Raw genomic sequence first — 57,671 nt, forward strand, 5'->3', positions numbered from 1 at the left:
GCCCGGTCCCATTCCGAACCCGGAAGCTAAGACCCACAGCGCCGATGGTACTGCACCCGGGAGGGTGTGGGAGAGTAGGTCACCGCCGGAACATCATTACACGGTCGAGAGCCCCAACCACCAGGTTGGGGCTCTCCCGCATTTAACCCACTTTTCGTGGCCGGTGCACGGGCCCCATCACGGGCCAGCCACAGGATCCTTTGCCGCGGCACGGGAAGTGCCCTTCAACAGTTCAACAAACGAAGTCATCACCCGATCCAACGAGAATTCGGGTGAGTCTGCGTTAGCCAAGGCGCGTTCTACCCAAACCTTCTGGTCCGAGAAGATGGTCCCGATGGCGCTGACCCAGCTTTCGGGCGACGCATCGCGGTCGACCAGGAGACCCCCCGACCCCACAGCTTCGGGGATGCCGCCGGCTCTGCTTGCGACGACCGGAATCCCGAACCGGTGGGCCTCGACAATCACCCGCCCGAACGCTTCGTCCCAACGCGAGGGAACCAGCAAAAGGCGCGTTTCCAAAAAGACCGCATCCAGATTGGGAGCGCTTGCTCGAAACTCCACGTTCGGCAGCTGAGCCAGTTGATCGAGCAGGGCCACGCGTTCCGGTTGGGGGAGAGGCCAAGATTCCTGGAAGATGAATTTCGTGCCGGGCATGAGTTGCGCAATCTTCAGGGCCTTGTCCAGGCCCTTCACTCCGACGGGATTGACGAACAGGATCGAGCCGCCACGCGAGATCGTCTCGAGGGAGCGCCTGCTGGTTGCGATCGGCGGATAGGTCCAGGTCACATCCACGCCGAGCTTGTCCTCTGCCCGGGCCGCGACAAACCGTGAGTTTGCCATAATGCTCACGGCCCCGGATTGAAGGTGGGACTGAAGTTCGCTGTGCTCCCGCATATAGCCAGCGATCTCGTCCACGGATTCTGTTGTGACCACCCGCAGCACCACCCGGCGCCCCAGCCGCGCATACCGGATGGCAAGCTGGGGAATCCGAGCGCCCTGCAGGACAACAACGTCAGCGTCGCGCCCGGGCAGGCTCACATGCCGAAGCACGGTCAATGCAGACCTGCGGTGTACCGGGTATCCGAGATCGGTGTCATGTTTCGTGGGTGCATACGGGAAGGGCAGCCTGCGCATGATGCGGGAAGGCAGCCGCGGTTCACTGGGTCGCAGGCAGTGCACATCGGCGTCCCATCCGTACTCCGGCAAGGCTCGGGCCAGTTCATGGATATCGGCCACACCTCCTCCGTAGACATCGGGGATATATGGTTCATCGATGACGAAGGCAAGCCGGTCAGCGCTCATGCGAAGGTCCCATCACTAGGGGTTGGCTGGTGCTGTTGCCACCGGTACACCCACGTCCACAAAAGCGAATTCGCGGAAATGGATTCCCGACATATCGGCAGACGCATCAACCGGCCATGGTCGGGCTTCATCTCGCCTCCGATACGGTGCCAACAATGCACTCACAATGCAGAAAATGCGAACAGCAGTCAAGGAAATCGCGGGAATGCGGGATACGGGAGCAGCTTCTCGCCCCCCCGTGGGTGGGGTTCGGTAGGCTCGGTTCTGAATGCCCAATTCTTGTTTCCGCTCAAAGGACTTCTTCATGACTGCACGGACCATCGTCATCACCGGCGCCAGCGACGGCATCGGCGCGTCCGCCGCGCGGACCCTGAGCAGCCAGGGGGAGCGGGTGGTCGTCGTCGGACGTTCCAGGGAGAAGACCGAGCGGATCGCCAGGGAGATCGGCGCGGACTTTTTCGTCAGCGACTTCGCGGAACTGGCGCAGGTGCGCCAACTCGCCGCGCAGCTGAAGGAGAAGTACCCGCGGATCGACGTCCTCGCCAACAACGCCGGCGGCATCATGGGCCAGCGGGAGCTCACCGTGGACGGCCACGAGAAGACCTTCCAGATCAACCACCTGGCCCCGTTCCTGCTCACCACCGAGCTGATGGACGTCCTCACAGCCAGCAACGCCACCGTCATCAACACCTCCAGCGCCGCGAACTCGCTCTACGGCAAGCTGGACCTTAGCGACCTCGAAACCGCCGCCAAGTACTCCGCCAACCTCGCCTACGGCAACGCCAAACTGGAGAACATCCTCTTCACCGCCGAGCTGAACAACCGGTACCAGGCGGCCGGCATCTCGACGGCGGCCTTCCACCCCGGCGTCGTGGCCACCAACTTCGCCGCGGACACCACCAGCCCGTTCCGGTTCCTGTACCGGAGTTTCCTCAGCCGGTTCATGCTGAGCCCCGAACAGGGCGCGGACACGCTTGTGTGGCTCGCCACGGCCACGCCAGGGCAGGACTGGATCTCCGGCGCCTACTACGCCAAGCGGGCGCTGGCGAAGGCCAACAAGCAGGCCTACGACTCCGGCCTGGCGCGGGAGCTGTGGGAGCGCAGTGCGGCCATGGTTGCAAAGGACGTCGACAAGCTCGACTTCCCGACGTAAGGGCGTCCGGCCCGTACGGTGGAGCGTCACGCCCCGTCCCGCCGGACGTGAGTGAACGTCGCGCCCAAACCCACCGGACGTGAGGGAACGTCGCGGCCAAACCCACCAGAGCTGGGGGAGCGTCGCCTGGGCTACCGCCCGGCGTCGACCTTGTCGATGGCTGTCAGAGCGCTCTCCATCGTCCCGGCCAGATCGCTGGCCGGGGCCGGCTTGGCGAACAGGTAGCCCTGCAGGGAGTCGCAGCCGCGGTCCATCAGGTACCGGGCCTGGGCGGGCGTCTCGATGCCTTCGGCCGTGACCTTCAGGCCCAGGGCGTGCGCGGCGTTGATCATGGTGCCGAAGAACGGCAGCTGTTCCTGGCCGGTCTTGATCATCGCCACAAAGGAGCGGTCGATCTTGACCTTGTCCAGCGGCAGCTCCTTGAGCCGGCCCAGCGACGCGTACCCAGTGCCGAAGTCGTCCATCGCGATCCGCACGCCGGCCTCCCGCAGCTGGCGCAGCTGGCGCAGCACGTCCGAGTCCGACTCGAAGAACACACTCTCGGTCAGTTCGAGCATGAGCTGGCGCGGATCGACCCCGGTGGAGCCGACAATCGCCAGCACATCGGTGGCGAAGTCGCGGTTCTGGAACTGCAGGCCGGAGACATTCACCGCGACGCTGTACGCGGCGTCGCCGGCCAGCCAGGGCCGGATTTCCGCGCAGGCGCGGCGCATGACCTCGTCGCCGATCTCGCGGATCAGGCCGCTTTGTTCGGCCACGGGCAGGAACTGGTTGGGCGGGACCAGCCGGCCGTGCCGTTCCCAGCGCGCAAATGCCTCGAACTGCACCACCGCGCCGAGCCCGGGGGACACCACCGGCTGGTAGTGCACCGAGATCTGGCCCAGTTCCACGGCCTGCCGCAGCCCGGCCTGGCCGTCCGCCTTGGCGGCCACGGTGTTCAGCATCTCCGGCCGGAACCGCAGCCACGCGTTCTTGCCACCGGTCTTCGCGGCCGTCATGGCCGCGTCCGCCTGCCGCAGCAGCTCCGCGCCGTCGAGCGTCCGGGAGGTCCTGGAGGCCAGGCCCATGCTCACGCCCGGCCGGACCAGGGAGCCGCCGACCCGCAGCGGCTCATACAGCGACTCGGCGATCCGCTTGGCCACCGCATCGGCGTTGAGGCACTCGGTCAGGAGCACCACGAATTCGTCGCCGCCGAGCCGTGCCACGGTGTCGTGCGGCCGCACGCAGTTGCGGAGCCGGCTTGCGACCTCCATCAGCAGCTCGTCCGCGGAGGAGCGGCCCAGCATGTCGTTGAGGTTCTTGAAGTCATCCACGTTCAGCAGCAGCACATCCACCGGGTCCGGGCGGCGCAGCGCCGCGGCGAGCCGCTCGTTGAACAGCGTGCCGTTGGGCAGCGAGGTCAGAGGGTCCCGCAACACGCCGGCCCGCACCTGGTCGTCGTGCCCGGTGAAGGCGGCGGGAACGGCCGCGGACGCAGCAGCAGCAGTACGACGGCGGTGCGCCGCGGCGTCCGCCGCTGTGCCGGCATCCGCGGCAGCCCCGGCGTCCGTATAAGTGGCGGCAAAAGTCAGCGCGGCTGCGGCAGTTCCGGCGTGGCGCGTCCCGGACTGCGCAGCCGGACGGTGCACGGCCCCGCGGACCGACAGCGCGACGGACCGCGCGGCCGGGCCCGCACCGGCGTCGGACGGCAGCAGCGAACAGGTAATCTCGACGGGAAGTTCTGTGCCGTCGGCGCGGCGGCCGGAGCCGGCGAACGGCTGGCCGGAGCGCGGCGCGGAGGCGCCCAGGCCGGCGAGGACGCCATGGAAGGGTTCGCGGGAGTCCTCGGCCAGGAGCAGGGACGAATCGGCGCCCAGCAGCTGGGCCCGGGAGTAGCCGAAGAGCTCCTCAGCGGCCGCGTTCAGGAACGAGATGGACCCGTCCGGATCCAGCAGCAGCAGCGGGTCCGGGCTGTGTTCCAGCAGTAGGTGTGCGAGTCCAGATTCCATGTGTTTTGCCTGCCCCCCAAGCGACGGATGCGAAGTGGCAGCCGTCCTTGCGGAGAACAAGGCGGGCTGCGCTCACTGAATCATATGTGGTGCGGACGCCGCGCGTGATACGCGTCATGCCGCAGCCAGAATTGTGTCGTTAGTAACGGCTCCAGTGGCGGTCCGGCGGCCACCCGCAGGTCCACACCCGGCAACCCCGCCCCCGGCCCACGGGCCGGCTCCGCCGGGCAACCCCGGGCCCCTACAGGGGCAACTAGGCCGGCAGCGGAACACCCTCCAGCGCCGCAATGGCAGCAAGGGAGTTGCGGATGCCGAGCTCGCGCCGGGCCTCGGGCTCGGGCCGGGAGAAGAGGAAGCCCTGCAGGGCGTCGCAGCCGTGATCCATCAGGTAGCGGGCCTGTTCCGGGGTTTCGATGCCCTCGGCGGTGACCTTCAGCCCGAGGCTGAGCGCCATGTGGATCATGGACGTCAGGATGGGCAGCTTCTCCGTCCCGGAGCGCAGCATGGAGACAAAGGACTTGTCGATCTTCACGATGTCCACGGGGAGCTCCTGCAGCCGGCCCAGCGAGGAGTAGCCGGTGCCGAAGTCGTCCAGGGCCACCCGGATTCCGGCCCCGCGCAGGGTCACGAGCTGGGTGATGACGTGGCACTGGGCATCGAAGAAGACGCTCTCCGTCACCTCCAGGACCAGCTGGTGCGGGTCCACGCCGCTCCACGCAGCGATGTCCAGGACGCGTTCGGCGAAGTCCGGGTGCTGCAGCTGCACGCCGGAGACGTTCACGGCCAGGGTCCGGCGCGGGTCCTCGGCGAGCCAGGGCTGCAGCTCGGTGCAGCTGCGCCGCAGCACTTCCGCCCCGATGTCCCGGATCAGCCCGCTGCGTTCCGCGGTCTGGATGAACTGGTCCGGGGGCATCAGCTTCCCCTCCCACTGCCAGCGGGCCAGGGCCTCGAACTGCACCACCTCCAGCTGCTCGGTGGAGACCACCGGCTGGTAGTGCACGTTGATCTGCCCCAGTTCCACCGCCCGCCGCAGCCCGGCGGTCAGCTGGGTGCGCTCCAGCAGCGCCGCGAGCATCTCCGGCCGGAAGTGCACGTAACAGTTCTTGCCGGCTTCCTTGGCCGCGTACATGGCCAGGTCCGCCTGCCGCAGCAGCTCGGAGGATGTCATGGTCCCGGGGCCGCGCGAGGCTACGCCCAGGCTCAGGCCCGGCCGCATGAGGGTTCCCTCGATGGACACCGGCGCGTTCAGGGCGGCCACGATCCGCTGGGCCACGGCGTCCGAATCGTTGCAGTCCACCAGCAGCACCACGAATTCGTCCCCGCCGAGCCGCGCCACGGTGCCGTGCGGACCCACGCACTTCTGCAGCCGCCGCGAGACCTCCACCAGCATCTCGTCCCCGGCATGGTGGCCCAGGACGTCGTTGACTTCCTTGAAGTCATCCAGGTCCAGCAGCAGCACGTGCACGGGTCCGGGGGTCATCAGCGCGGCGGCGGCGCGTTCGTTGAAGAGCATCCGGTTGGCCAGCCCCGTCAGCGGGTCCTGGAAGGCCAGTTCCTTGAGCTTGTCCGTCTGTTCGGCGAGTTCTTCCATGGCGCGGCGGGCCTGGTCCTGCGCGCGCTGCCGGGTGGTGATGTCGCGGAAGTTCCAGATCCGGCCCACGATCTGGTCGGCGACCGACTGCGGCCGGGAGTACAGCTCCACTGTGCGGCCGTCCTTGAACTCCAGCACGTCGTGGCTCTTCTTCGCCCTGTCGGCGTACAGGTCCGTGACCTTCTGAAGGAAATCGTCCGGGTCGACCAGCTGCTGGGCGATGAAGGTGACCAGCGCCGCCGGGTCATCCGCCGTGATCATCTCCGGCGGCATGCCCCACAACTTGAGGTACTGGTCATTGATCCCGGTGATCAGCCCTTCGTTGGAGACGACCACAATCCCGTCGGCGGTGGTTTCCAGCGTGGCATCGAGCAGCGAGACGGCCAGGCGGCGGCCCGAGTCGGTGTCCTCCCGGTGGCTGCCGTCCCGCACGGCAACCGCCATGGCCGTGCCGCCGTCGACCGTTACCAGCGAGCAGGTGATCTCCAGCGACAGTTCGCTGCCATCCCGACGCCGGCCTGCCGCCGCGAACGGGCGCCGGCCCGCGCCGCTGCCGCGGCCCAGCCGGCCGAAGACCCGCAGGAACCCGCCGCGCTCGTCCTCGGAGAGCAGGATGTTGTGCCCGACGCCGAGCAGCTGTTCGCGCGGATAGCCGAAGAGGCGCTCCGCGGCGGAGTTCACGAACGCGATGGTTCCGTCCGAGGTCAGCAGCAGATACGCGTCGGGGCCCTGCTCGAGCAGGGTCTCTTCAATCCCAGTTTCCACGGCGATACCGGCCCCCAAAGCGACGGATGTTGACGGACGTGACTTAAAGTCCGACGGCGGCGCCGCGGACAAGCGTTTCCTGAATCATAGGGTCCGTTGCGCGCTTGTCCAGCACCTCGGCACCGGACTTTTGCGGGTCACCTTTTGCAGGTCACCGCAGCCCGGCGACCCGATCTCCGCTGAGGGCGGCGAATGCCCCGGCGGACCGGGCGATCGCGGCCGCCAGGGCGGGCTCGGCTTCGGGGCCCGAAAACAAAAAGCCCTGCAGCGAATCGCAGTCCAGGTTCATCAGGTACTCGGCCTGCGCCGCCGTCTCCACACCCTCTGCGGTGACGGTCAGTCCCAGGCCGTGAGCCATGCTGATCATGCAGCTGAGGATCGGCAGGTTCTCCTCGCCGGTGTGGATCATGGAGATGAAGGACTGGTCGATTTTCAAGGTGTCCACGGGCAGGTCCTGGAGCCGGCCCAGGGAGGAGTAGCCGGTGCCGAAGTCGTCCAGGGCCACCCGCACCCCGGCCTTGCGGAGCGCGATGAGCTGCTGGATGACGTGGCAGTCGTCGTCGAAGAACACGCTCTCGGTGACTTCCAGGACCAGCTGCCGCGGATCCACGCCGCAGGATTCGGTGACCGCCAGCACCAGGTCGGCGAAGTCGCCGTGCTGCAGCTGGACCCCGGAGACGTTGACGGCGAGGGACCGGGAGGGGTCTTCCGCGAGCCAGGGCTTCAGCTCGGTGCAGCCCTTGAGCAGGACCTCGGTGCCGATCTCGACGATCAGGCCGCTGCTCTCCGCTGCCGGGATGAACTGCTGGGGCGGGACCGTTTCGCCGTCGCGTTCCCAGCGGGCCAGCGCCTCGACCTTGACCACGACGCCGAGCCGGGACGAGACGATTGGCTGGTAATGCACGGCGATCTGGCCCGCGTCCACGGCCACCCTCAGCCCCGCCTCCAGCTCGGTGCGCTCCACGAGCGACTTCATCATTTCCGGCCGGAACCGCAGGTACCGGTTCTTGCCGGCAGTTTTGGCCGCGTACATGGCGACGTCGGCGCGGCGCAGCAGTTCGGAGGCGTCCACGGCGTCCTCGTGGAGGGACGCCAGCCCCAGGCTCAGGCTGGGGCGGAGCATGGTCCCGTCGATCCAGAGCGGCACGCGGAGCGAATCGACGATCTTGCCGGCCACCGCCTCGGCGTCCAGCGAGCCAACCAGCAGCACTACGAATTCGTCACCGCCCAGGCGTGCTACAACGTCGTTGGAGCGGACACATTCGCGCAGCCGACGGCCCACCTCGATCAGCATCTGGTCGCCGGCGTGGTGGCCAAGGATGTCGTTGACTTCCTTAAAGTCGTCAAGGTCCAGGAGCAGGACGTCGACGGCGGTGCCGCGCGGGCCGAGCAGTGCGGAAGCGAGCCGGTCGGTGAAGAGCTGGCGGTTGGCCAGGCCGGTCAGCGGATCCTGGAACGCGAGGGCCTTGAGCTGGGCGGCCTGCTCGGCGAGGTCGGCCATGGCCTTGGCGATCCGATCCTGCGCGATACGGGCCGGGGTCACGTCCCGGAAACTCCACACGCGGCCCACTACCTTGTCCGCGACCTTCTGTGGGCGGGAGTAGCGTTCGAAGGTCCTGCCGTCGCGGAAGTCCAGGATGTCGTTGCTTTCCGCGGAGGGAGCGGCGTAGAGCGCGGTGACCTTCTCGACGAATTGCGCCGGATCCACCAGTTGGTCCAGGACGAAGCCCATCACGGCCTCGTCGTCCTGGGTGGCCAGGAGCTCCCTTGGGATGCCCCACATGGAGATGAACTGGTTGTTGACGCCGGCGATCCGGCCGTCGCCGTCGACAACGAGGATGCCGTCGGCGGTGGATTCCAGCGTGGCGCTGAGCAGGGACATGGCTTCGCGGAGTCCGGCGTCCGCGGCCAGCCGGTGGGAGGTGTCGCGGACGGCGACGGCCATGGTGGCGGGGGCGTCGTCGCTGTCCTGTGCCAGCAGCGAGCACGCCACTTCGCCCTGGAACTCGGTGCCGTCGCGGCGCAGGCCGTAGGCCTCGATCGGAGCGAAGCCGGGGGACATGGGGGACGTGGGGGCGGAACCGGCCGGACCAGCGTCGGTGGTGACGGGGCCGCCGTCGGCGTCCTTACGGAGGGCGAAGAAGATCCGCTGGAGGCCGCTGCGGAAGCCTTCGGCGAGAAGCATCCGGTGGTCCTGGCCCAGGAGTTCGTCCCGGGTGTAGCCGAACATGCGTTCCGTGGCGGCGTTTACCCGGAGGATGGTGCCGTCCTCGGTGACCACCAGGAGGGCGTCCGGGCTGGACTCCAGCACCGACTCGACGCCGGGTGCCGGGTACGAGGAAGCCGTCACGCGGCCACCGCCGTGAGAATTTGAGACCACCGGTAATTCATTGAAAAGCCCTCCCCTCAGGAAATCATAGGGGTCACTGGTTCGGGAGGCGTCCAAGCGGGGGTGGCGCGGCGGCGTTTTTGGCGGACGGGGTGACGCGGGCGGGGAACAGCCGTGTGCGGGCAGATCACCCGGGCCGGTGTCCGGCGGTGCTCAGCCGGGTGGGGCTGGGGGCGGTGGGCCTGGGTGGGCCGGGTGTGGCTGCCGTGGTGCCGGCTGCGTTGATGCCGGCTGTAGAGCCCCGGCCCAGACCGCGGACCGTCCAGCCCTCCGTCTCCCAGACGGAGGCGTCGAGGACGTTCCGAGCGTCCAGGAGGGTCCGGCGTCGTACGAGCGCCCCGGCGTCGGCGGGTGAGAGCGCTGCGTACTCGTCCCACTCGGTCAGCAGCAGCACCAGTTCCGCCCCTTCCATCGCCTGGGACGTGGACGGCTCGAAGCGGAGCTGCGGGTAGCGCAGCCATGCGTTGTTGATCGCGGCGGGGTCCGTCACCGTGACATGGGCGCCGGCCGACGCCAGCTGGAGGGCGACGTCCAGGGCAGGGGAGTCGCGGATGTCGTCCGTGTCCGGTTTAAAGGCCGCGCCGAGCACCGTGACGCGGCGGCCGCCAAGCTGGCCGCCGCACAGTTCCGCGGCCAGGCCGACGGTGCGGGACCGCTGGTCCCGGTTGATGGAATCCACCACGTCCATCCACCGGTCCACCGACTCCACGCCCAGGCCCGCCGCCTGGACCCGGAGCGAGCGGATGTCCTTGGGCAGGCAGCCGCCGCCGAACCCCAGGCCGGCGTGGAGGTACCGGCCGCCGATGCGCGGATCCATGCCCATGGCCGCGCCCAGCTGCTTCACGTCGGCGCCCGTGGCGTCGCAAAGTTCGGCCATGGCGTTGATGAAACTGAGTTTCGTGGCGAGGTACGCGTTCGACGCCGACTTGATCAGTTCCGCCGTGGCGAAGTTGCAGACCAGCCGCGGAATCCCGGCGGCCAGCAGGGGCGCGTAGACGGAGTCGAGGGCTGCGGTGATCGCTGCGCCGGGGTTGCCGTTGCAGAAGGGGCCGCCGTCCTCCGGGACGCCATAGACCAGGCGGTCCGGGACCAGCGAGTCCTTGACCGCGGTGCCCTGGCGCAGGAACTCGGGGTTCCAGCCCAGGAGCACGTCCGGCCTCGGGGACAACACGCCGCCGAGCATGTCCACCGTTCCGACCGGTACCGTGGACTTGCCCACCACCGCGGACCCCGCGGTCAGGTGGGGGAGCAGCGCCTGCGTGGCGGCGACGAGGTAGCTGAGGTCGGCGCCGTCGGAGGTTTTGGACTGCGGTGTGCCCACGCAGAGGAAGTGCAGCCGGGCATCGGCGGCGTCGGCGAATTCCGTGGAGAAGCTGAGCCGGCCCGTGGCGATGCCGTCGCGCAGGAGTTCGTCCAGCCCCGGCTCAAAGAACGGTGCCGCGCCCCGGCCCAGCTGCCCCACCTTGGCGGCGTCGACGTCGATCCCCACCACGGTGTGGCCCATCGACGCGAGGGTGGCCGCGTGCACGGCCCCGAGGTAACCGCAGCCGATCACAGAAATTTTCACAGGGTGACTCCTTGAGAGGTTGTGCTGGTTGTTCGGCTTGCGTGGGGGACGTGGGCGGCGATGACCGCGTTGTAGTGCTGGACCAGCTCGGCGCCGAGCGCGGACCACGTCCGGCCCTGGACCGAAGCGTGGGCCGCCGCGGCGAACGCGCGGCGCTTGGCGTCGTCGCCTATCAGGTCCGCCACCCGGGACCGCAGCGCGGCGAGGTCGCCGGGCTCATACAGCCAGCCGGTGCGGGAGTTTTCGACGAGGTCCAGCGGGCCGCCGCGGCCCGTCGCGACGACGGGCACGCCCGAGGCCATGGCCTCCTGGATGGTCTGGCAGAAGGTCTCGAACTCGCCGGGATGCACGAAGAGGTCGAAGGACGCCACCGCTCGGGCCAGCTCTTCGCCGCCGAGGAACCCGGTGAAGACCGCGTCCGGCAAGGCAGCCTCGAGGGCTTGCCGCTGGGGTCCGTCGCCCACAATCACCAGCCGGGTGCCGGGGACATCGGTCAGCACGGCGAGGTCCTGCACCTGCTTTTCGACGGCGAGGCGGCCCACGTAGCCGATGATGCGCTCGCCGGCCGGGGCGACGGTGCCCCGCCATCCGGCGTCGCGCTTGTCCGGGGAGAACCGTTGCGTGTCCACGCCGCGCCGCCACATCTGGACCCGCGGAATGCCGCGGCCGCGGAGCTGGTTGAGCGCGAAGCTGGAGGGGGCAAGTGTCCGGGAGGCCAGCAGGTGGATGTTCTCCACCCGGTTCCACGCCCAGTTCTCCAGGAAGGGGACACCATACCGCCCGGCGTAGCCCGGGACCTCGGTCTGGTAGATGGCGATGGTGGGGATCCCCAGCTGGTGTGCGGCCTGCGCCGCGCGCCAGCCGAGCACGAACGGGGATGCCAGGTGGACCACGTCCGGTGCATAGTCGGCAAGGATTCGCTTGACCCGATAGACACCGCCCATTGCCACCCGCACGTTTGCGTAGCCGGCCAGCGGGACCGAGGGCAGCCGGTGGACATGCGCCCCGTAGACCTCGCCGGGCGCTCCCGCGTCCTGCGTGGACGGAGCGATCACCAGCACCTCGTCTCCGCGCTCCTGCAAATGCTCCAGGACCCGCAGGATTGAATGCGTTACCCCGTTCATCAGCGGCAGGAATGACTCAGCGACAATTGCGATCCTCACCCCTCCACCCTGCGTGGGCCGGCTTTCGGCGCGGGGTGGGGCGGATGGCGGGCGGGGGAAGAGTGGGTTAACGGGGTGTGGTTCGTGCGCTGGCGTTCGCGCCACCCCACCCACTGGGCACGCGGGTCCGGCGCCACTGGGCATGCCCTCCGGCCGCGCCGAGGACTGGACATAGTGCCTTATGCCCTCTCATGGCCGCGAGGAATGGGCATGTCCACCGGGTTCGCGGTCCGTTGACTGCTGCTTGGCTGCCCGGGCCACTGGGCATGCCCTTCGGCCGCGCCGAGGACTGGACATAGTGCCCCATGCCCTCTCGTGGCCGCGAGAAATGGGCATGTTCACTGGACGGCACGCCCCGATACCGGAGTTGCCGGCAGCTTCGCGGGATGGGTTGACCGCGTGATGGCATGCGCGGATACTCCCCGATATGACGGAAGCGGCGAAGTCAGAGACGAGCGAAGCACCGCACCGCGACCGAGGTCAGATGACCTGGGGCAACTTCTGGAGGCGCCCGGAAATCGTCATTCCTGCCCTTATTGCCCTATTGACGGCCTTGCTGGGAACCTACTTGGCGCAGCCCCAACCTGACGTCGTCGCTGAATGCAGGGCACGCAACTCAAGCGCAACGGGGAAACTGGTTCCCTCAGGCGAGCAGCAGTACGTCATTGAAGGCTGCAGACAGCCCGGAATCTCCGGGGTCAATGAGAACGGCCTGTGGCGCGTGCAACTCGACAGCTTCAAGATCCCCGACACGTCAATGTCCAGCGAATTTACAGACGCAGAAGTCTTCATCACCGACTGTCCGGCCCTCGGCTTCGACTACCTCTACTCGAACCAAGGGCTAGCCGTGCACACACGGTTCACCGTCCAAAACACGCAAACAGTCTCCGGATACGACGGGCGTCCCATGAACATTTACGAGGCCCCCGGAATCCCGGACGCAGTGGCTGCGTTCTCAGGGAAACGTCTCATTGTCGTTATCAACGCGCGGAACGAGCTTCAAAGCGTGACGTGCGAGCCGCTTTCGGCTGTGACTACTTTCTCGCCGGAGACAGGACCCTAGCCCTCCTCCTGATCCCCGTGGCCCCCGTCGCACTGGTGAGGGCGATCGGCACCTTGGCGGTTGTCCTGTGCGCCAGTCGCGGACGGAACCCGAGGGAGCCCCCGGAACGTCCCTGGAAAGGCGGGCAACCAACCTGCCGGGCGTGCCGTGCCCCGGGGCGGCACTTTAGGCCGGGAAGTCCTTCCGCAGGACGTCCGGTAGCTCATCGACGTAGACAGTTTGCGGGGGCTCGTAGTAGATCACCAGGACCTCCTCGCCGACGGCGAAGACGCTGGTCTTGTCGAACGGGTGGGCGTGGAAGGCGCTGGTTCCGCCACGGAACGGCAGCATTACTTCGCCGATCGTGCCCGGCGCGATGCGTCCGGTAACCCGCCCGATCCGGCCGGTGAGGCTCCGGTCAACGTCCCTATGCATTACGCATCCGGAGTTTTCGGGGGCCGCTTTGCATCCTCCCGACCATTCCTCAGCGAGGACCTGAGGGCGGGAAGGTAGTCGCCCACCTGGGACAGGATTCCGCCGATCATGCGGTTGATGCCGTCGCCGCCGTTGAGGACGGTGAACTGGCCAACGTGGGCGAAGGGCTCCGCTGCAGCCGCGATGATGGCCGGCATGTTTTCCGCCAACTGCTGAGAAATAACGGCATCCTGGTTCGTGCCCAAGGCCTCGGCGCGGGCCTTGATGCCGTCCGCTTCAGCCAACGCCTTGGCCTTGATCGCCGAGGCGGCAGCATCGCCGCGGGCCTTTGTGGCTGCGGCCTCCGCCTCGCCGGTAACCCGGGTGGCTCCGGCAGCGGCGGCCGCCGCCGCGGCATTGGCGTTGGCCTGAAGTTCCGTGCGCCGGGCGTTGACCTCCGCTTCGAGTTCCGTGCGGCGGGCCAGCGCCTCGGCGGCGCTGATATCGGCCGACTTCTGGCCCTCGGCATCGGTACGTTTCGCATAGGCCTTGGCATCGGCGGGCTTGCGGACGGAGGTCTGCAGTTTCTGTTCCTCCCGGTCGGCCTCGAGCTTGGCCACCTCGGTCTCCTGGACCACCACCTGCTGGCGGGCCGTCGCATCGGCGAGTGGGCCCGCCTGGGCAGCACGGGCCTTGGCCCGTTCGGCGTTGGCCTGTGCCTCGGACTGCCGGATGGCCGAGATGCTTCGTGCGTCCGCGATCAGCGCCTCCGCTTCGGCTTCCTTTTCCGCGGCCTCACGGTTCCTGGTGGCCTCGGCGATCCGCGCCTCCATCTTGACCTGGGCGATATGCGGTTTGGCGATGTTTTCGATGTAGCTTGTGGGATCCTGCAGGTCCTTGATCTGGAGCGAATCGACCACCAGCCCGAGCTTTTCCATTTCAACGCCGCTGGCGCTGCGGACCTGTGAACCGAGCTTGTCGCGCTCGCGGATGATTTCCTCCATGGTCATGCTGCCGATGATCGAGCGCAGATGCCCCTCGAAAACGTTGTAGACCTGGCTTTCCATTTTCGCCTGCTGGCCGAGGAAGCGACGCGCGGCGTTGGCGATGAACGGCGGGGCATCCCCGATCTTGTAGATGACAACACCTTCGACGATGACCTGGATGCCCTGCGACGTCACGCAGGAGACTTTGAGCTCGGTTTCATTGAGGGTCAGGGACAGTGTTCTGACGGTCTGCAGCCCGGGAAACACGAGCGCGCCCTTGCCGGTGACGATCTTGAAGTCCATTCCTTCCCTGGTCTCCAGTGTTCCCCGCGTCAGCCCCGAGATGATGAGGGCTTCATTGGGTTCGGCCACTTTCCACATCAGTTTTGTGGTCAGCCAAATGACAGCGATGACAACAGCCGCCCCGATGAGCGTGGCAAACAGCGGTAAGAAAACAGAAAAATCCGGCATAACCAGGTCCTTTCACGATGCTGGAAAAGGTGGTGCGGCACGGCCCCCAACCGTGCCGATGATAGAACCCGGCCGGACGCGAAAACGGAGGTGAAGGGCCGCCAATCCAGCTGTTGTAGACAGTGTGATGCGCTCCCCGCCGCAAAGTCCAGCGATTGGATGATGCGGGGACGAAAGCCCCTGTCACGGCGTCGGCTCAGGTGGAAGGGTGGATGTGGGGCCACCCGGGCCGGCCCGGGAAGGTAATTCGCGATGCGTGGTGTCTCCGGAACGATGGTCGGGATCGCCTGGGACATCTGGCGCGCCGAGCGGGAAGGCCCGGAAGGGATCGCCCGCCGGCAGCGGGCCCGGCTCGCGGAAGTCGTGGGCCTTGCCCGGTCCGCTTCGCCCTATTACCGCCACTTGTATCGGGACGTGCCGGACGACGTCGCGGATGTGCGGCAGCTACCGCGCGTAGGCAAGCGGGAGCTGATGGAGAACTTCGACGACTGGGTGACGGACCCGCACATCACCCTGGCGAGGCTGAAGTCAGAGCTGCTCTCCGACCTCTCCCAGCTCGGGAGGTCCTACCGCGGGAAGTATCTGGTCGTGACCACGTCCGGCACATCGGGGGAGCCAGCCGTCCTGGTGCACGACCGGATCTCGTGGGTAGTGGTGAACCTGGTAGTCCGGATTCGCGAGCGACGGACGCTGGTCAGGCCGGTGGAAGTGCGAAGGCTTCTGCGCCGCGGGCTGCGGGCCGCTGCCCTCGTCGCGGGAGGCGGACACTTCGCGGGCGTGGTCCTGACGGAAGCCGCCCGACGTCGAGCCCCCGCCATTGCCCGGCGGGTCAGGGTCTTCTCAGTCCTGAGGCCGCTTCCGGACCTGGTGGCCGAACTCAACGCCTTCGATCCCACCATGCTCTACGGGTATCCGAGCGCCATGACCCAGCTGGCCTCGGAGCAGCAGGCCGGGCGGCTAAGGATCCATCCCGTCCTGGCCATCAGTTCCGGCGAGAACCTGTCCGCCACTGGACGTGCGGCCATCGAAGCGTCGCTCGGCTGCCGGGTGACGGACCGCTATCTTTCGTCGGAAGTCCCAGCCCTGACCAGCCGGTGCCGGAACGGCGCGTTCCACGTCAACACTGACTGGTACATCCTGGAACCGGTCGACGCGGACTACCAGCCCGTCCCCGCCGGCGTCACCTCCCACACCGTGCTGGTCACGAACCTGGTCAACCGGGTGCAGCCCATCATCCGCTACGACCTCGGAGACCGGGTCACGTTCGCAGCATCTCCGTGCCCGTGCGGCAGTCCCTTCCCTGCTGTGAAAATCGAAGGCCGTGCCGGGGACCTGGTGTCCTTTGAGGCGCCGGACGGACACGCGGCCACAGTCCTCCCGCTGGCACTGGGCACCGTGATCGAGGAGACCGCCGGAGTACGCCGCTTCCAGGCGATCCGCACCGGTCCGCGGACTCTCCGCCTGCGGCTGGAGGCCGGTCCGGGCGCCGAAAGGGCGCAGGTGCAGGCCGCCGTCGAGGACCGGTTGGCAAGCTTCTTCGCGGCCCACGGGATTGGAACCGTTGCCATCGAACATGCGGAAGAGCCGCCCCGGGCCGACCGCAGTGGCAAGTTCCGGCAGGTCTGGTCCGCGTGAGGCGAGCTGAACCGAACGGCTAAGGCTACTGCGGGCCCAGGAGCTCCCGGGCCGCACGCTGTGCCTCCAGCTCCTCGGGGCTGACGGTTGATCCGCGGAGGAATCCGGCGTCGCCGATGACCCGCCGGAGCTCGGCAACGGTCCGCGGGGTGACGACGCCCTGGTGCGCCATGGCGTGGCAGTTGCCGCAGAGCGGGACGAGATCGGAAATGGGGTCCAGCTCATAGCCGCTGCCGAGCTGGGACACGGGGACGAGGTGGTGCACCGGGATGAAGTCCCTGCCGATCTCGCCGTACTTCTGCTCGAAGGAGAATCCGCAGGCCGCGCAGCTGGTGCCGTGGTGCGCGATGCAGGCCCGCCGGGCGTCGGGGTCCTGCTCGTAGCGGTTGACCTCGACTCTGGTGACCGCGTGCTGCGGGTAGGTGCCGGGGGCTGGGCGGGTGGGATCGGTGCCGGGCGGGGGTCCGACGTCGCGCCACAGGGCCCTGATCGCTGCTTCATCGGCCGGGTCGTCGATCAGCACCTCGGCATGATCGCCGGCCCACGGGATGCCGGGTGCGGCGTCCGTGAGAACGTCGACGGCGATCTGCTCGCCGGGCGGGCGGAGGGAATCGAAGGCCACGTGCACGTAGAACGTGGCCTGGTCCGTCGGGGCCTCGCGTGGATCGTGGGAGTGTCGCTCGGGTTCGGGTTGCACCGAAAGCACGACGCCGTGGCCGATCAATCCCCGGCCGCGGCCTCCCTGCAGGAGCAGCCAGGCGTCCGTGCCCGCGGCGACCTGGTGACCGCCCACGCCCCACCGCTCAAGGTACAGTCCCGTCGCGGCGACGCGTTCGACGGCGGCCGGGTAGTTCCAGCGGTTCCAGCGGTCCGGGTTCCAGCCCAGGATGATGGCGGTCATCTGGCCATTCTCGCAGGAGCGGACCGCAGTAAAATTGATAGCAGAGGTGTTGGACATGACCGGTTCCTTTGTGGTTCTGCTGATCATCCTGGCGGCGGTTTCCCTGTTCGCCATCGTTGGCACGGTGGTGCTGGTGATCCGCGACGGCCGAGGCAAGGTTCCGATCGAAAAATCGGACCGCCCCTGGACCGCGGGGAACCTGCCGAGCGTCCCGTACTCCTTGGTCCGCTTCTAGGTTGCGCCCCTGCGTGTGTGGGCGATTGGACGCCAACGGCCGCTAAGCGAGGAGGCTTAGCGGCCGTTGGTGGCGAATGGATGATGCGTGGCAGCGCGTGGTCAGCGGGCAGCCACGGGCTCGGCCGCCACCACGGAATGGTCGCGGCCCAGGTTCCCGAGCGCCGAGGCTCCCTGCGGGGACCCCAACTCCTCGAAGAACTCCACGTTGGCGCGGACGTAGTCGGCCCACTCGTCCGGGACGTCGTCCGAGTAGTAGATCGCCTCGACCGGGCAGACGGGATCGCAGGCGCCGCAGTCCACACACTCGGACGGGTGGATGTAGAGCGCGCGTTCGCCCTCGTAAATGCAGTCCACCGGACACTCGTCGATGCAGGCCTTGTCCTTCACATCCACGCAGGGCTGCGCGATCACATACGTCACGGCGCGCTACACACCCGTGTAGACGGTCTTGCCCCAGGTGAAGAAGTCCAGCGCCGACTTCCCCTGCTCGCGGAACGTGTTCGTCGAGGAGTCCTTGACGCCGCCGAACGGCACGTTCAGGTCCAGGCCCGCCGTCGGACGGTTCACCTTGATGACCCCTGCCTGCGCCCGGGCGGCGAAGTCCGTGGACCGCGCCAGGGAGTCGGTGCAGATGCCGGCGGTGAGGCCGTACCGGGAATCGTTGATGGCGGCCAGACCGGCCTCGTAGTCGGCGACCTCCAGCACGGTGACCACCGGGCCGAAGATCTCCTCGGTCACGGCGGCGTCGTCGAACGGCAGTTCGGTGAGTACCGCGGCGGGGAAGAACAGCGGCCCGGCGGGGTCGCCGTCGTACTCGCCGCACAGCATTGTGGCGCCGCGTTCGACGGCGGAGCGCACCGCTGCCTGGTTCTGCTCGAACTGCTGCGGGCTGACCACGGCCCCCATGGACGCGTCCATGCCGTCGCCGGGGGTGTAGGCGGCGGCTTCCTCGGTGAGGGCCTCGAGGAACGCGGACCGGATGCCGGGGGTGACGTAGACCCGGGAGGTCGCGGTGCAGGCCTGGCCGGTGAGTCCGAACGCGCCGGCGGCGACCACCTTGGCGGCCTTGCGGGGATCGGCGTCGTCCAGGACCAGGACGCCGTTCTTGCCGCCCATTTCCAGCTGCACCCGGGCGCGGCGGGCGTTCAGGATCTCCTGCAGGCCCAGGCCCACCTTGGTGGAACCGGTGAAGGACAGCCCGGCGATGCGCGGGTCGCGGGCCAGGGCGTCGCCCACCACGCGGCCCCTGCCGTGCACCACGTTGAACACGCCGGCGGGCATTCCGGCGTCCTGCAGGGCGCGGGCGAGATGGGTGGCGGAGAGCGGGGTGAGCTCGGCCGGCTTGATGACGACGGCGTTGCCGCTGATCAGCGCAGGGGCGGACTTCCACGCCGGGATGGCGATGGGGAAGTTCCACGGCGTGATGAGCCCGACGACGCCGAGGGCCTCGCGGCGGGTGGTGATGGTGGTGTCCGGCAGGCCGCTGGGCAGCACTTCGCCGGTGGCGGCCCAGCCGAGGGAGCCGAAGAAGCGCAGCACGTCGGAGGCGCGCTTGACCTCGCCCTTGGCCTCGGCGAGGGTCTTGCCCTCCTCGCGGACCAGGTCCTCGGCGATCGCGGCCTGGCGGTCCAGGAGCAGGTTGCCGGCGGCCATCAGGATGGCGCCGCGGGACGGGGCGGGCAGGGCGGCCCAGCCCGGCTGCGCGGCGGCAGCCGCTGTGATGGCGGCGTCGACATCGTCGGTGGTGCCGCTGGGGGAGACGGCTGCGAGCTCGTCGGGGCGGGCCGGGTTCATCCGTTCGGTGTCCGCCTCGCCCAGCCATTCGCCGTTGATCAGGTGCCGGGCGGTGATGAGAGCGAGGTCGGTTGGGGTCTCGGTCGCGGTGGAAACGTCTGTTGCTGTGGAAGTCATGGTGTTCCTTCGGGTCGTCGGGAAGAAAAGCGAGGAAGGTCTAGAGGCTGCGGATCAGGCCGCCGTCGCACCTGAGCGCGACGCCGGTGATGTACGACGCCGGGGCGCTGCAGAGGAACGCGGCGGCGGCGCCGAACTCCTCGGGATCGCCGTAGCGGCGGGCGGGGATGGTCTTGCGGGACTCGAGCTGGATCTCCTCGACCGTGGTGCCGCGCCGTTTGGCGGCGGCCTGATCGAGTTCGGCCACCCGGTCGGTGGCGATCCGGCCGGGCAGGAGCATGTTCACCGTGACGGCGTCCAGCGCCACCTCGGCGGCGAGGGTCTTGAGGTAGCCGGCCAGGGCGGCGCGCCCGGTGTTGGACACGGCCAGGTTGGGCAGGGGCGCCACCACGCCGCTGGAGCCGACGGCGAGGATCCGTCCCCAGCGCCGTTCCCGCATGCCGGGCAGCACCTCGGAAAGGAGGGCGTGGTGCGGCTTGACCAGCAGCTCGAACGCCGCGGCGATGTCGTCGGCGCTGAGGGTGGCGGCGGCTCCGGGCTTGGGACCCGGGCCGTTGAGCACCAGGATATCGATGGGCCCGAGTTCCGCCACGGCCTGTTCGACGGCGGTTGCCACGCCGTCCGGGGTGCTGAGGTCCGCCTCGATGGCGACGGCACCCGGCCCGTACGCGTCGGTCAGTTCACTAACGATCTCCTTGGCGCGGACCTGGCGCCGTCCGGTGATGGCGACGCGAACGCCTTCCGCTGCGAGGGCACGGGCGATGGCGAGCCCCAGACCGCCGGTGGACGCGGCCACAAGGGCGGTCTTGCCGCTGATTCCGAGATCCATCAGAGAACTCCTGCCATGGTGGGGGCCGCCGGTGTGGTTAGGGAAGAGCGCGCTGCCAAAGCCGCGGCCGCCTCGGCCAGATGATTGAGCATGCCCGGCCGGAGGGCCTCAGGGAACGGAGCTCCCGGGGCGCGGACTCCGGCGTCGGCGATGAGCCCGCGCTGGCGCAGGCATTCCTTGCGGACGGGCAGCGCGATCCGGGCCTGCTGCTCGAAGTTAATTAGCGGCAGGTAGGGCAGCAGCGCGTCCCGGGCAGCCTCGTACCCGTCCGTATGCCAGGCGCGGACGCAGGCGATGAGCGCTTCGGGGTAGGAGAACCCGGTCATGGCCCCGGCCGCCCCGGACAGGAGCTCGTCCAGCAGCCCCTGGCCGCCGAGGCCGCCGAAGACGGACACGTCCAGCGCCGCGGTGAGCCGGGCGATGGCCACGGATGTGGGCGGTGCCTCTGCCTTTACCGCGATGACGAAGCGGCAGGCCTGCACCACAGTGATGAGGGACTCGGTGCTTATGCTGACGCCGCTGGCCAGCGGATAGTCCTGCAGCACCACCTTCGCGCCGGTGGCCTGGTGGATGGCGTTCAGGTGGGAGATCACCACGGCGGGGTTGGCGGAGTTGGCCTGCACCATTACGGCGGCCAGGCGCTCGCCGGCGGTGGCTTGCGCCGCCCGGATTTCTTCGACGGCGGTGCCGGTGTACAGCGAGGTCACGCCCACCACGAGGGGAAGACCCGTTTCCTCGACGGCGACCTCCAGGACCAGGCTGCGTTCGGCCGCCGTCAGCGCCGCGGCCTCGCCGAACACGCCGAGGATCGTGAGGCCGGTGGCGCCGATGGATTCGTAGTACTCCACGAGCCCGGCCAGGCTGTCGGTGTCCACGTCCAGGGTGCTGCCCTGGAACGGCGTGGCGACTACGCCCCACACTCCTGGTGCCAGTGACTCCCACATTGGATTCTCCTTAGCTTGTTTTTCCTGCATCGTTAGCGTCCCGGCCACACGGGCTGGCGTTTTTCCTGGAAGGCGCGGACGCCTTCGGCGGAGTCCTCGCTGTCCAGCGCCGCCATGAGGGCCGGGAGCCGGAGGCCGCGGGCCTCGGTGGCGGTCAGGTGCCCGGTCTGGGTGACCATCTGCTTGACGGCCCGGACGGAGGTGGGGGCGCAGGCGAGGATCTGGTCCGCCCAGCGCTGCACCGCGGCGTCGAGCTCCTCCGCGGGGACCACCTCGTTGACCAGACCGATGGACTGCATCTCTGCGGCGTCGGCCTTCCGCCCGGTGAGGAGCATGCCCATCGCCTGGGTGTAGGGGATGCGCCGCACCAGCTGGTGGATGCCGCCGTCGAGCGCCAGGCGACCGACGCGCGGTTCCGTCAGCCCGAAGCGGGCGGTGTCGGCGGCGACCACGATGTCAGCGCCGAGCACGATCTCCATGCCGCCGCCCAGGGCGTAGCCGTTGACCCGGGCGATGACTGGGATGTCCAGCGAGGTGCGCAGGCTCAGCCCGCCGAAGCCGTTCGGGTCCAGGCCGGCCCAGTACTCCAGGCCGGTCTTGTCCACGGCGGAGGAGGACATGTCCGCCCCGACGCAGAACGCCCGGGTGCCGGCGCCGGTGATGACGACGGCGCGGACGTCCGGATCCACTTCGAGCTGGTCCCAGATCTCGTTGAGCCGGGCCTGCGCAGAGCCGTCGACGGCGTTGAGCACGTGCTGGCGGTCGATGATGACGGTGGCGACGTGGTTCTCGATAGTCAGGGTGACCTGGTCCACTGTCTGTTCTACTACGGCGGTCACCGGAGCACCCCCAGCTGCTGCAGGCGCTCGATCGCCTCGGCATCGAAGCCGTTCTCCAGCAGCACCTCCACGTTGTGCTCGCCGAGCCGCGGGGCCACCCGCCGGATGGTGGGCGGGGTGGCGGAGAGCCGGATGGGGGCGTTGAGCATGCGCACCGTGCCGACGCCGGGGTGTTCTGCCTCGACGATCATGCCGTTGGCGTGGGTCTGTGCATCGGCCAGAGTCTGCTCCAGGGTGTGCACGGGGGCGTTGAGCAGTCCCTTGTCCTCCAGCTGGCCGGTCCAGTACTCGGTGGTGTTGGTGGCGATGCGCTCGCGGAAGATCGCCTGCAGGGCCGGCTTGTTCTCGAACTGCTGTTCCAGGTTGGCGAACTCGGGCCGCTGCGTGAGGTCCTCGTTCAGGCCCAGGGCCTCGGAGATCCGGGCCAGCGGGTCCGGGGTGAAGCCGCCCACCATGCAGACGGCGCCGTCGGTGGTTTCAAAGACGCCGCTGAGCGGCATGGCGCCCCAGTTGACCTCGTAGCCGCGGTTGAGCTGCATGCAGGCCTCCTGCATCTGCAGGTGCAGCATGGAGTCGTACATGGTCACCTCCACCTTCTGCCCGACGCCGGAGCCCTCCCGGGTGCGCAGCGCCAGCAGGATGCCCTGCATGAGGTGCATGCCCGTGATGTAGTCGCACAGCGTGGTGGGGTAGATGGACGGCTTCACGTCGTCCGACTCGCGCCGCCACATGACACCGGAGTAGGCCTGGGCGATCGCGTCCTGGCCGCCCTTGTGCGAGTAGGGACCCTCCGGGCCGAAGCCCGTGCCGGAAGCCCAGATGATCCCCGGGTTCTGCTCCTTGAGGTCCTCGTAGCCGAAGCCCATCCGTTCCATCACGCCGGAGCGGAAGTTGCTGACCACGACGTCGGCGTCGGCCAGCAGGCGGCGGAGCACGTCCTTGCCCTCGTCGGTGCGGGTGTCCACGGAGATGCTGCGCTTGTTCCGGTTGATGGACAGGAAGATCGGGTTGTCCTGGCCGTCCTTGTCCGGGAACGAGTTGCGGGAGATGTCACCGGCGCCCGGGCGTTCCACCTTGATGATGTCCGCGCCGTAGTCGCCCAGCAGCTGGGTGCAGGACGGGCCCATGAACACCTGGGTGAAGTCCACGATCTTGATTCCGTCCAGCGGCAGAGGGGTGCCGGCGCGTTCGGCGGCGACGGCCGCCGTCGTGCTGTCTGCTGAGCTTGCTGCGAACAATTCGTCGATGACGGTGCTCATGCCCCCACCACTGCTTCCAGGTCGAGGGTGGCGTTCGACGACGGGACGTCGCCCGGGTCCGCGCCGTGCCGGCGCATGCCCTGCTGGATGTCGAGGGCGGAGACGTCGCGGACGAGAGTGCCGTTTTCGATGGCGAGGGCGGCGGCGACGCCGACGGCCTGGCCCATGGCCATGCAGGGCGGGATTTCGCGGGACATCTTCTGCGCCTCGGGGGTGGCGGAGTAGTGCCGGCCGGCGACCAGCAGCTGGTCCACTTCCTTCGGCAGCAGCGAGCGGTACGGGTAGTAGTAGTCGCGGCCGCGGGCAACGGTGTCCGCGAAGTGGCGGCGGGAGGTGACGTCGTCCTTGGTCATGACGTACTCGCCCTCGAGCAGGCGGGTCTGCCGGACGCCCATCTGGGACGCGACGTCGAGCATGTAGCAGTTCTCGAAGCCGGGCAGGTTGGCGCGGACGTAGTCCACGGCCTCGGAGATGCGGTCGCGGGCGGCGAACTCGGCGGCGGTCATGTCCGCCGGGTCGACGCCGTCGAAGCCGGTCATGTGGGGTGCGTTGCACCAGACAACGCCGTCGATGGGGGTCTTGAGCCACCACAGTTCCCAGGCGCCGCCGAGCAGGCGCTTGATCTTGCGGTTGATGGCGCGGGCTTCCTTCGGGTTGGCCTGTTCGAAGGCTTCCGCGGCGTCGGTGTCGACGTTGCCGAGGCGGAACACGAGAGTGGTGAGGTAGCTGTCCTTGACGTAGCTGGCGCCGGCCCGGGAGGCGACGTCGATGTCGCCGGTGGTGTCGATGACGATGTCGGCCATAAAGGCCTGCGGGCCGGACTTGGTCTCGCAGACGACGCCCTTCATGACGCCGTTGTCCACGATGGGGCGGGAGAACCAGGAGTGCAGGCGGAGGTTGACGCCGGCTTCCCGGACGAGGTCGTTGGAGACGCGCTTCCAGCCGTCCGGGTCGAAGGCGGCGGCGTAGCAGACCGGCTTCGGGGTGGTGTGGGAGTGGAAGTCGAAGGTGCCGTAGCGGCCCCACTTGTTCCAGAGTTCCTCGGAGGTCTTGCGGTCGTCGGCCGGCGGGACGATCGCCAGGCCGAGCTTCTGCAGGCGTTCGACGTACTCGGAGACGATGCCGGTGACGGTGATTTCCTGGCCGTTGATCATGTCGTCGAGCACCAGGACCATGCCGCCGGAGGCGAGGCCGCCGAGCGAGGAGTAGCGTTCCAGCAGCGTGACGGAGGCGCCGGAGCGGGCTGCCGTGACGGCGGCGGCGACACCTGCGGGGCCACCGCCGACCACGAGGACGTCGGAGCGGGAGATGACGGGGGCGGTGAGGTCCGCCGTCGTGGTGCGGAGGTCCAGGGAGATTTGGGAGTCAAGCGAGTTCATGGGAGGGATCCTTAGTTTCCGACGAAGATGCCGTTGGCGCGGCGGGCGGCGAGGTAGAAGACGATGCTGAGGATGGACAGGACGGCGACGTAGACCGGGAAGACCCAGGTGAGGCCCAGGGATTGGAGCCAGACCAGCAGGTAGGAGGCGGTGCCGCCGAACAGGGCGACGCCGATCCCGTAGCCGAGGGCCACACCGGTGCCGCGGCAGTTCTTCGGCATCAGGGACGTGCTGACCACGTTGTAGAGGGTCATGTTCAGGACCAGGACCAGCGACCCGCCGAGCAGGACCGCCGCGAAGCCGCCGATGCCGGGCTGGACATACATGAGCATGAGGAACACGGAGGGGATGGCCAGGATGCGGGTGATCAGGAACCAGCGGGACATCGACTTGCCGTCGGCCAGCTTGCCGATGATCCAGCTGCCGGCCACGAGGACAACGCCCAGGGCGGTAGTGAGGGCGAAGACCGCCGTCGGGTCTTCCTTGAAGCCGCTGCGTGCGGCGCTGGGGAGGCCGACGTTCCAGGCGTAGTTGTAGGCCTGGGCCGCGCCGACGACGAAGATGATGGCCAGGACGGAAAGCCAGTGCTTGCGGACCCCGGTCCAGACGGCGCCGGAGGAGTTGTTGGCCATTTCTTCCGGCTTGAGGGTTTCCGGGAGGGCACGGCGGAGGTAGACGACGACGAAGCCGAAGACCGCGCCGATGATGAACGGCACACGCCAGCCCCATTCGGCCATGACAGCGCCGCCAAGGGTGAGGCTGCAGAGGAAGCTGACCAATGAGGCGAGCAGGATGCCGATGTTGACGTAGAAGGACATGATGCCGGCGACGTAGCCTTCGCGGCCCTCCGGCACCAGTTCCACCGCGTGGGAGGTGGAGAGCGGGGCTTCGATGCCGGTGGAGATGCCCTGCAGGATCCGGCACGCCACGAGGATGATGCCGGCCCAGACGCCGATCTGTTCGTAGCTGGGGCAGACGGCGATGACCAGGGTGGTGCCGGCCATCAGCGTGATCGAGAGCAGCATGACCCGCCGTCGTCCGATCCGGTCCGCGAGGGTGCCGAGCATGATGCCGCCCAGCGGCCGGAACGCGAATCCGACGGCGAACACGGCGAGGGCGTTCAGCGTGGCGGAGAGGGGATCGGTGTTGGGGAAGAAGTTGGGGCCGATGAAGGCGGAGAGGAGGCCGAAGACCATCCAGTCGTACCATTCGAGGGCGTTGCCGAGGCCGAGGCCCAGGAGGCCTTTGCGGACTTCGGGGGTGAATTTCTTGGTGTCTTTGCGGGTGCCTTTGGTGGTGTCCGGGGCCGTGACTGCGCTGTCAGGCCTGGTGTCGTCAAGCATGGGTGTGTCGAGCATGGAAGTGTCCTTACGCTTACGCCATAGGGAGGCGAGGGAGGGTATGACGCATCGCCGTCCGGGATTAAGGGGCGGTAGCTGCGAATCTGGCAAGGAGTGTCAGCGGGCAGGTTCAGGCCGCGACAATGGGAATCGATAGGGGCCGTTTGGGGTCGGCGCCGCTACCACGCGTGAGGTGCGTTGACCCAGATCGCTACGCATACCTCTTCGTAGCTGTTCTTGTACCAGTGCGGGGTGTCCGAGGAGAAGGTGATGGAATCGCCCTCCTCGAGCGTGTAGCACTCGCCGTCCAGGAAGATGTCCTTCCGGCCGGAGAGGATGATGCCGAATTCCTCGCCGCTGTGGCGGAAAGGGGTGTCGCTGGTGTCATGGCCGGGCGGGCTGACAATCCATTGCGCTTCCAACGCGCCGTTGAGGTCTGGTGTGAGCAGTTCATAGACTGCCTCGCCCACGGATTTCTTGGTGACGCCTTTCAGGTTGCGCCGATCGGCCTTGCGGACCACGGGGGACCTGGTTTCTTCCTGGCCGATGAAGAATTTCCCGACAGGGATGTCCAGGCCGTGGGCCAGTTGCGCCAGGGTGGTGAAGGACGGATTCGCCAGGCCGCGTTCGATCTGGCTGACGATAGCCGGGCTGAGGCCCGTGATCTCCGAGAGCTTGGCGAGCGTCATGCCCTTTTCCTTGCGCATGGAGCGCACCTTGTTGCCGACCGTGGCCAGCAGGGCGCTGGTGGCAAGCGGGGCACTGCTCGTGACGCTCTCGGTGGTCATTCGATGTCCTTCACTTGGTGACCTGACTCACATAACTATAGTGAAGATTTTTAGCAGGTCAACGATTTTGCCTTAAGTAAAGTGAAAATATTTACAGGAGTACGGTTTACGTGTGCCGTTGCGGGCGCTCCGGCGCTTGGCCTGGATGGGGACCTGGTGGGCGGAGCAACGGTCTGACGCAAGGGGCCGCTAAGGAGAGGTTCATAGCGGCCACTCGTGGCGACTGGGTGGGGTTTTCGACATCGCGGGCATCGCATCGAACATCCGCGGACACCCACTGCCTCCGCAATCCAACCACGCCCGCCCCGCAGCTCCACCCAAAACGCCCGCAAACACAAAGAAAGCTGGTGCAGTCGCTGCGTTTCCGCGAGGCGACTGCACCAGCAGGTAGTACGAATTTTCAGATTGCTATGAAACGTTACTCATTCGCGGCTCCCTTTGTCCCGGTGTTCGCTTACCGGGTTTTTGCGTCGTCGGCCAGATGCCTCGACAGCAGCCAGCCGGCCACTACCATCGCTACGCCCAAGATCATGAAACCCCACGCGCCCATGACATTCATCGACAGGAAATTGGCCGCCGACCCCACGCCGACAATGAGCGAGTAGACGCTCAGGACGATGTACAGCAGGCCGAAGCCCATGAGGAAGTTCCGGGCGCCCATGGGGTTGCTCCGGGACATGACCACGCCGATGGCACCGATGAGGGCCTGAATGATGTTCAGCAGTATCGAGACCTGGGCCAGGCCCAGGAACAGGGCCGTGGAATTCGGTCCAACGATCGCCAATGAGTTGTACTGCGTGGTGATGCCGGGGATGAACCCCAGGATGCCCACGACTATAAGGACGATACCTACACCCATGCCGACGTTCTGGACATCAGTCCGTCCGAAGTGAACGCCATGGGCATGTGGAGAAGCGGTAGTCATTTTCTGCCTCCAACCAATGATTGCGGACATTACAATTTTACGGCCGGGTAGGGAAAAAAGCGCTGGAAAGGGGCACAACCGAACTGAGGGTGTACTCCCTGGAAACTGGCAAAATCACGGCCAAATCGGCCGGTTGAGCCTGTCGCACCGGGCAGGATCCCCGGCACATGGCACGATGGATCACGATGAAACTGCGCGCTGATCAGACCGGGGAACGTGGGCTTCCGATGCCGTTGTGGCTGCAGGGAGCCCTCGAGTCCGCGCAGGCAGCCATCATTTCGGCATTGGTGGTGGCCGCTCCGATCGTCGCCGTGTGGGCCACCGCCGGTTTCCAGAACGGCGCCGCCGACGTCCTGGCCCGCCTCGCCGGCCAGGCCTGGCTGCTGATCCACGGGGTTCCGCTGCTGCTGGACACCGTCGGCGTCGGCTCCGCGGCCCAGCCGGACTCCGGCGTCCTCTCGCTCACACCGCTCGGGCTCACCCTCATCCCGTTCCTGCTCGCCTGGCGCGCGGGCCGGCGGCTCGCCCGGGCGTCGTACACGGACCAGCTCTGGCAGGCGCTGCTCGGCTCCTGGCTGATGTACGCCGGGTTCGGCCTGGCCACGGGCTTCGTCTGCCGCACGCACGACGTCGGCGTGGGCCTCTGGTCCGCCGCCCTCATCCCGCTGATCCCGTTCGGGCTGGGCATGGTGATCGGCGCACGCCGCGAGGCCGGCTCCTGGAGCCGGCTGATCGGCGTCGACGCCGTCGCCTGGCTCTCCCGCACCAGCCAGCATTCACGCTGGGCCGGGTCCTACCTCGTGTCCGCGATCAAAGCCGGCTTCGTGGCGCTTCTGGCCAGCCTGGCAATGTCCTGCGCGCTTCTCGCCGCTACCCTGATCATCCACTGGAACCTGGTGATCGCGGTCTACGAGGCGCTCGACGCCGGCGCCCTGGGCGGTGCCGTGCTCACCATCGCGCAGCTCGGCTTCCTGCCCAACCTGGCGGTATTCGCGCTCGTCTGGACCTCCGGTGCGGGCGTAGCCCTCGGCGTCGGCTCCCAGGCCGGCGCGCTGGGCACCGCCGTCGGGCCGCTGCCGTCCATCCCGGTGTTCGCGGCGCTGCCGGCCGGGTCGCTGGACTACGGGGTTGCGGCGCTGGTAGTGCCGGTCCTTGCCGGGACCTTGGCCGGCTGGTGGTTCCTCCGGGAGGGCGAAAACCACTTTGACGAATGGCTCTCGATCAAGATCCGCGCGCGCTGGTTCACCGCCGCCGTCTCCACGTTGTGGCTTGGCGTGCTGGTCGGCTGCGTTGCCGGGCTGTTCGCGGCAGGCCTGGCCTGGCTGGCAAGGGGTTCGGCCGGCATCGGACGGCTCACGGAGATCGGCCCCGACCCGCTCACGACGGCGCTGTTCGTGGCCGCGGAGGTGGGGATCGGCGTCGTGATCGGTTACGCTGCCGGGCCATGGCTGGAACGCCAGCAGAAGCTGCGCGAAGCGGACCTGGAGACGGCGTCGCTGTGACGCGGCGCGCTGCCTGGCGGAACTCTTAGCGGAACTGCGGCAGCGATTTTTCCAGCTGGGTCTGGCACATGGAAGCGGCCTGCTGGGTGAGGGCCGCGCGGCTGCACTGCTGGTAGTCCCGGACCTGATTGAAGAACAGCGCCGAGGACAGCAGCAGCAGCACCTGGATGGCCAGGACCACCAGCCCGGAAATCGTCCCGAACAGCACGAACTTGGATTCCTTGAACCTGGCGTACCGGACCAGCACCATGATGCCCAGCACGATCGCGGCCACCGTCAGGAGCGCGCTCAGCCAAAGGTAATTGATGTCCAGCTGGTAGACGAAGAACGATCCCAGCACCGCGACGATGAAGCTGCGGAACAGAAGGTGGGTCTTCGCCTGCGAGGCCTTGGCCGCGTCACTGAGCGGGTGCTGGCCCTGCGGCTGGCCGCTCTGGCTGCCGGCGGGGTCGTTCGGGGGATTCATGTTTTCCAGCCTACGCGAGCGGCCCCATAAGCTAGGACAATGCGCATCGTAGTCCTCGTCTCCGGCACCGGCTCCAACCTCCAGGCCGTCATCGACGCCGTGAAAGAGGGCAAGCTCGACGTCGAGATTGCCGCCGTCGGTGCCGACCGGCCCGGAACCTACGGGGTGGAGCGCTCCGCCGCCGCCGGAATCCCGACCTTCGTGGTGGACTTCAAGGCCTACCCGGACCGGGCCGCCTGGAACGCGGCGCTCACCGAAGCCGTGGCCGCATACGCGCCCGACGTCGTCGTGTCCTCCGGGTTCATGCGGATTGTGAGCGCGGGCTTCATCGACGCGTTCGGCGGCAAATACCTCAACACCCACCCGGCCCTGCTGCCGTCCTTCCCCGGCGCGCACGGGGTCCGCGACGCGCTGGCCTACGGCGTGAAGGTCACGGGATGCACGGTGCACTGGGCCGACGCCGGGGTGGACACGGGCCCGATCATCGCGCAGGAAGCCGTGGCGGTGGGGGACGGCGAGACCGAGGACTCCCTGCACGAACGGATCAAGGTGGTAGAGCGCCGGCTCCTGGTCTCCACCCTGGCAACCCTCGCCGCGGAAACCGCATCCCAGTCCTAGGGTCCAAGTAGGGGCGTTCAAAAGACAGGTGCTCCTGACAAAAGACGGGTAGCCGTAGAGCTCAGGATCGCTGGGTGCCGTGTGATTTAGGCCATAGTCTGACGCCGTCTCAACCAATCTTGTCCTAAACCAGGGGGATTTCATGTCTTCATTCAGTATGGTCAAAAACACGCCGAAAGTGATCTGTCTTACAGCGGCGCTCGTCCTCGGGACGGGCGCCGTTGTCTATGCCTCGGGGTCAACGCCGACCACGAGCGGCGAGATCAAGGGCTGCTACGAAAAGGGCGACGGCGATCTCCGCGTGCTCTCCGGCGGCGAAAGCTGTAGCCGGAAGGAGACTCCGATCTCTTGGAACATCAAGGGGATTCCGGGACTGCAGGGGTTGCAGGGAGTGGCAGGTGTCAAGGGCGCAACAGGCGCTACCGGTGCCGTGGGCCCAGCCGGCGCCAAGGGCGCCACCGGGCTGACCGGAGCACAGGGAATCCAGGGGATTGTGGGTCTCACGGGTCTCACGGGTCTCACGGGCCCAGCCGGCGCCAAGGGTGCCACCGGGCTGACCGGAGCACCGGGAATTCAAGGGATTATGGGCCTGATGGGTCTAACGGGTCCCCCCGGGGCGATGGGTGCGACGGGAGCGACCGGTGCGACTGGCGAAACCGGCGAAACCGGCGCAACCGGCGCAACCGGCGCCGATGGTGCCGCGGGCGCCCAGGGTGACAAGGGCGATGTCGGCGAGACCGGCTTGACCGGTATAACCGGTGCGGATGGTTCTGCGGGCGCCAAGGGTGACAAGGGCGATGTAGGCCAAACCGGCGCGGCCGGTGCCGATGGTGCTGCCGGCGAGACCGGTGCCAAGGGCGACGTTGGCGAAGCCGGTGCAACCGGTGCCCAGGGTGTTGCCGGTGACAAGGGCGACAAGGGTGACAAGGGCGATGTCGGCGAGACCGGCGCAACCGGTGCCGATGGTGCCGCCGGTGCCAAGGGTGACGTCGGCGAGACCGGCTTGACCGGCATAAACGGTGCGGACGGTACCGCGGGCGCCAAGGGTGACAAGGGCGATGTAGGCCAAACCGGCGCAGCCGGTGCTGATGGTGCCGCCGGTGTAACGGGTGCGGCGGGTGCCAAGGGCGATATCGGTGCAACCGGCGCCCAGGGTGTTGCCGGTGACAAGGGCGATGTCGGCGAAACCGGCGCAACCGGTGCCGATGGTGCCGCCGGTGCCAAGGGTGACGTCGGCGAGACCGGCTTGACCGGCATAACCGGTGCGGACGGTACCGCGGGCGCCAAGGGTGACAAGGGCGATGTAGGCCAAACCGGCGCAGCCGGTGCTGATGGTGCCGCCGGCGAGACCGGTGCCAAGGGCGACGTCGGCGAAACCGGCGCCCAGGGTGTTGCTGGTGACAAGGGTGACAAGGGTGACAAGGGCGATGTCGGCGAGACCGGCGCAGCCGGTGTCAAGGGTGAGGTCGGCGAGACCGGCTTAACCGGTATAACCGGTGCGGATGGTTCTGCGGGCGCCAAGGGTGACAAGGGCGATGTAGGCCAAACCGGCGCAGCCGGTGCTGATGGTGCCGCCGGCGAGACCGGTGCCAAGGGCGACGTCGGCGAAACCGGTGCCCAGGGTGTTGCCGGTGACAAGGGTGACAAGGGCGATGTCGGCGAGACCGGCGCAGCCGGTGCCAGGGGTGACGTCGGCGAGACCGGCTTGACCGGTATAACCGGTGCGGATGGTTCCGCGGGCGCCAAGGGTGACAAGGGCGATGTAGGCCAAACCGGCGCAGCCGGTGCTGATGGTGCCGCCGGCGAGACCGGTTTGACGGGTGTGACCGGTGCGGACGGTACCGCGGGCGCCAAGGGTGACAAGGGTGATGTAGGCCAAACCGGTGCCGATGGTGCCAAGGGCGACAAGGGTGACGCCGGCGAGACCGGCGCCGTGGGACCGCAGGGACTGATGGGGCTCATCGGCCTCACCGGTGAAAGCGGCGCAGCAGGTGCCCAGGGTTCTCAGGGCTTGATGGGACTCCTTGGCCTCACGGGTGCTACCGGTGAAACCGGTGCAATGGGTCCGATGGGGCCGGTCGGCATCAAGGGCGACAAGGGTGATACCGGTGCGCAGGGTGCAACCGGTGCAACCGGAGCAGTTGGTCCGGCCGGTGCTCCGGGTGCCGTTGGCGCAACGGGCACTGCAGGGGCAACCGGTGCAACCGGTGCCGCGGGGGCAGCAGCTTCCACGAGCGTGACGGTGGTAACAAATACGGCTACGGCGGGCACTGTTACAGCCAACTGCCCGGCCGGCAAGCTGGCAATGGGCGGCGGTTTCGACTTGAACCCGGCCTCAAACTCGGTGATTGACAGCTACCCGGTCGTGACCGGCGGGGTGCCCACAGGCTGGACCGTGATGCAGTCGAAGACTAACGCGTCACTGACGGTCTACGTGACCTGCATCCAGTAGTTCCCAACGCAGCATAAGCGCGACGGCGCCCCTCAGCAATGAAGCTGAGGGGCGCCGTCGTAGGTTCGACCGATCCGCCCATCGGACTCGCAAATGTTGGGGGAAGGGGCCGGCCACGTTACTCGAGGCGGCGCTGCTTGGTTTCAGGGGCGAAGAACGCCATCCACAGCACGGAGAGCAGCACGAGGCCGCCGGCCAACGCGAACGACGTCGCAAGTCCCAGCTCCGGCCAGAGGAAGGCCGCGAAGACCAGCGGGCCGAAGCCCGCCCCGAGCCGGGAGAAGGTCGAGGCCCAGCCGAAGCCCGAGCCGCGCAGCTCCGTCGGATACAGCTCGGAGACGTAGGCGTAGAGCACCGGGATGGCCACCTGCACCACAAAGCCGAACACCAGCAGCCAGAACACGGCCGCCGTCGGGATGTCCACCACGATCGCGACGATCACCAGGGTCAGCGCGGACAGCGGGCCGGTGATCGCCAGGATCCACTTCCGGCCCACGCGCTCCACCAGCAGCGCAGCCACCACCACACCCAGGAGCCCGACGGCGGCCATGGAGGCGGTGGTGAGGAATGCCTTGTACTCCTCGAAGCCGGCGCCGATCAGGATCCGCGGCATCCAGGTCAGGGACAGGTAGTAGACCAGCAGGATGCTGAAGAACAGCGACCAGGCCGCCGTCGTGATTTTCCAGTCGTACTGCCAGAGCAGGCGCAGCTGCGTCCAGGCGCTGCCGGCGGAGAGTCGCGGGGCGTCCTGCGCCTCGGGCAGGCTGTAGACGCGAGGCTCGGCCCCGGTGGCCGCGACGAGGTCGTCGATCACCTTGGCGGCCTCGTCCCGGCGGCCCTTGCGGATGAGGAACAGCGGGGATTCGGGGACGCTGCGGCGGACCCAGAACACCAGGAGTGCCGGGAGGACCATCACGAGCATGGTCAGCCGCCAGTCCCCGTACAGGGCCACGAGCCCGGCGGACACGAAGCCGCACAGGGCGGCGCCGATGGGCCACCAGCCGTCCATCGCGGTGAGGACCTTGCCGCGCTGCTTGCGGGGCGTGAATTCGCCCACCAGCGCGTAGTCCACGGGGATGCAGCCGCCCAGGCCGAAGCCGGCCATAAAGCGGAACGCGACGAACCAGAGGAAGTCGGGGGAGAACGCGCCCAGCACGGTGAAGACCGAGAAGATCAGCAGTGTGGCGGTGAAGGCCTTTTTGCGCCCGATGGTGTCCGCGATGGTGCCCCAGATGAAGGCGCCCAGGGCCATACCGATCAGGTTCGAGGCGCCGATCCAGGCGGCCTCGCCCGGTGTCAGGGACCAGTGTTTGGACAGCAGCGGAATCAGGATGCCGTTGAGCGTGACGTCCCAGGCGTCGAACATAAAGCCCAGGCCGCCGATCAGGAAGATCCGGCCCTGCACCTTCCAGCGCCACGGCAGTTCCTGGACCACCTGTTCGCCGCTGGGCACAGTGGTGTACGTATTCATCTCAGCCTCCTGGGAAAACTCTACGTGGCCCGGCCAGTGCGTGCAGTGCGCTTCATACTCCGGCGCGCGGGCAGGCCCGGCGCGCCGACGCGATAAACTGGCCGCATCCCCACCACCCGCGGCCCCGCCGCGTCATAAGACGGAGACTTTTGTGAGCTTCACGCAGCTTGACCGTGTATCCATCGACCGTGTGCCCATCCGCCGGGCCCTGATTTCGGTCTACGACAAGACCGGTCTGGAGGAGCTCGCGAGGGGCCTGCACGACGCCGGCGTCAAGATCGTCTCCACCGGCTCCACCGCCAAGAAGATCGCCGCCGCCGGCATCCCGGTGCAGGAAGTCGAAGAGGTCACCGGCTCCCCGGAAATGCTGGACGGCCGCGTCAAGACCCTCCACCCGCGCGTCCACGGCGGCATCCTTGCCGACCGCCGCGTCCCGGCCCACATGGACACGCTCGCGTCGATGGACATCGAGCCGTTCGACCTCGTCGTCGTCAACCTCTACCCGTTCGTGGAGACCGTCAAATCCGGCGCCGCGCAGGACGACGTCGTCGAGCAGATCGACATCGGCGGCCCCGCGATGGTGCGCTCCGCCGCGAAGAACCACGCCGCCGTCGCGATTGTGGTGGACCCGTCGTCGTACGGTTCCGTGGTGGCTGCCGCTGCCTCCGGCGGCTTTGACCTGAAGACCCGGCGCCGGCTCGCCGCCAAGGCCTTCGCGCACACCGCGACCTACGACACCGCCGTGGCCAGCTGGACCGCGAGCCAGTTCCTCGACGAGGACGGCGACGGCGTCATCGACTGGCCCGCGTACGCCGGCCTGGCCCTGGAACGCTCCGAGGTGCTTCGCTACGGCGAAAACCCGCACCAGCAGGCCGCCCTCTACGTGGACAAGGCCGCCCCGGCCGGCATCGCGCAGGCCGACCAGCTGCACGGCAAGGCCATGAGCTACAACAACTTCGTCGACGCCGACGCCGCCCTGCGCGCCGCGTTCGACTTCGCCGAGCCCGCCGTCGCGATCATCAAGCACGCCAACCCCTGCGGCGTGGCCGTGGGTTCGGACTCCGCGGCGGATCCCATCGCCGACGCGCACGCCAAGGCGCACGCCTGCGACCCGGTCTCCGCGTTCGGCGGCGTGATCGCGGCCAACCGTACGGTCACCGCCGGCATGGCCCGGACCGTCGCGGGCATCTTCACCGAGGTCGTTATCGCCCCGGGCTTCGAGGACGAGGCCGTGGAGATCCTGTCCAAGAAGAAGAACATCCGCCTCCTCGCCCTGCCCGAGGGCTACGGACGCTACCCCTCCGAAATCCGCCAGGTCTCCGGCGGCGTGCTGGTGCAGATGTCGGACCGCGTGGACGCCGACGGCGACAACCCGGCCAACTGGACCCTCGCCGCGGGTGTTGCCGCCGACGCCGAGACCCTGGCCGACCTCGCGTTCGCGTGGACCGCCTGCCGCGCAGCCAAGTCCAACGCCATCCTGCTGGCTTCGGATGGGGCTGCCGTGGGCATCGGCATGGGCCAGGTCAACCGGCTCGATTCCTGCAAGCTCGCCGTCGAGCGGGCCAACTCGCTGGGCGTAGCTGTGGACTCCGACGTCGACGGTGCAGGCGGTGCCTCAAACGCTGATGCCAGCGGCGCCCCCGAGCGCGCCCGCGGTGCCGTGGCGGCGTCGGACGCGTTCTTCCCGTTCGCCGACGGCCTGCAGATCCTGATCGACGCCGGCGTCCGCGCCGTCGTCCAGCCCGGCGGCTCGGTCCGGGACGAGGAAGTCATCGCCGCAGCCAACGCCGCGGGCATCACGATGTACTTCACCGGCGCCCGGCACTTCTTCCACTAAAGGGTCGCGCGGGGCCAGTTCGGCGCCCCTGCACTACCAAGAATGGACATGTCCTCCCTTTCGGGCGGACATGTCCATTTTTTGTGGACACAGGTGAGCACATGGGGGTTATGTCCAGTCCAAGGTTTCAGGGGAGGGCATGTCCCATGGCTGGATCGCGCCGGGCTGGAACGCGGGCCGGAGCGCAGCGGGGGGACATGCTCATTGTTCGCGCCGGGGACTGGGCATATGGGGGTTATGTCCCGTCCAAGGTTTCAGGGGAGGGCATGTCCCATGGCTGGAACGCGGGGGCTGGAACGCGGGCCGGAGCGCAGCGGGGGGACATGCTCATCGTTCGCGGCGGGGACTGAGCACATGGGGGTTATGTCCAGTCCAAGGTTCCAGGGGAGGGCATGTCCCGTGGCCAAGGTCAGCGACCCGCCCCAGCAGCGCCGGGACGACACGCCAACGCGGGGCCACCTGGGCCCATCCCCGCTGCTGGAGATGGGCCTCGAGTGACCCCGCGCTGGTGTTTGTGTGGCTGGTTGCGTGCCTAGGCAGCTGCCGCGCTGCTGTAGGCCTGCTGGATGACGGAGCCCCAGTACGGGCCGTACATCTTGGTGGAGTTGGTGCCGTAGCCGTAGCTGTTGACCGAGTTCTGGTAGCCGGACGAGCTGGAGCCGATGAACCACGGGCCGCCGGAGGAACCGCCGGTCATGTTGCAGGAGATGCCCTGGGTGTTGAACTGCGGGTTGTACGGGTCGTTGGAGGCGGTGCCGCTGCAGCTCTTGAGGGACTCGCCGTTGAACGGCGCCGCCGCGGGGTAGCCGAAGGCCTTGTAGCTCAGGCCGCGCGCGGCGTTGAACTGCACGCCCGAGGCGCCGACGACGTCGGAGAGCTTCTGGCCGTTGAGGGTGTTCATGACAGCGAAGCCCGTGTCGTAGGTCATGTCGCCACCGGAGCTCCACTGGGTCGGAGCGTAGAGGGCCTTGGCCGTCCACATGCCGTAGGGGGCGGCGCCGTTGAGGTAGGCCGGAACGAACGTGAACTTGGTGGCGAAGGCGCCCGGGCCCTCGTTGATGCAGTGGCCCGCCGTGGAGACGGTGCTCTTGTTTGTGGAGGAGACCGAGTTGCCGGAGCAGACGTAGTTGGCGCCGCCCAGGGTGAAGAAGACCTTGCCGATGTGCTTGACCGGCGTCTCGCTGGCGTTCGCCTTGGGCGCCACTTCCTTGGCCTGCAGGCTCGGGGCCTGGGCCTGGACGGTGCTCGGCGCTCCGGCCTCGGCCGGCCGGTTCAGGACAGCGTTCGAGTTGGCGCTCCTCTGTTTGGCCCTTTCGGCCAGGACGTCTCCGGGGATGGCGTTGCGCATCCTCTCCGCCGTCCAGTATTCCGCTCCGCCGGTCTCGACGACGGTGTGGCTGCTGACACCCGACGTCTCTGTCGGGGCGTTGCGGGGTGACGGGGCCGCGCTCGCGGCGCCCGCGGCGCTCAGGGCCAACAGCGCCGCTGCCGAGAGGCTGAGGAGGCTGGTGGCCAGAGTCTTGGGTGTTCTCATGGGTGTCCTAACCGGTGGAAAGCGGGGCGGCCGCCGGTGGTGGCCGCTGTGATGGAACGAAACTACGGGACCTTGACGAATATGTAAAGCGTTTTGTCAATTCTTGTCAAAGCGCGTTGAGGCCGTCACGGAGTCCGGGGCCCGCGACGCCGGTAGGCGGCAACCCGGCTCCCTCGGGTAAGTTAGGGGTGTTGAGATAACACAAGATTCCGGAAATACCCAGACCTTCAGGGAGACGCCCGAACAATGGCAAAGATTATCTATACCCACACCGACGAAGCGCCGATGTTGGCCACCTATTCGTTCTTGCCGATTGTCGAAGCCTTCGCTTCGACGGCCGGTGTGGAAGTGGAGACCCGCGACATTTCGCTGGCCGGCCGCATCATCGCCGCGTTCGGCGACTACCTCACCGAAGAGCAGCGCGTCAGTGACGCCCTGGCCGAACTTGGCGCCCTCGCCAAAACGCCGGAAGCCAACATCATCAAGCTGCCCAACATCAGCGCCTCCGTGCCGCAGCTGAAGGCCGCCATCGCGGAACTCCAGGGCCAGGGCTACGCCCTGCCGGACTACCCGGACAACCCGTCCTCGGATGAAGAGACGGACATCCGCTCCCGCTACGACAAGATCAAGGGTTCCGCCGTCAACCCGGTGCTGCGTGAAGGCAACTCGGACCGCCGCGCGCCGCTCTCCGTCAAGAACTATGCCCGCCAGAACCCGCACAGCATGGGCGCCTGGACCCCCGAGTCCAAGACCAACGTCGCCACGATGGACGCCGATGACTTCCGCTCCAACGAGAAGTCCGTAGTCATCGAGGCGGACACCAACCTCAAGATCCAGCTGGTCAAGGAAGACGGCACGGTCAAGGTCCTCAAGCGTGCCTTCCCCGTCCTCGCCGGCGAGGTCATCGACGGCACCGTGATGCGCGCCGCCGCGCTGGATACGTTCCTCGCCGCCCAGGTTGCCCGCGCCAAGGAAGAGGGCGTGCTGTTCTCCGCCCACCTCAAGGCCACCATGATGAAGGTCTCGGACCCGATCATCTTCGGCCACGTCGTCAAGGCGTACTTCGCCGAACTGTTCGACACCTACGGAGCCCAGATCGCCGCCGCCGGCCTGAGCCCGAACAACGGCCTGGCCTCCATCCTCAACGGGCTCGAGGACCTCCCCGAGGAGATCCGCGGCGACGTCGAGGCGGCCATCAAGAAGGGCCTGAATGACGGCCCCGAACTGGCCATGGTTGATTCCGACAAGGGCATCACCAACCTGCACGTCCCCTCCGACGTCATCGTGGACGCCTCCATGCCGGCCATGATCCGCAGCTCCGGCCACATGTGGGGCCGCGACGGCCAGGAAGCCGACACGCTCGCCGTCCTCCCGGACAGCAGCTACGCCAGCATCTACCAGGTGGTCATCGACGACTGCCGCGCCAACGGCGCCTTCGACCCGACCACCATGGGTACCGTCCCGAACGTCGGCCTGATGGCCCAGGCCGCCGAGGAATACGGCAGCCACGACAAGACCTTCGAAATCCAGTCCGCCGGAACCGTGCAGCTGGTCGACGACGCCGGCACCGTGCTGATCGAACACCAGGTCGCCCCGGGCGACATCTGGCGCGCCTGCCAGACCAAGGACGTGCCGATCCGCGACTGGGTCAAGCTGGCCGTCACCCGCGCCCGCGCCTCCGCCACCCCGGCCATCTTCTGGCTGGACAAGGGCCGCGCCCACGACGCCCGGATGATCGCCAAGGTTGAGGAATACCTCAAGGAACACGACACCGAGGGCCTGCAGATCGCCATCATGTCCCCGGCGGACGCCACGGCCTTCACGCTGGAGCGGATCCGCAAGGGCGAGGACACCATCTCGGTGACCGGCAACGTGCTCCGCGACTACCTCACGGACCTTTTCCCCATCCTGGAACTGGGCACCAGCGCCAAGATGCTCTCCGTGGTGCCGCTGATCAACGGTGGCGGCCTCTTCGAGACCGGCGCCGGCGGCTCCGCTCCGAAGCACGTCCAGCAGCTGCTCAAGGAAAACCACCTGCGCTGGGACAGCCTGGGCGAGTTCCTGGCCCTCGCCGTCAGCTTCGAGCACCTCGCCACGTCCACGGGCAACGCCCGCGCGCAGGTCCTCGCCGACACACTGGACCGCGCCACCGGCACCTTCCTGTTGGAGGACAAGTCCCCGAAGCGCAAGGCCGGCGAACTCGACAACCGCGGCAGCCACTTCTTCCTGGCCAAGTTCTGGGCCCAGGAGCTGGCCCGCCAGACCGACGACGCCGAGCTGGCGACAGCGTTCGCCGCTGTCTCCGGTGCGTTGGATTCCGGCGAGGAGACCATCGTCGGCGAGCTTCTGGCCGTCCAGGGCTCCCCGGTGGACCTCGGCGGCTACTTCCACCCGGACGCGGCCAAGGCCACCGCAGCCATGCGTCCCTCGGCCAAGTTCAGCGAAGTGCTCTCGATGCTCAGCTAGATCCGCTGCGCCGGCGACCAGCCGGCAGTGAAAAAGAGGGAGGAGCCCCCGGGCTCCTCCCTCTTTTGTGTACTTCTGGCCGGCAGGGTCCTAGCCGTTGCCCTTGCCTTTGCCCTTGCCCTTGTTGGCCGGTGGCGCGGGCGCGACGGCGGGCGGGGGAGCCTGTGCTGCCGCAGCCGCCGCGGCATCGGCTTCAGCCTGGGCGGCGGCTGCAGCGGCTGCCTGCGCAGCCGCTTCCTGTTCGGCGGCAACCCTGGCGGCTTCGGCCTGCCGGGCGGTGAGGTCCGCGCGGACAGAGTCGACGGACTTCCGGATGCTCTGGTGGCGCTTGAAGGACACCTCGCCGCGGGCAGCAGCCTCGTCCAGTTTCAGGACGAGTTCGTCGAGGTGCTTTAGGGACGCTGCAGGATCATTGGCCGCGGCGGCCTCGGAGACGGCGAGGACCGTGGATTGAAGCTGCTTGGCGGCGTCGCGGTCCAGCTCGGCCGCCGGCGCGCAGCCAGCCAACGTGCCGGCAAGCATCGCCGCGCCGAGGACCCAGCCGGCCAGGAGCGGACGGGAGCTGCGGGGCCGGGCGGTACGGGAATGCCAAGTTGTCAGTTTCATGGTTCCACACTCTTCTGCAGTTCCTGCAGGTGCTGGCCGAGGTCCCCGGTCACTGCCGGATAAGGGACGACGGTGGGCGGCTCGGGCGCAGCGAGGGCGACGGCGGCAGCCACGGCACCGGTAACGAGCGCCAACAACGCAACGGACAGCAGGAGCTGCGTGCGGCGGCGGGCCAGCCGGAAGCGGGAGGCGGTCCGGGATGCCAGGGATCCGCGGCTGGCTTCCGGACTCGTCACCGCGTCCGGGTCCAGCAGGTGCGCGGCCGGGGCGCCTCCGCCGCCGATTCTCGTGGCGGCAATCGCAGCGTCGATTGGCGCGGTAGTAGCGCCCGGGTCTGACGCCGGTCCGGCGGAAGGTATCCGCGGTGGCCGGGCCGGCGGGGCGGGCAGCACGCGGGTGCGCTCTTCCGTGAGCCGGCCGGGAAGCGATTCGGGGGAGACCAGGGCATGCCGCAGCGCAACTTCGAGGTCCGCGGCGGACGGCCGGTCCAGGGGATCCAGCGCGGTCATGGAGCGGATCAGATCGGCCCATTCGGCGGGGACAGCATCGGGGATGCCGGGCGCCCGGTGCAGCCTGGCGACGGCGGATTCCACGGCGCTGCCGGGGTATTCGACCTCGCCCTTGATGCACTCGAGCAGGACCAGCCCCAGCGAATAAATGTCGCTTGCCGGGCCCAGGTCCGCGCCCCGGGACTGTTCCGGGCTCAAGTACGCTGCGGTGCCCACCATGGTGCCCGTGGCGGTCAGCCGGGTCCCGTCCATGATGCGGGCAATCCCGAAGTCGGTAAGCTTTGGCCGCAACGGTTCCCCGGGACGGACCGGAACCAGCAGGATGTTGGCCGGTTTGATGTCCCGGTGGATGATGCCGAGCGAGTGGACATAGGCCAGGGCGTCCGACACGCCGGCTCCGATGACGGCGATCTCATCCAGCGGCAGCGGGCTGTGCCGGATCCGGGCCCGGAGGTCCTGCCCGTCCACCAGTTCCATGGTCAGGAAGGGCCGGGGTTCCTCGGGGATCCGGGTGTCGGTGCCGGCATCGAAGAGGGTGACCAGGCTCGGATGGTTCAGGGTTGCCAGCAGTTCAATCTCGGCTTCCTGGCGCCGGAGTTCGTCGGGATCGGCGGACTGTGGCGCAAAGAGCTTGAGCGCGACGTCGCGGCCCAGATTGATGTCCTTGGCGGTGTACACGGAGGCCATGCCGCCCCTGCCGATCATTTCCCCCAGCCGGTAGCGGCCGCCCAGGAGTACTGCCGTGACGATTTCGGGCGAACTGTCCACGCTTATCCCCGTCCTTTTCCCGTGCGCCACGGCGGCGCCCCTCAAGAATGATACCGGGACGGGTATCGGCTTCCCGCACGGCGGCCGCGGACCGACGGCCGCTGTGCGGGACAGGTGCTTCCGCATCCTGGTGCCGTTGGGTCCCCCAGCGGACCCAACGACGGAATGCTTTGCCGGTTCCTGGTGCCGTTGGGTCCCCCAGCGGACCCAACGACGGAATGCCTTGCCGGAGCCCGTGAGGTCGTTGAGTCCCCCAGCGGACCCAACGGCATCGCTCCGGTCTCACGAGACCTAGCGGAAGCGGGGCGGCTTACGGCGGGCGTTCCTGGTAGTGCGGTGCCGGTTTGCGGCGCGCCGGCGGTCCTTCGGGCGCGGCCGGACCGGGCTGCAGCCCTACGGGGGCTGACGACGTCGGTCCCGCGGCTGTAGCAGTGAAAGTGGCAAATGGGGTGCCGGAATACCGGCAGCGGACGGTGGCGTCCATCGGGGGGTCTCCTGAATGACTGTTGGCGGGCGCTCAACGGCAGCCCGATTGGCCGTGCTCTGTGGAGGCAGAGACGGCTAACTAGTCAGGAGAAGAACCGGGGTCAGCGGCGACGGCTGAGTGGACGTGCTGCAGCGGGCCACGGATTGGTTCCGCGCCGGCAGTGGGAATCACCAGGTACTGGCTGGGAAGCCAGGCGGCTGCACATCCGGGGCCACCCGACGAGAGCGTCGATCCGGATCCGGAGCCGGGAGCTGCGGGCAGCGCATTGGGAGCGGGCAGACCTGTCCCCTGGGGCCACGGGCCCGGGTGGTCGTTGCCGCCAGGTGCCGGCGGTGCAGTGCCTCCAGGGGCAGAGCCTGCCGGGGGCGCACTGGTGTGCTGGCCGTCCCCTGTGAGCCAGATGTCAGCCTTCAGCGCAGAGAGGTACGGGGCACGTCCATAGGCCTGATAGCTTGGCGCCGACGTCGCCTCCTGGCAGTCTGCAGGGGCGCCGGATTCCGGGGCGACGGCGGTGTCAGCGGGAACGGGAACCGGGACTTCCAAGAGCGCCAGATCCAAACCTGTCGGATCAGTGGACGGTGCCGGGACTGTAACGGGCTCTGCCGGCATGGGGTCCGTCACTGCCGGGACCGTGGGCTCCGGGACAGGCTCGGCCGCGGGGAGCGTCGGATCGGTGGACGCCAGTGCGGGATCCGGGGCCGGGGCGGTCACCGGAGGCGTTGGATCGGTAGTGGCCACTGGAGTCGTGGGAGTCGGTGTGGGAGCCGGGTACGTCACGTCCGGGTCCGGGGCCGGCGTCGGCGTCGGGCCCGAACCGCTTGGCGATGGCGTTGGCGTTGGCGTGGGGGTGGTGGTCGGCGTCGGTGTCGGCGGGGACGGGTCCGGCGCAGGCTCCGCCGTGGGCGGGGAAGTCGGCTCGGCTGTGGGTTCAGGAGCCGGAGCCGGAGCCGGAGCTGGGGCGGGGTCCGGAGCGGGTGCGGGGGGCGGAGCGGGTGCGGGGGGCGGAGCGGGTGCCGGGTCCGGAGCGGGTGCGGGGGGCGGAGCAGGTGCGGGGGGCGGAGCGGGTGCGGGGGGCGGAGCAGGTGCGGGGTCCGGAGCGGGCGCGGGGTCCGGAGCGGGCGCGGGGACTGCGGACTCGGACGGAACCGGAACGGCCGAAACGGAAGGGGCGGGCGCCGGATCCTCGGGGACGGGAACAGCGGCCCAGGGCGTACCCGTGGGCGTGGGCACTGCCGTTGCCATGCGCTGAACTGCCGCCGAAAATGTCGGCACCGGAACTGATTCTGCGGAGAGGGCTCCGGGGGGTGGCGTCATGACCGCCGCGGCCGTGCCGCCTGCGGTCGGCGAGAGAGGGGCCGCATCGCCAGCAATGGCCGGGTTGGTTGAGAGTGCCAGCCAGGCGATTCCGGCGATACCGCCCAGAAGCACCCTTCGGAGGGCACGGCGCGCGCGCAACGGGACTGATGCTGGGTCCACGCGCACACCCCATTTCCCCGAGAGCTCGATGGTTGCATATAGGGTAAGTCCGCGCGCGGGGGCGAGTCCAGAGTCAAAGGTAACTTGACGTTTCAGGCGCCCCACAAACTGCCGTCAGCGGGCGTCGTTCGGGTAGCTCACTCCCAGTTGGGCGCGTACCCCGTCGAACAGCCGCATGGTGTTAAGGGAATCCTCGAGCGGCATCACGGGGCTCTCGGTGAGCCCTTGCTGGATGCAGCGCGTCACTTCGCGCAGTTCGTAGCTGTAGCCCCGCCCGACGACGCCGAAAGACTCGCTGCGGGGCCCGTCGAAGCCCACCTGGACGAGGAGCTCCTTGGGGTTGTTAATCGAGCCGATGGACTGCAGGAAGCCGTGGCTGCCGGCCACTGTGGCGGTCCGGGGGCCGTGCGCCAGCAGGGAGGAGGTCAATTGCGCCTGGGCTCCGTGGTGGTAGCCGAGCGTCAGCGCGTTCTGGGCGTCGACGCCGTCATCGTTCAGCCAGCCGGTGGCACTGACGGTCTGCGGGAAGCCCAGGGTGCCCAGGGCCCAGAGCAACGGATAGACGGTGAGGTCCAGCAGCGCGCCGCCGCCATCCTTCGGTGCCCAGAGGCGCGAGGCGGGCGAGTACGGCGCCGGGAAGCCCAGATCCGCTCCCACCCACTTGACCTCCCCGATTTCGCCGGAGGCGGCGATCTCGAAGGCCCGCTGCATGCCCGGCAGGAAGCGGCTCCACATGGCTTCCATCAGAAACAGGCCGTTGGCGCGGGCCAGGGACACCAGCTCGGAGGCCTCCCGGGCGTTGACGGTGAGCGCCTTCTCGCAGAGCACGTGCTTGCCCGCTGTCAGGGCCGCCATCGCGATTTCGTGGTGGTGGGCGTGCGGTGTGGCGACGTACACGACGTCGACTGCGTCGTTGGCGAGCAGCCGTTCATAACCGCTCTGCCCGTTCTGGTCCCCGTAGGCCCGGGCGAAGCCGAAATCGGCGGCGAAGGCATCCGCCGCAGCCTGGGTGCGCGAACTGACCGCGTAAAGCTCGGCGTCGGCAAGGAGTTCCAGATCGCGCGTCACGGACGCCGCAATCCCTCCCGTGGCGATGACGCCCCAGCGCAGCCTGGCACCGGTGGCAGTGCGGGGATCGGGGTCCGGCTGGCTGAACAACCAGGGCTTGGCGATGAGGGCGGTCATGGAGTCATCTTCTCACCCGGGGGATTGGGGCCCGGATGAGCACGCCGGAACCTGAGGCAGCGTTTGGGAGTTAGCCGCCTTTGCTGCGGGAGCGTCGGTGGGGTGGCCGCGGAAGCTGAGGGCTGGTTGAGGGGGAGCCCCCGGCTTCCGCGGCGTCTGTGGGGCCGGGCGTCAGGCGGGGGGCCCTGCCGGAACCCGGGTCCGCGCGGACTCCTCGGTCAGCCGGCCCTGCTGGAGGCGGAACCGGCGGTCGGTTTTGTTGGCCAGCGAACGGTCGTGGGTGACTACGAGGATGGTGGTGTTGTGGTCCCTGCTCAGCGAACTGAGGAGCTCGATGATGTGCTCGCCGGTCTGTTCGTCCAGGTTGCCCGTCGGCTCGTCCGCGAGGATCAGCTTCGGGGAGTTGGCCAGTGCCCGCGCGATCGCTACCCGCTGCTGCTCGCCGCCGGAGAGCCTGTTGATGCGCCGCACATGCTTGTCCGGATCGAGCTGCACCTGCTCCAGCAGCGCCCGGGCACGCTCCAGCCGGGCAGCCTTCCGGATCCCGGCAAACTCCATCGGCAGCATCACGTTGTCCACAGCGGACAGGTTCGGGATCAGGTTGAACTGCTGGAACACGAAGCCGATGTCCCGCCTTCGGTATTCGGTGAGCTTGCTGTCCGGCATGCCGGCCAGGCTCACGCCATTGACGAGGACGTCCCCGCTCGTTGGCTTGTCGAGGGCTCCGAGGAGGGACAAGAGGGTGCTTTTGCCGCTCCCGCTCTTGCCGACGATCGAGGCCAGCGTGCCCTGCTCGAGCTCGAAGCTGACATCGTTGACCGGCTTGATGGTGCGGTCGCCGGACTTGAAGGTGCGGACCAGGTTCTTGACTTCGATCATGGCTACTCTCCTCGGAGGACTTCGATGGGACGGATGCGTGCGGTGAGGAGGGCAGGAACCAGGGCCCCGACGACGGCGACGCCAAACACCGCGGCAATCCCGGCGGCAATCACGCCGGGGGAGGCGCTCGCGGTGACGGAGGTCAGCAGCTGGCTGGCCCCGCCGAGGGGGTTCCCGCCGGGAGATCCGGGGAAGCCGCCTGCCATGCCGGCACCGGGGACCCCGCGTTGGCCGGCAACGGTGGTGGTGGCGGTGGCGGTGTTGGAGCTGATCAGCGCGGAGGCGATGCCGCCGCTGGCAAAGGACGCGACGGCGGCACCCACCGCGCTGCCCAGGGCCACGAGGACCAGCGCCTCCAGCACGAACTGCAGGCCGATGGTGCGGTTCCGTGCGCCGATCGCCTTCAGCACACCGATTTCCCGGCGGCGCTCGCGGACCAGCATGACCATGATCAGCAGGATGATCAGGCCTGCGGTGGCGAGTGCCGCCACGAACGCGGTGAAGGAGATGTTCTTGACGCTGCCGAGCGAGCTGACCGCCGTTTCCAGGTTGCGCTGGCCCTGGCTGACGTCAGCCGTGCCGGTGCCGAGCGCAGCCTGCAGCGCCGATTTGGCGGCGTCGACGTTTTCCATCGAATCGACGGTGACGATCATCGTGGACAGTTCCCCGGGGAGTTCCGCGAGTGCCTGGGCCGCCGGGAGCGTAAGGTACAGGGCGTTGTTGCCGAAGGCCGTGCCGGCGTCGAACAAGCCCGCCACGGTGAAGGTCTGGTCCTTGATGGTGAACGTGGAGCCGACGGTGAGGCCATTCTTCTCGGCGATGGTGGTGCCCAGCAAGGCACCGGTGGACTCGGCGGTGTAGTCGCCCAGTCCGGTGCCCTGTGTCAGCTCCAGCGCCTTGCCCGTGGTGTCCACCTCGGCGCCGATGCCGGTGGCCGTGATGGGCACGGAGAACGCCGGCGCCGCGCCGGTTCCTGTGCTGCCGGTGGCCGCCTGGTTGCGCGAGCCGAGCGTTCCGGCGTCGACGGCGGCAGTGAGGCTGGTGGTCACGGTGGTGGCGGACTGGCCGCCCGGGCCGCCCTGCCCGCCTGGCCCTCCCTGCCCGGCGGCCCCTGCGGAAGCCGCGTCGACGTTGCGCAGCCGCAGCGCCTTGGTGCCGACGACCGTGCTCACATTCGGCACGGAGGCCGCCGTCGTTGCCTGTTCCGCGGTCAGCGGCTCGCCGCCGCCTTCGAAGCCCTGTCCGCCGGCGGGATTGACGGTCAGCACGGTGCCCACCGAGCCTTTCAGCTCCGCGACCTTCCCGGCGACAGCCTGGTTGGCCACCAGCATGGCGAGGGCGAGGCCGATGGCAACCGCCAGCACGGCCACCACGGCCGCTGTTCGGACCTTGTTTCGAAAGGCGTTGCCGATACTCCGGGCAAGGACGCTCACGTGACTCCTAGGGATCTCAGGCCGGCCGGAAAGGGCCGGCGGCTGATCCCACACTGGTACGGGCTGCTGTGCGGATGGCCGTCCGGAGCTATGGATCCGCTGTGAAGGGCTGCGCCGGGTGCCGGGCAGCAAAAAGCCCCGGTCCGCCAGGAAGCGGAGCCGGGGCCCTTGTGGTGCAGTGAACGAACTACTGCTTGGTCAGCGGTCCGAGTACCGGATCGTTGACATAGGCCGTGTGGACGTTCTCCGAGGTCACGATGACCGGCTCCAGGTAATAGGCGCCGACCTTCTTGACAGTATTGTCCGCCTCGGAGTTAGTCTCAGGCGTCTTGCCGGCCTGGAGGTCCTTCACCATGGTGATTGCATGCTCAACGAGCTTGCTGGTGTCCTTGTTGATGGTGGAGTACTGCTCTCCGGCCATGATGGACTTCACGGACTCAACTTCGGAGTCCTGGCCCGTAACGACCGGAATCGGCTTGCCGGCAGCCTTGACCGAGGTGATGACCGCGCGGGCCAGCGTGTCGTTCGGGGCCAGCACACCGTCGAGCGTTGCCGTGCCGTAGGTCCCGGCGAGCAGGGTGTCCATACGCCGCTGGGCGTTCTCTGCCTTCCAGCCCTGGGTCACGGCCTGCTCGAAGGACGTCTGTCCGGACAGCACCTTGAGGGTACCGTCGTCGATCTTCGGCTTCAGGACGCTCATGGCGCCGTCGAAGAAGACCTTCGCGTTGGCGTCATCGGGGGAACCGGCGAAGAGCTCAATGTTGTACGGGCCTTCCGGCTTCTTGGCCTTCATGCCCTCCAGCAGCGCCTGGCCCTGGAGTTCACCGACCTTGAAGTTGTTGTAGGCCACGTAGTAGTCCACGTTCTGCGTGTTCAGGAGCAGACGGTCATAGGCAATGATCGTGGCGCCGGATTCCTTGGCCTGCTGGAGCTGGGTGCCCAGCTGCGCACCGTCGATGGCACCGACGATGATGACTTTGGCGCCCTTGGTGATCATGGCACTGATCTGGTTCTGCTGTTCCGACACGCCGCCGTTGGCGAACTGCACGTCCGGCTTGAAGCCGGCGGCGGTGAGGCCGTCGTTGAAGAGCGTCTCCGCCAGGACCCAGTTTTCACTGGTCTTCTGGGGGAGCGCGACGCCGATCAGGGAGTCTTTCGGGAACGCTTCCCCGCCGGTGGTGGACCCGCCGGTGGTCCCGGAGTCCGTGCGGCCGCAGGCCGTCAGCGCCAGTGCCGCAATAGCAGCGATTGCTGCTGCCTTTCCTGCTTTACCAATCAGTCGCATTGCTTGGTTCACTTTCTTTAGATGGTGTGCGGAGAATTGAAGTGGAGGCGGATCAGATGCCCCTTGAGATGACCTCTTTGGTGGAGGTGGTCTCATCGGCCTTTATTTCGCTGCTGCGGCCGAAGTTCTTCATCAGCATGCCGATGATGGATTTCTTGCCCTGGGACTTGTTGTAGACATCGAACGCGACGGCGATCAGGAGCACGAGGCCCTTGATGATCTGGGTCAGGTCGGCGCCGACGCCGAGGAGCTGCAGGCCGTTGTTCAGGACGGCCATCACCAGGCCGCCGACGATCGAGCCGATCACGGTGCCGACGCCGCCGGTCACCGCGGCGCCGCCGATGAACACGGCAGCGATGGCATCCAGTTCCCAGCCGACGCCGTCGAACGGGCCGGAGGCGGTGGAGCGGCCGACGAAGATCATGCCGGCGAGGCCGGCGAGGAGGGACATGTTCATCATCACCAGGAAGTTGACCTTCTTGGACTGGACGCCAGAGAGCTCGGCGGCGTGCCGGTTGCCGCCGACTGCGTAGATGTGGCGGCCGATGACGGTCTTGGAGGAGATGAACCCGTAGATGATGACCAGCGCTGCCAGGATCAGGCCCGGGATCGGGAAGGATGTGCCCGGCCGGCCGGTCGCGAACAGGTAGGTTGCGTAGAGGATGGCGCCGTTGATCAGGACCATTTTGGTGATGCTGACCCAGGCTTCGGGGACCTCGGCGCCGAGGGCCTTGGCGCTGCGGCGGGAACGGATCTCGCTGAAGATCACGAACGCGACTGCGGCCAGGCCCAGCAGCAGTGTGAGGTTGTTGTAGCCCGTGCTCGGTCCGATTTCGGGCAGGTAGCCGGAGCCGATCTTCTGGAAATCGCTGGGCACCGGGATGGTGTTGGACTTGCCAACGTACTGGTTGGCGCCGCGGAAGATCAGCATGCCGGACAGCGTCACAATGAACGCCGGGATGCCGACGTAGGCCACCCAGAACCCCTGCCAGGCACCGATCAGGACGCCCAGCCCCAGCCCCATCAGGATGCCGAGGTACCAGGGGATGCCCCAGTCGCGGATGAAGAGGGCCACGCAGACGCCCACGAACGCCGCGACCGAACCCACGGAGAGGTCGATATGGCCGGCGATGATCACCAGGACCATGCCGATGGCAAGGATCAGGATGTAGGAGTTGCCGTTGAAGAGGTTGATGACGTTGCCCGGGGTGAGCGTGCGGCCATCGGTGGCAATCTGGAAGAAGATGATCAGCGCCACCAGGGCGAAGATCATGCCGAATTGGCGGGTGTTGCCGCCAAAGAGCTTCTTGAGCGCGTTCATTGTTTCAGTCCTTGTTTCCGGAGTGTGCGGAGCAGTTGGCCACGGCGGTCAGGCGGTCTTGCGGGCGGAGGTCATGAGTTTCATGAGGTTTTCCTGGCTGGCTTCGTCCTTGTCGACCACACCCGTGATGGCGCCTTCGAAGATGGTGTAGATGCGGTCCGAGAGGCCCAGCAGCTCGGGCAGCTCCGAGGAGATCACGATCACGCCTTTGCCCTGGTTGGCCAGCTGCTGGATGATGCCGTAAATCTCGTACTTGGCGCCGACGTCGATCCCGCGGGTGGGCTCGTCGAGGATCAGCAGCTCGGGGTCGGTGAACATCCATTTCGCGAGCACCACCTTCTGTTGGTTGCCGCCGGAAAGTTTGGCCACCCCCTCCTCCACGGAGGGCGCCTTGGTCCGCAACGATTTGCGGTACTGCTCGGCGACGGTGAACACCTTGTTGGCGTCAATGACGTTGCGTTTGCTGACTTTGCGCAGGTTGGCCGAGACCGTGGTTTCTTTGATGTCGTCCAGCAGGTTCAGCCCCAGGGACTTGCGGTCCTCGGTGACGTAGCCCAGACCCGCGTCGATCGCCTGGCGGACGGTCTTAAGCTCAACTTCCTTGCCGTCCACGTAGACATGCCCGGAGAGGAACCGGCCGTAGGAGCGGCCGAAGACGGAGCGGGCAAGCTCGGTGCGCCCCGCGCCCATCAGCCCGGCGAAGCCGACGATCTCGCCCCGGCGGACGAAGAAGTTGGAGTTCTTGCAGACCATGCGGTCCGCGACCTGCGGGTGGCCCACGTTCCAGTTCTTCACCTCGAAGAAAACCTCGCCGATCTTCGGCTCGTGGTCCGGGAAACGGGACTCCAGGGTCCGGCCCACCATGCCCTTGATAATGCGGTCCTCGTCGACGCCGTCGGCCTTGACGTTGAGCGTCTCGATCGACTTGCCGTCGCGGATGATGGTGATGGAATCCGCGATCTGCTCGATCTCGTTGAGCTTGTGGGAAATGATGATCGATGTGATGCCGCGGCCCTTCAGGCCCAGCATCAGGTCCAGCAGGTGCTGGGAATCGGACTCGTTCAGCGCGGCCGTGGGCTCGTCGAGGATGAGCAGCTTCACCGATTTGTTCAGGGCCTTGGCGATTTCGACGAGCTGCTGCTTGCCGACGCCGATCTCCTTGATCGGGGTTTCCGGGTCCTCCCGGAGCCCGACCCGGGCCAGCAGTTCCGTGGAGCGGGTCCGGGCCTCAGCCCAGTCGATCACCCCGCGCTTGGTGGGCTCGTTGCCCAGGAAGATGTTCTCCATGATGGACAGCTCGGGGATCAGCGCGAGTTCCTGGTGGATGATCACGATGCCGGCGTGCTCGCTGGCCCGGATGTCCTTGAACTGCTGGACTTCGCTCTGGTAGACGATGTCGCCGTCGTAGCTGCCGTAGGGGTACACCCCGGAGAGCACCTTCATGAGGGTGGACTTGCCTGCGCCGTTTTCACCGCAAATGGCGTGGATCTCACCGGCCTTCACCCGCAGGTTCACCTCGGCCAATGCTTTAACGCCGGGGAACTCTTTGGTGATGGAGCGCATCTCGAGAATTATCGGATCGCTGTGCGTGTTGAGGGACGTCATTTGCCCTTACGCCTCCAATGCATGACTTCGTTGTCCGCCCCTGCAAATCGCAGGGCCGTCTGATGGAAAAGTAAACTGGATCACAGGCATTGTCGTCAAGTCTTTAACGCAACGGCCCGGTAACGAAAACTTAGTTTCGCCGGATTCCGGCGTGCTGGAAGACCAAAGCGGTGGCCCCTAGGGCCTCGGCTCGGTCCCCGAGCGAGGACATCGTGAGGGTCGTCGTCTCGCCAATCACAGGCACTGCGTGCCGGACCAGGCCTCGCCGGATCGGATCCAGCAGCAGCTCTCCGAGCCCTGCCAGCGGGCCACCGACCACGATCACTTCGGGGTTGATCAGGTTGGCCACATTGCCCAGGGCGCGGCCGACGGCGAGCCCGGCGTCGTCCACCACGCGCAGGGTGGCGGAGTCCCGGGCGAGGGCCTTGCGGACGATGTCCTCCGGGGTGAGCGGAGCGTCCTCGCCGCGGCCCAGGAGCTCGATCATGGTGGTGGTCGAGGCGATGGTTTCCAGGCAGCCGCGGTTCCCGCAGCGGCAGACCAGCCCGTGTTCATGGATGGTGGCGTGGCCGATTTCGCCGGTGATTCCCACGTTGCCGTAGTAGGGCATCCCGTTCAGGATCAGCCCCGCGCCGATGCCGGATCCGATCTTCAGGAACATCAGGTTGCTGATGCCGGTGTGGGGGCCCCACGTGACCTCGGACAGGGCGCCCAGATTGGCGTCATTGTCCACGAAGACCGGAAGATTCAGGGCGTCCTCAAGGCGCCGCAGGATGTTGATGCCCACCCATTCGGGCAGGATGGCGCCCTGCGCCACCGTCCCCGTGCGGCGGTCGATGGGGCCGGGGATGCCGACTCCTGCTCCGACGACGGCGCTGCGTTCCACGCCGCTGTTGGCCAGGAGCCGGTCCAGCAGTCCGACGGCGGCGGTGATGCCTTCCTCGGCGTGGTGGCCCAGGGGGAGCAGGACCGATTCCTCGGCAATCACGTGATAGCTCAGGGAGGCCAGGACGACGCGCAGGTGCCGGCGGCCGAAGTCGATTCCGACGGCGACAGCCCCATTGCTGTTGAGCCGGACGTTCAGCGCCCGCCGGCCTGAGCTGGTAATCGGTTCGGTGGAGGCCAGCCCGGCGTCCTGCATGATCTTGACGATGTTGGAGATCGTGGCGGTGGAGAGGCCGGTCTGCCGTGCGAGTTCCGCCTGCGTGGAAGGTCCGGCGAGAAGGCATTCGATGATCCGTTGCTGGTTCAGATGCCGGAGGGCGGACTGCGATCCAGGGTTTTTGGTTCGGCTCCTCGTTGAGCGCGTTGGTGAGGGCATGCAATGAAGATTGCCTCATCCCCGTCTTGTAGTCAAGAAGTTAACGCAACTGGCCGCCACGTGTCGCGCCGGCGGCGGCGGCGGGGTGCCACCGGCGCCGCCGTCGACCGGTGAAAGAGCCGATCCCGGAGGTCAGGAGTGCAGTTCCCGGTGCGCCCGGGCCAGTTCCCGGTAGTGTGCGGCGTTCTGCTGGACCCCGGCGAACTCCTCGTCGCTGAGCTCGCGCCGGACCTTGGCCGGTACCCCTGCGACGAGCGAGCGGGGCGGGATGACGGTTCCTTCCAGCACCACGGCGCCGGCCGCGATGAGGGAGCCGGCGCCGATCACAGCGCCGTTGAGGATGGTGGCGCTCATACCGATCAGGCAGTCGTCCTCGACCGTGCAGCCGTGCACGACGGCGCTGTGGCCGATGCTGACCCGGGCGCCGACCGTGCAGGGGAAGCCAGGGTCCGCGTGCAGGACGACGTTGTCCTGGAGGTTGGTGCCGGCGCCGACGGTAATCGCGGCGGTGTCGGCCCGGACGGAGACGCCGTAGAAGGCGCTGGAATCCTCAGCGAGCGTTGCCTTGCCGATCACGGAGGCGCTCGGGGCGACGAAGGCGGATTCGTGGACAGCCGGGGTGTCGCCGGCGAATGCGTAGATGGGAGCCATTCCTCCAGCCTAGGACACGCGCCCGGCTGCGAACGGGTAGGGCCAGCGCCGGCCCTGAGCCCAGCTCCTCCCGGTTGAGCTATCAGTTGTTGTCGTTTTCAGCGCTGAGAACGACAACAACTGACAGGTCAACGTGGTTTTCAGTCGGGGGAGCGCAGGACGGTGAACCCCCCGCCCTCGCTGCCCGGGTCAGGTTCCGGGAGGACGACGGCGATCGGGGCGCCGGGTGCCGTCACCCGGCCGAGTTCGCGGACGACGTCGTCCCATTCCTCTGGCGGCAGGCCCGCCAGTGCGTCTACGGCCCAGACCGAGGAGAAGACCGAGTCGGCAAACGGCAGGGAGCCGGCCCCCGCCACCGAGGCTTCCAGCCCGCGGGCGCGGGCGGAATGGATGTTGTCCTCGGAGGGGTCGACACCGGTGAAGTGGATGCCGGACTGGACAAAGCGCAGCCCGTCGGTGCCTTGGCCGCAGTCGAGGCCCAGCACGCCCCTGCGGCCCTCGGCTTTGAGCAGGGTCACGAATTCCGAGAGCGGGTCCTCCGCGGAAAGTGCCATACCCCTATTCAATGACCGCCGTCAGCTGAAAACAACGGGGTCAGTTGAAAACAGCCGGTTCAGTTGAATACAACTGTCCGGTTGCCGTCCAGCAGGACCCGGTGCTCGGCATGCCACTGCACCGCCTGGGCCAGTGTGCGGCCCTCCACGTCGCGGCCCATCTGGACGAACTGCTCGGCGGTGCGCCGGTGGTCCACGCGGATGACTTCCTGCTCGATGATCGGGCCCTCGTCCAGGGCGGCCGTCACGTAGTGCGCGGTGGCGCCGATGAGCTTCACGCCGCGGGCGTGCGCCTGGTGGTAGGGCTTGGCGCCCTTGAAGGAGGGCAGGAAGGAGTGGTGGATGTTGATGGCCTTGCCGGTCAGCTCCTGGCACAGTTCGTCGGAGATGATCTGCATGTAGCGGGCCAGGACCGTGAGCTCGATGTCGTGCTCGGCCATCAGGGCCCGAAGTCCATCCTCGGCCTGGACCTTCGTGGCCGGAGTGACCGGGATGTGGTGGAAGGGGATGCCGTAGAACTCGGCCAGGCCCGCGAGGTCTCGGTGGTTGGACACGATGGCCGGGATCTCGATCGGCAGGGTGCCGGAGCGCTGCAGGAACAGCAGGTCATTGAGGCAGTGCGCCGACGTGCTGGCCATGAGCAGGGTGCGGACCTTGCGGCCGGCCGGGTTCAGGCTCCACTGCATGCCGAAGGCCTGGGCGACAGGTTCCAGGGCGGCCTGAAGCTCCAGCTGGGGAGCCGCCGTCGTGGCCTCGACGCGCATAAAGAAGGTGCCGGTGCTTTGGCTGCCGTACTGCTGCGAGTCCGTAATATTGCAGCCCGCGACGAGCAGGGCACCGGCGACGGCGTGCACGATTCCGGGGCGGTCCGGGCAGGAGAGAGTCAGGATATAGGAAGCAGTCAGCTGGTCGTCAGTCACGGAGGATAGCCTACCGGCGGCGGCGCTGGAGCTGGCGCACGGCTGCGCAGGGCTGGGGGCCGGGCACCGGTCTGGGGTAGTCTTGACGGGTCGCAACTGGCGTTGGGTGGCTAACCACCAGGGAGCGGCATTCACGAAGACCACGGATCGTACGCCTGGGCCGAGGGTCATGTTTTTCCGGTCGGCAGCTCCCCGCTGCCGGCCCGCATCGGCACCCCACTTACGGGGTCCGGTCCCTTGGCACGTCCCCGTCCGGGGCCGTAATTTAGGGGCGCCGCCGCGGGCCAGCCGGTAACCTGACCTTAAGCAGTGCCCGTTGCCTAGCCAGGAGTTCCCCGTGACCACCTCCCTTAGCCTTTCGTCAGCCGCCGTGAGCAACCAGCCGCTGGCTGACCTCGATCCCGAAATCGCCGCCGTCCTGGCCCAGGAGCTCGGCCGCCAGCGCGGCACCCTGGAAATGATCGCCTCCGAGAACTTCGCCCCGCGCGCGGTCATGGAAGCCCAGGGCTCAGTCCTGACCAACAAGTACGCCGAGGGCTACCCCGGCCGCCGCTACTACGGCGGCTGCGAATACGTCGACATCGCCGAGCAGCTCGCGATCGACCGCGTGAAGGACCTGTTCGGCGCCGAGTACGCCAACGTCCAGCCGCACTCCGGTGCCCAGGCCAACGCCGCCGCCCTCTCCGCCATGATCACCCCGGGGGACAAGATCCTCGGCCTGTCCCTGGCCCACGGCGGACACCTGACCCACGGCATGAAGCTCAACTTCTCCGGCAAGCTCTATAACGTTGCCGCGTACCAGGTCGAGGAAGGCGACTTCCGCATCGACATGGACAAGCTCCGCGCGCAGGCCATCGCCGAAAAGCCCCAGGTGATCATCGCCGGCTGGTCCGCCTACCCGCGCCACCTCGACTTCGCTGCGTTCCGCTCGATCGCCGACGAGGTCGGCGCCCTGCTCTGGACCGACATGGCGCACTTCGCCGGCCTCGTGGCCGCCGGACTGCACCCGAGCCCGGTCCCGCACTCCGACGTCGTCACCTCCACCGTGCACAAGACCCTGGCGGGCCCCCGCTCCGGCGTGATCCTCGCCAAGCAGGAGTGGGCCAAGAAGATCAACTCCAACGTCTTCCCGGGCCAGCAGGGCGGACCGCTCATGCACGTCATCGCCGCCAAGGCCGTGGCGTTCAAGATCGCCGGCACGGCAGAATTCAAGGAACGCCAGGAGCGCGTCCTGGAAGGCGCCCGGATCATCGCCGACCGCCTGAACCAGGCCGATGTGTCCGACGCGGGCGTCTCCGTCCTCACCGGCGGCACCGACGTGCACCTGGTCCTGGTGGATCTGCGCAACTCCCAGCTGGACGGCCAGCAGGCCGAAGACCTCCTGCACTCGGTGGGCATCACGGTCAACCGCAACGCCGTCCCGTTCGACCCGCGCCCGCCGATGGTCACCTCCGGCCTGCGCATCGGCACCCCTGCCCTGGCTACCCGTGGCTTCGGCGCCGAGGAGTTCACCGAGGTCGCGGAGATCATCGCCACCGCACTGAAGGCCGGCTCCGCCACCGACGTCGAGGCGCTCCAGTCCCGCGTGGACAAGCTCGCCGCTGACTTTCCGCTGTACCCGCAGCACGAGCAGTGGTAAGCGGATGACGACGGAGACCACCAGCATTCACGCCAACACCGCCCGCATCCTCGACGGCAAAGCCACCGCCGCCACGATCAAGGCCGAACTTACCGAACGCGTCGCCGTCCTGAAAGCCAAGGGCATCGTCCCGGGCCTGGGTACCATCCTGGTGGGCTCCGACCCGGGCAGCACCTGGTACGTCGGCGGCAAGCACAAGGACTGCGCCGAGGTGGGCATCACGTCCATCCGCCGCGACCTGCCGGAGGACACCACCCAGGAGGAGCTCCTGGCCGTGGTCCGGGAGCTCAACGACAACCCTGAGTGCACTGGCTACATCGTCCAGCTTCCGCTGCCCAAGCACATCGACCAGGACGTCATCCTGGAGGCCATGGATCCCGACAAGGACGCCGACGGCCTGCACCCGATGAACCTGGGCCGGCTTGTGGCCAACGTCAGCGGCCCCATGAAGTCCCCGCTGCCCTGCACCCCCAAGGGCTGCGTGGAGCTGCTCACCCGGCACGGCATCGACCTCAAGGGCAAACGTGTCCTCGTGGTGGGCCGCGGCGTCACGATCGGCCGGCCCGTGGGGCTGCTGCTGACCCGCAAGGACGTCAACGCCACGGTTGTCCTCGCCCACACCGGAACGGTGGACCTGCCGGCGGAGCTCCGGCAGGCCGACGTCGTGATCGCAGCGGCCGGCCAGCCGCACATGATCAAGGCGGAGGACCTCAAGCCGGGCGCCATCGTGCTCGACGTCGGTGTCAGCCGCGTCGACGACGGCTCCGGCAAGGCTGTGGTCACCGGAGACGTGGACCCTGCCGCGGCCGAGGTCGCCGCCTGGCTCTCCCCGAACCCCGGGGGAGTGGGCCCCATGACCCGCGCCATG

46 protein-coding genes, 1 rRNA gene and 1 riboswitch (1 of these 48 running past the window's edge) are annotated in these 57,671 nt (G+C 67.7%); of the genes, 12 read left to right on the forward strand and 35 right to left on the reverse strand.

All coding sequences use genetic code 11. The annotated features are described in order from the left end of the window. A 5S ribosomal RNA gene (rrf, locus tag AC1DF4_RS11955) occupies positions 1-91 on the forward strand; the annotation flags it as partial. An 86-nt stretch (positions 92-177) separates the two neighbouring features. Here rrf and AC1DF4_RS11960 read toward each other — a convergent pair. Beyond that, on the reverse strand, positions 178-1,302 hold the full coding sequence (locus AC1DF4_RS11960; protein WP_476913099.1) for a glycosyltransferase: 1,125 nt from the start codon (positions 1,300-1,302) through the stop codon (positions 178-180). A 304-nt stretch (positions 1,303-1,606) separates the two neighbouring features. On the opposite strand from AC1DF4_RS11960, the gene AC1DF4_RS11965 reads away from it, so the two are divergent. Continuing rightward, positions 1,607-2,455: an SDR family NAD(P)-dependent oxidoreductase gene (locus AC1DF4_RS11965; RefSeq protein ID WP_476913100.1), complete on the forward strand. Its 849-nt coding sequence runs from the start codon at positions 1,607-1,609 to the stop codon at positions 2,453-2,455. 131 nt (positions 2,456-2,586) lie between these two features. Here the strand turns inward: AC1DF4_RS11965 and AC1DF4_RS11970 are convergent, their stop codons facing one another. The 5 genes from AC1DF4_RS11970 to AC1DF4_RS11990 form a co-directional block, all read right to left on the reverse strand. Next, on the reverse strand, positions 2,587-4,443 hold the full coding sequence (locus AC1DF4_RS11970; RefSeq protein WP_476913101.1) for a putative bifunctional diguanylate cyclase/phosphodiesterase: 1,857 nt from the start codon (positions 4,441-4,443) through the stop codon (positions 2,587-2,589). A gap of 253 nt (positions 4,444-4,696) precedes the next feature. Next, entirely contained in the window at positions 4,697-6,799 is a 2,103-nt protein-coding gene (locus tag AC1DF4_RS11975) for a putative bifunctional diguanylate cyclase/phosphodiesterase (RefSeq protein ID WP_476913102.1), read from the reverse strand. 151 nt (positions 6,800-6,950) lie between these two features. Further along, positions 6,951-9,149: an EAL domain-containing protein gene (locus AC1DF4_RS11980; RefSeq protein ID WP_476913103.1), complete on the reverse strand. Its 2,199-nt coding sequence runs from the start codon at positions 9,147-9,149 to the stop codon at positions 6,951-6,953. A 166-nt stretch (positions 9,150-9,315) separates the two neighbouring features. Next, positions 9,316-10,755 (reverse strand): UDP-glucose dehydrogenase family protein, encoded by a 1,440-nt coding sequence (locus tag AC1DF4_RS11985; RefSeq protein WP_476913104.1) that lies wholly within the window; start codon positions 10,753-10,755, stop codon positions 9,316-9,318. Further along, entirely contained in the window at positions 10,752-11,918 is a 1,167-nt protein-coding gene (locus AC1DF4_RS11990) for a glycosyltransferase family 4 protein (protein WP_476913105.1), read from the reverse strand. The genes AC1DF4_RS11985 and AC1DF4_RS11990 overlap by 4 nt, the downstream gene beginning before the upstream one ends. Before the next feature lie 427 nt (positions 11,919-12,345). Between AC1DF4_RS11990 and AC1DF4_RS11995 the strand changes: the two genes are divergently transcribed. Next, on the forward strand, positions 12,346-12,981 hold the full coding sequence (locus tag AC1DF4_RS11995) for a hypothetical protein (RefSeq protein WP_476913106.1): 636 nt from the start codon (positions 12,346-12,348) through the stop codon (positions 12,979-12,981). A 165-nt stretch (positions 12,982-13,146) separates the two neighbouring features. Here AC1DF4_RS11995 and AC1DF4_RS12000 read toward each other — a convergent pair whose 3' ends face one another. Together AC1DF4_RS12000 and AC1DF4_RS12005 are read right to left on the reverse strand one after the other, a co-directional pair. Continuing rightward, entirely contained in the window at positions 13,147-13,395 is a 249-nt protein-coding gene (locus AC1DF4_RS12000) for a hypothetical protein (protein WP_476913107.1), read from the reverse strand. Next, positions 13,395-14,831 carry a flotillin family protein gene (locus tag AC1DF4_RS12005; RefSeq protein WP_476913108.1) on the reverse strand — a complete coding sequence of 479 codons (1,437 nt, stop codon included), beginning with the start codon at positions 14,829-14,831 and terminating at the stop codon, positions 13,395-13,397. Before AC1DF4_RS12005 ends, AC1DF4_RS12000 begins: the two co-directional genes overlap by 1 nt. A gap of 252 nt (positions 14,832-15,083) precedes the next feature. On the opposite strand from AC1DF4_RS12005, the gene AC1DF4_RS12010 reads away from it, so the two are divergent. Further along, entirely contained in the window at positions 15,084-16,466 is a 1,383-nt protein-coding gene (locus tag AC1DF4_RS12010; protein ID WP_476913109.1) for a phenylacetate--CoA ligase family protein, read from the forward strand. Positions 16,467-16,491: 25 nt separating this feature from the next. Here AC1DF4_RS12010 and AC1DF4_RS12015 read toward each other — a convergent pair whose 3' ends face one another. After that, positions 16,492-17,367: an HNH endonuclease gene (locus AC1DF4_RS12015; protein WP_476913110.1), complete on the reverse strand. Its 876-nt coding sequence runs from the start codon at positions 17,365-17,367 to the stop codon at positions 16,492-16,494. A gap of 55 nt (positions 17,368-17,422) precedes the next feature. On the opposite strand from AC1DF4_RS12015, the gene AC1DF4_RS12020 reads away from it, so the two are divergent. Further along, the gene (locus AC1DF4_RS12020; protein WP_476913111.1) at positions 17,423-17,602 is read left to right on the forward strand and encodes a hypothetical protein; all 180 of its coding nucleotides are present in this window, start codon (positions 17,423-17,425) and stop codon (positions 17,600-17,602) included. Between the two features lie 101 nt (positions 17,603-17,703). Here AC1DF4_RS12020 and fdxA read toward each other — a convergent pair whose 3' ends face one another. The 10 genes from fdxA to AC1DF4_RS12070 form a co-directional block, all read right to left on the reverse strand. Next, positions 17,704-18,024, reverse strand: coding sequence for a ferredoxin (gene fdxA, locus AC1DF4_RS12025; RefSeq protein WP_476913112.1), 321 nt, complete (start codon positions 18,022-18,024; stop codon positions 17,704-17,706). A 6-nt stretch (positions 18,025-18,030) separates the two neighbouring features. Beyond that, positions 18,031-19,515, reverse strand: coding sequence for an aldehyde dehydrogenase family protein (locus AC1DF4_RS12030; RefSeq protein WP_476913113.1), 1,485 nt, complete (start codon positions 19,513-19,515; stop codon positions 18,031-18,033). A gap of 40 nt (positions 19,516-19,555) precedes the next feature. After that, the gene (locus AC1DF4_RS12035) at positions 19,556-20,344 is read right to left on the reverse strand and encodes an SDR family oxidoreductase (protein WP_476913114.1); all 789 of its coding nucleotides are present in this window, start codon (positions 20,342-20,344) and stop codon (positions 19,556-19,558) included. Beyond that, the gene (locus AC1DF4_RS12040) at positions 20,344-21,288 is read right to left on the reverse strand and encodes a dihydrodipicolinate synthase family protein (RefSeq protein WP_476913115.1); all 945 of its coding nucleotides are present in this window, start codon (positions 21,286-21,288) and stop codon (positions 20,344-20,346) included. The genes AC1DF4_RS12035 and AC1DF4_RS12040 overlap by 1 nt, the downstream gene beginning before the upstream one ends. A 32-nt stretch (positions 21,289-21,320) precedes the next feature. Beyond that, positions 21,321-22,127 (reverse strand): enoyl-CoA hydratase-related protein, encoded by an 807-nt coding sequence (locus AC1DF4_RS12045; RefSeq protein WP_476913116.1) that lies wholly within the window; start codon positions 22,125-22,127, stop codon positions 21,321-21,323. After that, complete coding sequence (locus tag AC1DF4_RS12050; protein ID WP_476913117.1) at positions 22,124-23,386, reverse strand: CaiB/BaiF CoA transferase family protein; 1,263 nt, start codon at positions 23,384-23,386, stop codon at positions 22,124-22,126. The genes AC1DF4_RS12045 and AC1DF4_RS12050 overlap by 4 nt, the downstream gene beginning before the upstream one ends. Then, positions 23,383-24,765: an FAD-dependent oxidoreductase gene (locus AC1DF4_RS12055; protein ID WP_476913118.1), complete on the reverse strand. Its 1,383-nt coding sequence runs from the start codon at positions 24,763-24,765 to the stop codon at positions 23,383-23,385. Before AC1DF4_RS12055 ends, AC1DF4_RS12050 begins: the two co-directional genes overlap by 4 nt. An 11-nt stretch (positions 24,766-24,776) precedes the next feature. Further along, positions 24,777-26,108: an MFS transporter gene (locus AC1DF4_RS12060; protein ID WP_476913272.1), complete on the reverse strand. Its 1,332-nt coding sequence runs from the start codon at positions 26,106-26,108 to the stop codon at positions 24,777-24,779. A gap of 176 nt (positions 26,109-26,284) precedes the next feature. Continuing rightward, entirely contained in the window at positions 26,285-26,893 is a 609-nt protein-coding gene (locus tag AC1DF4_RS12065; RefSeq protein ID WP_476913119.1) for a helix-turn-helix domain-containing protein, read from the reverse strand. A gap of 454 nt (positions 26,894-27,347) precedes the next feature. Further along, the gene (locus tag AC1DF4_RS12070) at positions 27,348-27,752 is read right to left on the reverse strand and encodes a DUF4383 domain-containing protein (RefSeq protein WP_476913120.1); all 405 of its coding nucleotides are present in this window, start codon (positions 27,750-27,752) and stop codon (positions 27,348-27,350) included. Positions 27,753-28,003: 251 nt separating this feature from the next. On the opposite strand from AC1DF4_RS12070, the gene AC1DF4_RS12075 reads away from it, so the two are divergent. Further along, positions 28,004-29,320, forward strand: a complete 1,317-nt coding sequence (locus AC1DF4_RS12075) for a cell division protein PerM (RefSeq protein ID WP_476913273.1) — start codon at positions 28,004-28,006, stop codon at positions 29,318-29,320. Positions 29,321-29,345: 25 nt separating this feature from the next. Here the strand turns inward: AC1DF4_RS12075 and AC1DF4_RS12080 are convergent, their stop codons facing one another. Further along, entirely contained in the window at positions 29,346-29,786 is a 441-nt protein-coding gene (locus AC1DF4_RS12080) for a hypothetical protein (protein WP_476913121.1), read from the reverse strand. 39 nt (positions 29,787-29,825) lie between these two features. Between AC1DF4_RS12080 and purN the strand changes: the two genes are divergently transcribed. Next, positions 29,826-30,404 (forward strand): phosphoribosylglycinamide formyltransferase, encoded by a 579-nt coding sequence (gene purN, locus AC1DF4_RS12085; protein ID WP_476913122.1) that lies wholly within the window; start codon positions 29,826-29,828, stop codon positions 30,402-30,404. 142 nt (positions 30,405-30,546) lie between these two features. Further along, entirely contained in the window at positions 30,547-32,856 is a 2,310-nt protein-coding gene (locus AC1DF4_RS12090; protein ID WP_476913123.1) for a spore surface glycoprotein BclB, read from the forward strand. Between the two features lie 118 nt (positions 32,857-32,974). Here AC1DF4_RS12090 and AC1DF4_RS12095 read toward each other — a convergent pair whose 3' ends face one another. Beyond that, complete coding sequence (locus AC1DF4_RS12095) at positions 32,975-34,327, reverse strand: MFS transporter (RefSeq protein ID WP_476913124.1); 1,353 nt, start codon at positions 34,325-34,327, stop codon at positions 32,975-32,977. Between the two features lie 151 nt (positions 34,328-34,478). Between AC1DF4_RS12095 and purH the strand changes: the two genes are divergently transcribed. Beyond that, on the forward strand, positions 34,479-36,164 hold the full coding sequence (gene purH, locus AC1DF4_RS12100) for a bifunctional phosphoribosylaminoimidazolecarboxamide formyltransferase/IMP cyclohydrolase (protein WP_476913125.1): 1,686 nt from the start codon (positions 34,479-34,481) through the stop codon (positions 36,162-36,164). Between the two features lie 532 nt (positions 36,165-36,696). Here the strand turns inward: purH and AC1DF4_RS12105 are convergent. Beyond that, on the reverse strand, positions 36,697-37,698 hold the full coding sequence (locus AC1DF4_RS12105) for a trypsin-like serine peptidase (protein ID WP_476913126.1): 1,002 nt from the start codon (positions 37,696-37,698) through the stop codon (positions 36,697-36,699). A 246-nt stretch (positions 37,699-37,944) separates the two neighbouring features. On the opposite strand from AC1DF4_RS12105, the gene AC1DF4_RS12110 reads away from it, so the two are divergent. After that, a complete protein-coding gene (locus AC1DF4_RS12110; RefSeq protein ID WP_476913127.1) occupies positions 37,945-40,164 on the forward strand; it encodes an NADP-dependent isocitrate dehydrogenase in 2,220 nt (739 codons plus the stop codon). Positions 40,165-40,254: 90 nt separating this feature from the next. Here the strand turns inward: AC1DF4_RS12110 and AC1DF4_RS12115 are convergent, their stop codons facing one another. The 13 genes from AC1DF4_RS12115 to purU form a co-directional block, all read right to left on the reverse strand. Further along, positions 40,255-40,770, reverse strand: a complete 516-nt coding sequence (locus AC1DF4_RS12115; RefSeq protein WP_476913128.1) for a mucin-associated surface protein — start codon at positions 40,768-40,770, stop codon at positions 40,255-40,257. After that, complete coding sequence (locus AC1DF4_RS12120; protein WP_476913129.1) at positions 40,767-42,047, reverse strand: serine/threonine-protein kinase; 1,281 nt, start codon at positions 42,045-42,047, stop codon at positions 40,767-40,769. The genes AC1DF4_RS12115 and AC1DF4_RS12120 overlap by 4 nt, the downstream gene beginning before the upstream one ends. Positions 42,048-42,612: 565 nt before the next feature. Beyond that, entirely contained in the window at positions 42,613-43,272 is a 660-nt protein-coding gene (locus AC1DF4_RS12125) for a hypothetical protein (RefSeq protein ID WP_476913130.1), read from the reverse strand. Positions 43,273-44,124: 852 nt separating this feature from the next. After that, a complete protein-coding gene (locus AC1DF4_RS12130) occupies positions 44,125-45,195 on the reverse strand; it encodes a Gfo/Idh/MocA family protein (RefSeq protein ID WP_476913131.1) in 1,071 nt (356 codons plus the stop codon). Between the two features lie 171 nt (positions 45,196-45,366). Next, positions 45,367-46,074, reverse strand: coding sequence for an ABC transporter ATP-binding protein (locus AC1DF4_RS12135; RefSeq protein WP_476913132.1), 708 nt, complete (start codon positions 46,072-46,074; stop codon positions 45,367-45,369). A gap of 2 nt (positions 46,075-46,076) precedes the next feature. After that, a complete protein-coding gene (locus AC1DF4_RS12140) occupies positions 46,077-47,507 on the reverse strand; it encodes an ABC transporter permease (RefSeq protein ID WP_476913133.1) in 1,431 nt (476 codons plus the stop codon). 187 nt (positions 47,508-47,694) lie between these two features. Further along, positions 47,695-48,792 carry a substrate-binding domain-containing protein gene (locus AC1DF4_RS12145; RefSeq protein WP_476913134.1) on the reverse strand — a complete coding sequence of 366 codons (1,098 nt, stop codon included), beginning with the start codon at positions 48,790-48,792 and terminating at the stop codon, positions 47,695-47,697. Positions 48,793-48,844: 52 nt separating this feature from the next. Next, positions 48,845-50,113 carry a multiple monosaccharide ABC transporter permease gene (gene mmsB, locus AC1DF4_RS12150; protein ID WP_441405714.1) on the reverse strand — a complete coding sequence of 423 codons (1,269 nt, stop codon included), beginning with the start codon at positions 50,111-50,113 and terminating at the stop codon, positions 48,845-48,847. Between the two features lie 48 nt (positions 50,114-50,161). After that, positions 50,162-51,718, reverse strand: a complete 1,557-nt coding sequence (gene mmsA, locus AC1DF4_RS12155) for a multiple monosaccharide ABC transporter ATP-binding protein (RefSeq protein WP_441405715.1) — start codon at positions 51,716-51,718, stop codon at positions 50,162-50,164. A 130-nt stretch (positions 51,719-51,848) separates the two neighbouring features. Then, complete coding sequence (locus tag AC1DF4_RS12160; protein WP_476913135.1) at positions 51,849-53,039, reverse strand: ROK family transcriptional regulator; 1,191 nt, start codon at positions 53,037-53,039, stop codon at positions 51,849-51,851. A gap of 132 nt (positions 53,040-53,171) precedes the next feature. Then, positions 53,172-53,690 (reverse strand): gamma carbonic anhydrase family protein, encoded by a 519-nt coding sequence (locus AC1DF4_RS12165; protein WP_476913136.1) that lies wholly within the window; start codon positions 53,688-53,690, stop codon positions 53,172-53,174. Positions 53,691-53,830: 140 nt separating this feature from the next. Then, the gene (locus AC1DF4_RS12170; RefSeq protein WP_476913137.1) at positions 53,831-54,244 is read right to left on the reverse strand and encodes a class I SAM-dependent methyltransferase; all 414 of its coding nucleotides are present in this window, start codon (positions 54,242-54,244) and stop codon (positions 53,831-53,833) included. Positions 54,245-54,303: 59 nt separating this feature from the next. Further along, complete coding sequence (gene purU, locus AC1DF4_RS12175; protein WP_476913138.1) at positions 54,304-55,164, reverse strand: formyltetrahydrofolate deformylase; 861 nt, start codon at positions 55,162-55,164, stop codon at positions 54,304-54,306. 82 nt (positions 55,165-55,246) lie between these two features. Then, positions 55,247-55,332: riboswitch (ZMP/ZTP riboswitch) on the forward strand. Positions 55,333-55,501: 169 nt separating this feature from the next. Between purU and glyA the strand changes: the two genes are divergently transcribed. Next, positions 55,502-56,803 carry a serine hydroxymethyltransferase gene (gene glyA, locus AC1DF4_RS12180; RefSeq protein WP_476913139.1) on the forward strand — a complete coding sequence of 434 codons (1,302 nt, stop codon included), beginning with the start codon at positions 55,502-55,504 and terminating at the stop codon, positions 56,801-56,803. A 4-nt stretch (positions 56,804-56,807) separates the two neighbouring features. Continuing rightward, positions 56,808-57,671, forward strand: the 5' portion of a protein-coding gene (locus AC1DF4_RS12185; RefSeq protein WP_476913140.1) for a bifunctional methylenetetrahydrofolate dehydrogenase/methenyltetrahydrofolate cyclohydrolase. Its footprint extends 81 nt past the window's final position; only the first 864 of its 945 coding nucleotides appear in the window; its start codon is at positions 56,808-56,810; the stop codon falls past the right edge of the window.

The organism is Arthrobacter sp. 05N429 (genome assembly GCF_056397045.1).

What these genes read in the sequence shown, in the direction of transcription:
- AC1DF4_RS11960 (WP_476913099.1), bottom strand. Translation starts at nt 1,302, where the DNA reads ATGAGCGCTGACCGGCTTGCCTTCGTCATCGATGAACCATATATCCCC.
- AC1DF4_RS11965 (WP_476913100.1), top strand. Translation starts at nt 1,607, where the DNA reads ATGACTGCACGGACCATCGTCATCACCGGCGCCAGCGACGGCATCGGC.
- AC1DF4_RS11970 (WP_476913101.1), bottom strand. Translation starts at nt 4,443, where the DNA reads ATGGAATCTGGACTCGCACACCTACTGCTGGAACACAGCCCGGACCCG.
- AC1DF4_RS11995 (WP_476913106.1), top strand. Translation starts at nt 12,346, where the DNA reads ATGACGGAAGCGGCGAAGTCAGAGACGAGCGAAGCACCGCACCGCGAC.
- AC1DF4_RS12000 (WP_476913107.1), bottom strand. Translation starts at nt 13,395, where the DNA reads ATGCATAGGGACGTTGACCGGAGCCTCACCGGCCGGATCGGGCGGGTT.
- AC1DF4_RS12005 (WP_476913108.1), bottom strand. Translation starts at nt 14,831, where the DNA reads ATGCCGGATTTTTCTGTTTTCTTACCGCTGTTTGCCACGCTCATCGGG.
- AC1DF4_RS12010 (WP_476913109.1), top strand. Translation starts at nt 15,084, where the DNA reads ATGCGTGGTGTCTCCGGAACGATGGTCGGGATCGCCTGGGACATCTGG.
- AC1DF4_RS12015 (WP_476913110.1), bottom strand. Translation starts at nt 17,367, where the DNA reads ATGACCGCCATCATCCTGGGCTGGAACCCGGACCGCTGGAACCGCTGG.
- AC1DF4_RS12020 (WP_476913111.1), top strand. Translation starts at nt 17,423, where the DNA reads ATGACCGGTTCCTTTGTGGTTCTGCTGATCATCCTGGCGGCGGTTTCC.
- AC1DF4_RS12030 (WP_476913113.1), bottom strand. Translation starts at nt 19,515, where the DNA reads ATGACTTCCACAGCAACAGACGTTTCCACCGCGACCGAGACCCCAACC.
- AC1DF4_RS12035 (WP_476913114.1), bottom strand. Translation starts at nt 20,344, where the DNA reads ATGGATCTCGGAATCAGCGGCAAGACCGCCCTTGTGGCCGCGTCCACC.
- AC1DF4_RS12040 (WP_476913115.1), bottom strand. Translation starts at nt 21,288, where the DNA reads ATGTGGGAGTCACTGGCACCAGGAGTGTGGGGCGTAGTCGCCACGCCG.
- AC1DF4_RS12050 (WP_476913117.1), bottom strand. Translation starts at nt 23,386, where the DNA reads ATGAGCACCGTCATCGACGAATTGTTCGCAGCAAGCTCAGCAGACAGC.
- AC1DF4_RS12055 (WP_476913118.1), bottom strand. Translation starts at nt 24,765, where the DNA reads ATGAACTCGCTTGACTCCCAAATCTCCCTGGACCTCCGCACCACGACG.
- AC1DF4_RS12060 (WP_476913272.1), bottom strand. Translation starts at nt 26,108, where the DNA reads ATGCTTGACGACACCAGGCCTGACAGCGCAGTCACGGCCCCGGACACC.
- AC1DF4_RS12065 (WP_476913119.1), bottom strand. Translation starts at nt 26,893, where the DNA reads ATGACCACCGAGAGCGTCACGAGCAGTGCCCCGCTTGCCACCAGCGCC.
- AC1DF4_RS12070 (WP_476913120.1), bottom strand. Translation starts at nt 27,752, where the DNA reads ATGGGTGTAGGTATCGTCCTTATAGTCGTGGGCATCCTGGGGTTCATC.
- AC1DF4_RS12075 (WP_476913273.1), top strand. Translation starts at nt 28,004, where the DNA reads ATGAAACTGCGCGCTGATCAGACCGGGGAACGTGGGCTTCCGATGCCG.
- AC1DF4_RS12080 (WP_476913121.1), bottom strand. Translation starts at nt 29,786, where the DNA reads ATGAATCCCCCGAACGACCCCGCCGGCAGCCAGAGCGGCCAGCCGCAG.
- purN (WP_476913122.1), top strand. Translation starts at nt 29,826, where the DNA reads ATGCGCATCGTAGTCCTCGTCTCCGGCACCGGCTCCAACCTCCAGGCC.
- AC1DF4_RS12090 (WP_476913123.1), top strand. Translation starts at nt 30,547, where the DNA reads ATGTCTTCATTCAGTATGGTCAAAAACACGCCGAAAGTGATCTGTCTT.
- AC1DF4_RS12095 (WP_476913124.1), bottom strand. Translation starts at nt 34,327, where the DNA reads ATGAATACGTACACCACTGTGCCCAGCGGCGAACAGGTGGTCCAGGAA.
- AC1DF4_RS12105 (WP_476913126.1), bottom strand. Translation starts at nt 37,698, where the DNA reads ATGAGAACACCCAAGACTCTGGCCACCAGCCTCCTCAGCCTCTCGGCA.
- AC1DF4_RS12110 (WP_476913127.1), top strand. Translation starts at nt 37,945, where the DNA reads ATGGCAAAGATTATCTATACCCACACCGACGAAGCGCCGATGTTGGCC.
- AC1DF4_RS12115 (WP_476913128.1), bottom strand. Translation starts at nt 40,770, where the DNA reads ATGAAACTGACAACTTGGCATTCCCGTACCGCCCGGCCCCGCAGCTCC.
- AC1DF4_RS12130 (WP_476913131.1), bottom strand. Translation starts at nt 45,195, where the DNA reads ATGACCGCCCTCATCGCCAAGCCCTGGTTGTTCAGCCAGCCGGACCCC.
- AC1DF4_RS12135 (WP_476913132.1), bottom strand. Translation starts at nt 46,074, where the DNA reads ATGATCGAAGTCAAGAACCTGGTCCGCACCTTCAAGTCCGGCGACCGC.
- AC1DF4_RS12145 (WP_476913134.1), bottom strand. Translation starts at nt 48,792, where the DNA reads ATGCGACTGATTGGTAAAGCAGGAAAGGCAGCAGCAATCGCTGCTATT.
- mmsB (WP_441405714.1), bottom strand. Translation starts at nt 50,113, where the DNA reads ATGAACGCGCTCAAGAAGCTCTTTGGCGGCAACACCCGCCAATTCGGC.
- mmsA (WP_441405715.1), bottom strand. Translation starts at nt 51,718, where the DNA reads ATGACGTCCCTCAACACGCACAGCGATCCGATAATTCTCGAGATGCGC.
- AC1DF4_RS12160 (WP_476913135.1), bottom strand. Translation starts at nt 53,039, where the DNA reads ATGCCCTCACCAACGCGCTCAACGAGGAGCCGAACCAAAAACCCTGGA.
- AC1DF4_RS12165 (WP_476913136.1), bottom strand. Translation starts at nt 53,690, where the DNA reads ATGGCTCCCATCTACGCATTCGCCGGCGACACCCCGGCTGTCCACGAA.
- AC1DF4_RS12170 (WP_476913137.1), bottom strand. Translation starts at nt 54,244, where the DNA reads ATGGCACTTTCCGCGGAGGACCCGCTCTCGGAATTCGTGACCCTGCTC.